59 protein-coding genes and 1 tRNA gene (2 of these 60 only partly in view) are annotated in these 53,869 nt (G+C 66.6%); 24 read left to right on the forward strand and 36 right to left on the reverse strand.

What is annotated here, in order from left to right:
• Window positions 1-724 carry the 3' portion of a hypothetical protein gene (locus tag OVA13_RS02340; protein WP_267792222.1) on the forward strand. The gene continues 722 nt to the left of window position 1, outside the view, so only the last 724 of its 1,446 coding nucleotides appear in the window; the start codon falls outside the window, past its left edge; the stop codon is at window positions 722-724.
• A 195-nt stretch (window positions 725-919) separates the two neighbouring features.
• Here the strand turns inward: OVA13_RS02340 and OVA13_RS02345 are convergent.
• The 13 genes from OVA13_RS02345 to OVA13_RS02405 form a co-directional block, all read right to left on the reverse strand.
• Window positions 920-1,005, reverse strand: a tRNA-Leu gene (locus OVA13_RS02345).
• Between the two features lie 73 nt (window positions 1,006-1,078).
• Entirely contained in the window at window positions 1,079-1,666 is a 588-nt protein-coding gene (locus OVA13_RS02350) for a cysteine dioxygenase family protein (protein ID WP_267792223.1), read from the reverse strand.
• A 189-nt stretch (window positions 1,667-1,855) separates the two neighbouring features.
• Window positions 1,856-2,983, reverse strand: coding sequence for a homoserine O-acetyltransferase MetX (locus OVA13_RS02355; protein WP_267792224.1), 1,128 nt, complete (start codon window positions 2,981-2,983; stop codon window positions 1,856-1,858).
• Between the two features lie 141 nt (window positions 2,984-3,124).
• Entirely contained in the window at window positions 3,125-4,141 is a 1,017-nt protein-coding gene (locus OVA13_RS02360; protein WP_267792225.1) for a tetratricopeptide repeat protein, read from the reverse strand.
• Entirely contained in the window at window positions 4,141-4,599 is a 459-nt protein-coding gene (locus tag OVA13_RS02365) for a cytochrome c-type biogenesis protein (protein WP_267792226.1), read from the reverse strand. The genes OVA13_RS02360 and OVA13_RS02365 overlap by 1 nt, the downstream gene beginning before the upstream one ends.
• Entirely contained in the window at window positions 4,596-5,192 is a 597-nt protein-coding gene (locus OVA13_RS02370; RefSeq protein WP_267792227.1) for a DsbE family thiol:disulfide interchange protein, read from the reverse strand. The genes OVA13_RS02365 and OVA13_RS02370 overlap by 4 nt, the downstream gene beginning before the upstream one ends.
• Window positions 5,189-7,123, reverse strand: a complete 1,935-nt coding sequence (locus OVA13_RS02375) for a heme lyase CcmF/NrfE family subunit (protein ID WP_267792228.1) — start codon at window positions 7,121-7,123, stop codon at window positions 5,189-5,191. Before OVA13_RS02375 ends, OVA13_RS02370 begins: the two co-directional genes overlap by 4 nt.
• Before the next feature lie 204 nt (window positions 7,124-7,327).
• Window positions 7,328-7,792: a cytochrome c maturation protein CcmE gene (gene ccmE / locus OVA13_RS02380; RefSeq protein WP_267792229.1), complete on the reverse strand. Its 465-nt coding sequence runs from the start codon at window positions 7,790-7,792 to the stop codon at window positions 7,328-7,330.
• The gene (ccmD, locus tag OVA13_RS02385) at window positions 7,789-7,953 is read right to left on the reverse strand and encodes a heme exporter protein CcmD (RefSeq protein ID WP_267792230.1); all 165 of its coding nucleotides are present in this window, start codon (window positions 7,951-7,953) and stop codon (window positions 7,789-7,791) included. Before ccmD ends, ccmE begins: the two co-directional genes overlap by 4 nt.
• Window positions 7,950-8,711, reverse strand: a complete 762-nt coding sequence (locus OVA13_RS02390; RefSeq protein WP_267792231.1) for a heme ABC transporter permease — start codon at window positions 8,709-8,711, stop codon at window positions 7,950-7,952. The genes ccmD and OVA13_RS02390 overlap by 4 nt, the downstream gene beginning before the upstream one ends.
• 32 nt (window positions 8,712-8,743) lie before the next feature.
• Entirely contained in the window at window positions 8,744-9,430 is a 687-nt protein-coding gene (ccmB, locus tag OVA13_RS02395; protein ID WP_267792232.1) for a heme exporter protein CcmB, read from the reverse strand.
• Complete coding sequence (gene ccmA / locus OVA13_RS02400) at window positions 9,427-10,071, reverse strand: heme ABC exporter ATP-binding protein CcmA (protein ID WP_267792233.1); 645 nt, start codon at window positions 10,069-10,071, stop codon at window positions 9,427-9,429. The genes ccmB and ccmA overlap by 4 nt, the downstream gene beginning before the upstream one ends.
• Before the next feature lie 110 nt (window positions 10,072-10,181).
• Window positions 10,182-10,673, reverse strand: a complete 492-nt coding sequence (locus OVA13_RS02405; protein ID WP_267792234.1) for a DUF3293 domain-containing protein — start codon at window positions 10,671-10,673, stop codon at window positions 10,182-10,184.
• Window positions 10,674-10,743: 70 nt separating this feature from the next.
• Here OVA13_RS02405 and OVA13_RS02410 point away from each other — a divergent pair, with 70 nt between their 5' ends.
• Both OVA13_RS02410 and OVA13_RS02415 read left to right on the forward strand, forming a co-directional pair.
• Window positions 10,744-11,895, forward strand: a complete 1,152-nt coding sequence (locus OVA13_RS02410; protein ID WP_267792235.1) for a pyridoxal phosphate-dependent aminotransferase — start codon at window positions 10,744-10,746, stop codon at window positions 11,893-11,895.
• Between the two features lie 37 nt (window positions 11,896-11,932).
• On the forward strand, window positions 11,933-12,730 hold the full coding sequence (locus OVA13_RS02415; protein WP_267792236.1) for an amidohydrolase: 798 nt from the start codon (window positions 11,933-11,935) through the stop codon (window positions 12,728-12,730).
• Between the two features lie 844 nt (window positions 12,731-13,574).
• On the opposite strand, the gene OVA13_RS02420 is transcribed toward OVA13_RS02415, so the two are convergent.
• From OVA13_RS02420 to OVA13_RS02465, 10 genes are all read right to left on the reverse strand, one after another.
• On the reverse strand, window positions 13,575-14,021 hold the full coding sequence (locus OVA13_RS02420; protein WP_267792237.1) for a PaaI family thioesterase: 447 nt from the start codon (window positions 14,019-14,021) through the stop codon (window positions 13,575-13,577).
• Window positions 14,018-14,395: a hypothetical protein gene (locus tag OVA13_RS02425; protein ID WP_267792238.1), complete on the reverse strand. Its 378-nt coding sequence runs from the start codon at window positions 14,393-14,395 to the stop codon at window positions 14,018-14,020. Before OVA13_RS02425 ends, OVA13_RS02420 begins: the two co-directional genes overlap by 4 nt.
• 13 nt (window positions 14,396-14,408) lie before the next feature.
• Window positions 14,409-15,632, reverse strand: coding sequence for a PQQ-dependent sugar dehydrogenase (locus tag OVA13_RS02430; protein WP_324288250.1), 1,224 nt, complete (start codon window positions 15,630-15,632; stop codon window positions 14,409-14,411).
• A 34-nt stretch (window positions 15,633-15,666) separates the two neighbouring features.
• The gene (locus OVA13_RS02435; protein WP_267792239.1) at window positions 15,667-17,559 is read right to left on the reverse strand and encodes an ABC transporter ATP-binding protein; all 1,893 of its coding nucleotides are present in this window, start codon (window positions 17,557-17,559) and stop codon (window positions 15,667-15,669) included.
• A gap of 626 nt (window positions 17,560-18,185) precedes the next feature.
• A complete protein-coding gene (locus OVA13_RS02440) occupies window positions 18,186-19,283 on the reverse strand; it encodes an efflux RND transporter periplasmic adaptor subunit (RefSeq protein WP_267792240.1) in 1,098 nt (365 codons plus the stop codon).
• A gap of 27 nt (window positions 19,284-19,310) precedes the next feature.
• A complete protein-coding gene (locus tag OVA13_RS02445; protein ID WP_267792241.1) occupies window positions 19,311-22,406 on the reverse strand; it encodes an efflux RND transporter permease subunit in 3,096 nt (1,031 codons plus the stop codon).
• Window positions 22,407-22,712: 306 nt separating this feature from the next.
• Window positions 22,713-23,582 (reverse strand): LytR/AlgR family response regulator transcription factor, encoded by an 870-nt coding sequence (locus tag OVA13_RS02450; protein ID WP_267792242.1) that lies wholly within the window; start codon window positions 23,580-23,582, stop codon window positions 22,713-22,715.
• A 3-nt stretch (window positions 23,583-23,585) separates the two neighbouring features.
• Window positions 23,586-24,671 carry a sensor histidine kinase gene (locus OVA13_RS02455; protein ID WP_267792243.1) on the reverse strand — a complete coding sequence of 362 codons (1,086 nt, stop codon included), beginning with the start codon at window positions 24,669-24,671 and terminating at the stop codon, window positions 23,586-23,588.
• 106 nt (window positions 24,672-24,777) lie between these two features.
• Entirely contained in the window at window positions 24,778-25,218 is a 441-nt protein-coding gene (locus OVA13_RS02460) for a carboxymuconolactone decarboxylase family protein (RefSeq protein WP_267793606.1), read from the reverse strand.
• Between the two features lie 43 nt (window positions 25,219-25,261).
• A complete protein-coding gene (locus OVA13_RS02465) occupies window positions 25,262-26,149 on the reverse strand; it encodes an RNA polymerase sigma-70 factor (RefSeq protein WP_267792244.1) in 888 nt (295 codons plus the stop codon).
• A gap of 114 nt (window positions 26,150-26,263) precedes the next feature.
• Between OVA13_RS02465 and OVA13_RS02470 the strand changes: the two genes are divergently transcribed.
• Together OVA13_RS02470 and OVA13_RS02475 are read left to right on the forward strand one after the other, a co-directional pair.
• Window positions 26,264-27,781 carry a fumarate hydratase gene (locus OVA13_RS02470; protein WP_267792245.1) on the forward strand — a complete coding sequence of 506 codons (1,518 nt, stop codon included), beginning with the start codon at window positions 26,264-26,266 and terminating at the stop codon, window positions 27,779-27,781.
• Between the two features lie 54 nt (window positions 27,782-27,835).
• Window positions 27,836-28,471 (forward strand): glutathione S-transferase family protein, encoded by a 636-nt coding sequence (locus OVA13_RS02475; protein ID WP_267792246.1) that lies wholly within the window; start codon window positions 27,836-27,838, stop codon window positions 28,469-28,471.
• Window positions 28,472-28,644: 173 nt separating this feature from the next.
• On the opposite strand, the gene OVA13_RS02480 is transcribed toward OVA13_RS02475, so the two are convergent.
• The 3 genes from OVA13_RS02480 to OVA13_RS02490 all read right to left on the reverse strand — a co-directional run bounded on the left by OVA13_RS02480 (window position 28,645) and on the right by OVA13_RS02490 (window position 31,644).
• Window positions 28,645-29,781: a sterol desaturase family protein gene (locus OVA13_RS02480; protein WP_267792247.1), complete on the reverse strand. Its 1,137-nt coding sequence runs from the start codon at window positions 29,779-29,781 to the stop codon at window positions 28,645-28,647.
• 106 nt (window positions 29,782-29,887) lie between these two features.
• Complete coding sequence (locus tag OVA13_RS02485; RefSeq protein ID WP_267792248.1) at window positions 29,888-31,075, reverse strand: phospholipase A; 1,188 nt, start codon at window positions 31,073-31,075, stop codon at window positions 29,888-29,890.
• An 83-nt stretch (window positions 31,076-31,158) separates the two neighbouring features.
• Window positions 31,159-31,644: a DUF456 domain-containing protein gene (locus tag OVA13_RS02490; protein ID WP_267792249.1), complete on the reverse strand. Its 486-nt coding sequence runs from the start codon at window positions 31,642-31,644 to the stop codon at window positions 31,159-31,161.
• A gap of 230 nt (window positions 31,645-31,874) precedes the next feature.
• Between OVA13_RS02490 and OVA13_RS02495 the strand changes: the two genes are divergently transcribed.
• The gene (locus OVA13_RS02495; protein ID WP_267792250.1) at window positions 31,875-32,084 is read left to right on the forward strand and encodes a cold-shock protein; all 210 of its coding nucleotides are present in this window, start codon (window positions 31,875-31,877) and stop codon (window positions 32,082-32,084) included.
• Between the two features lie 140 nt (window positions 32,085-32,224).
• On the opposite strand, the gene OVA13_RS02500 is transcribed toward OVA13_RS02495, so the two are convergent.
• Both OVA13_RS02500 and OVA13_RS02505 read right to left on the reverse strand, forming a co-directional pair.
• Entirely contained in the window at window positions 32,225-32,695 is a 471-nt protein-coding gene (locus tag OVA13_RS02500; RefSeq protein WP_267792251.1) for a glycine zipper 2TM domain-containing protein, read from the reverse strand.
• A gap of 141 nt (window positions 32,696-32,836) precedes the next feature.
• Entirely contained in the window at window positions 32,837-33,271 is a 435-nt protein-coding gene (locus OVA13_RS02505; RefSeq protein WP_267792252.1) for a cytochrome c, read from the reverse strand.
• A gap of 87 nt (window positions 33,272-33,358) precedes the next feature.
• On the opposite strand from OVA13_RS02505, the gene OVA13_RS02510 reads away from it, so the two are divergent.
• Entirely contained in the window at window positions 33,359-34,159 is an 801-nt protein-coding gene (locus OVA13_RS02510; protein WP_267792253.1) for a tRNA threonylcarbamoyladenosine dehydratase, read from the forward strand.
• 30 nt (window positions 34,160-34,189) lie between these two features.
• Here OVA13_RS02510 and OVA13_RS02515 read toward each other — a convergent pair whose 3' ends face one another.
• A complete protein-coding gene (locus tag OVA13_RS02515; RefSeq protein WP_267792254.1) occupies window positions 34,190-34,957 on the reverse strand; it encodes a TatD family hydrolase in 768 nt (255 codons plus the stop codon).
• A gap of 5 nt (window positions 34,958-34,962) precedes the next feature.
• Window positions 34,963-35,187, reverse strand: a complete 225-nt coding sequence (locus tag OVA13_RS02520) for a DUF6116 family protein (RefSeq protein ID WP_267792255.1) — start codon at window positions 35,185-35,187, stop codon at window positions 34,963-34,965.
• Between the two features lie 168 nt (window positions 35,188-35,355).
• Between OVA13_RS02520 and OVA13_RS02525 the strand changes: the two genes are divergently transcribed.
• From OVA13_RS02525 to OVA13_RS02555, 7 genes are all read left to right on the forward strand, one after another.
• Entirely contained in the window at window positions 35,356-36,171 is an 816-nt protein-coding gene (locus OVA13_RS02525) for a glycine zipper 2TM domain-containing protein (protein WP_267792256.1), read from the forward strand.
• 130 nt (window positions 36,172-36,301) lie between these two features.
• Window positions 36,302-37,465, forward strand: coding sequence for an acyl-CoA dehydrogenase family protein (locus tag OVA13_RS02530; protein WP_267792257.1), 1,164 nt, complete (start codon window positions 36,302-36,304; stop codon window positions 37,463-37,465).
• Between the two features lie 118 nt (window positions 37,466-37,583).
• On the forward strand, window positions 37,584-38,135 hold the full coding sequence (locus tag OVA13_RS02535; protein WP_267792258.1) for a GNAT family N-acetyltransferase: 552 nt from the start codon (window positions 37,584-37,586) through the stop codon (window positions 38,133-38,135).
• Entirely contained in the window at window positions 38,132-38,623 is a 492-nt protein-coding gene (locus OVA13_RS02540; RefSeq protein WP_267792259.1) for a nucleotidyltransferase family protein, read from the forward strand. Before OVA13_RS02535 ends, OVA13_RS02540 begins: the two co-directional genes overlap by 4 nt.
• Entirely contained in the window at window positions 38,613-39,284 is a 672-nt protein-coding gene (locus tag OVA13_RS02545) for a glutathione S-transferase family protein (RefSeq protein WP_267792260.1), read from the forward strand. The genes OVA13_RS02540 and OVA13_RS02545 overlap by 11 nt, the downstream gene beginning before the upstream one ends.
• Window positions 39,281-41,542 (forward strand): thiamine pyrophosphate-dependent enzyme, encoded by a 2,262-nt coding sequence (locus tag OVA13_RS02550; RefSeq protein ID WP_267792261.1) that lies wholly within the window; start codon window positions 39,281-39,283, stop codon window positions 41,540-41,542. The genes OVA13_RS02545 and OVA13_RS02550 overlap by 4 nt, the downstream gene beginning before the upstream one ends.
• Before the next feature lie 59 nt (window positions 41,543-41,601).
• Complete coding sequence (locus OVA13_RS02555) at window positions 41,602-42,144, forward strand: NADPH-dependent FMN reductase (RefSeq protein ID WP_267792262.1); 543 nt, start codon at window positions 41,602-41,604, stop codon at window positions 42,142-42,144.
• Window positions 42,145-42,159: 15 nt separating this feature from the next.
• On the opposite strand, the gene OVA13_RS02560 is transcribed toward OVA13_RS02555, so the two are convergent.
• The gene (locus OVA13_RS02560) at window positions 42,160-43,026 is read right to left on the reverse strand and encodes a CAF17-like 4Fe-4S cluster assembly/insertion protein YgfZ (protein WP_267792263.1); all 867 of its coding nucleotides are present in this window, start codon (window positions 43,024-43,026) and stop codon (window positions 42,160-42,162) included.
• 39 nt (window positions 43,027-43,065) lie between these two features.
• On the opposite strand from OVA13_RS02560, the gene OVA13_RS02565 reads away from it, so the two are divergent.
• From OVA13_RS02565 to lolD, 10 genes are all read left to right on the forward strand, one after another.
• Entirely contained in the window at window positions 43,066-43,251 is a 186-nt protein-coding gene (locus tag OVA13_RS02565) for a DUF1674 domain-containing protein (protein ID WP_267793607.1), read from the forward strand.
• Window positions 43,252-43,308: 57 nt separating this feature from the next.
• The gene (gene sdhC, locus OVA13_RS02570) at window positions 43,309-43,704 is read left to right on the forward strand and encodes a succinate dehydrogenase, cytochrome b556 subunit (RefSeq protein ID WP_267792264.1); all 396 of its coding nucleotides are present in this window, start codon (window positions 43,309-43,311) and stop codon (window positions 43,702-43,704) included.
• Window positions 43,701-44,099 carry a succinate dehydrogenase, hydrophobic membrane anchor protein gene (gene sdhD, locus OVA13_RS02575; protein WP_267792265.1) on the forward strand — a complete coding sequence of 133 codons (399 nt, stop codon included), beginning with the start codon at window positions 43,701-43,703 and terminating at the stop codon, window positions 44,097-44,099. The genes sdhC and sdhD overlap by 4 nt, the downstream gene beginning before the upstream one ends.
• A 35-nt stretch (window positions 44,100-44,134) precedes the next feature.
• Window positions 44,135-45,925, forward strand: a complete 1,791-nt coding sequence (gene sdhA / locus OVA13_RS02580) for a succinate dehydrogenase flavoprotein subunit (protein WP_267792266.1) — start codon at window positions 44,135-44,137, stop codon at window positions 45,923-45,925.
• A 17-nt stretch (window positions 45,926-45,942) separates the two neighbouring features.
• Window positions 45,943-46,725, forward strand: a complete 783-nt coding sequence (locus OVA13_RS02585; RefSeq protein WP_267792267.1) for a succinate dehydrogenase iron-sulfur subunit — start codon at window positions 45,943-45,945, stop codon at window positions 46,723-46,725.
• 4 nt (window positions 46,726-46,729) lie between these two features.
• Window positions 46,730-47,164: an MAPEG family protein gene (locus OVA13_RS02590; RefSeq protein ID WP_267792268.1), complete on the forward strand. Its 435-nt coding sequence runs from the start codon at window positions 46,730-46,732 to the stop codon at window positions 47,162-47,164.
• Window positions 47,164-47,421 carry an FAD assembly factor SdhE gene (locus OVA13_RS02595; RefSeq protein ID WP_267793608.1) on the forward strand — a complete coding sequence of 86 codons (258 nt, stop codon included), beginning with the start codon at window positions 47,164-47,166 and terminating at the stop codon, window positions 47,419-47,421. The genes OVA13_RS02590 and OVA13_RS02595 overlap by 1 nt, the downstream gene beginning before the upstream one ends.
• Before the next feature lie 88 nt (window positions 47,422-47,509).
• A complete protein-coding gene (locus OVA13_RS02600) occupies window positions 47,510-47,824 on the forward strand; it encodes a hypothetical protein (RefSeq protein ID WP_267792269.1) in 315 nt (104 codons plus the stop codon).
• Window positions 47,825-47,828: 4 nt separating this feature from the next.
• A complete protein-coding gene (locus OVA13_RS02605) occupies window positions 47,829-49,076 on the forward strand; it encodes a lipoprotein-releasing ABC transporter permease subunit (protein WP_267792270.1) in 1,248 nt (415 codons plus the stop codon).
• A complete protein-coding gene (gene lolD / locus OVA13_RS02610) occupies window positions 49,069-49,797 on the forward strand; it encodes a lipoprotein-releasing ABC transporter ATP-binding protein LolD (protein WP_267792271.1) in 729 nt (242 codons plus the stop codon). Before OVA13_RS02605 ends, lolD begins: the two co-directional genes overlap by 8 nt.
• Window positions 49,798-50,375: 578 nt before the next feature.
• On the opposite strand, the gene OVA13_RS02615 is transcribed toward lolD, so the two are convergent.
• From OVA13_RS02615 to OVA13_RS02635, 5 genes are all read right to left on the reverse strand, one after another.
• The gene (locus tag OVA13_RS02615; RefSeq protein ID WP_267792272.1) at window positions 50,376-50,726 is read right to left on the reverse strand and encodes a DUF1428 domain-containing protein; all 351 of its coding nucleotides are present in this window, start codon (window positions 50,724-50,726) and stop codon (window positions 50,376-50,378) included.
• An 80-nt stretch (window positions 50,727-50,806) separates the two neighbouring features.
• Entirely contained in the window at window positions 50,807-51,205 is a 399-nt protein-coding gene (locus tag OVA13_RS02620; RefSeq protein ID WP_267792273.1) for a hypothetical protein, read from the reverse strand.
• Between the two features lie 1,166 nt (window positions 51,206-52,371).
• On the reverse strand, window positions 52,372-52,752 hold the full coding sequence (locus tag OVA13_RS02625; protein ID WP_267792274.1) for a DMP19 family protein: 381 nt from the start codon (window positions 52,750-52,752) through the stop codon (window positions 52,372-52,374).
• 74 nt (window positions 52,753-52,826) lie between these two features.
• On the reverse strand, window positions 52,827-53,144 hold the full coding sequence (locus tag OVA13_RS02630; RefSeq protein WP_267792275.1) for a hypothetical protein: 318 nt from the start codon (window positions 53,142-53,144) through the stop codon (window positions 52,827-52,829).
• A 487-nt stretch (window positions 53,145-53,631) separates the two neighbouring features.
• On the reverse strand, window positions 53,632-53,869 hold the 3' portion of the coding sequence (locus tag OVA13_RS02635) for a hypothetical protein (protein ID WP_267792276.1). It continues 230 nt past the right edge of the window; only the last 238 of its 468 coding nucleotides appear in the window; its start codon lies off the right edge, out of view; the stop codon is at window positions 53,632-53,634.

Raw genomic sequence — 53,869 nt, forward strand, 5'->3', positions numbered from 1 at the left:
GGGCGCCTACTTCGATTTGGTGAGGACTGCCGGCTTTCCTAAAGCCTTTGGAGACGCGGTGGAGTCCGTTGTTGGAGAGCTACTGCAAAGAGTTGGGCCGGCACTGATGGTTGAGAAGCCCAATCCCTACACAACCGGAGGAGGAGTGAGACACGGTTCGGATTGGCGGGTTTCCGATGCCACCGGTCAAGTTTTTGTGGAGTGCAAGTCGGCGCGGATTCCTCTCCAGGCTCAGATCGCGCTTGTCCCAAACGATGTTGTCGCTGGAATGAGCCGGCTAGCTGCGGCTATCACACAGAACTATTCGAATATCTCTGACGCACTCGCTGGCAAAACGGATTGGCTTAACGATGGACGACCAGTCTTCTCGCTCGTGGTCACGCTCGAGGACTGGATACTCTTCAGCCCGCTGTCGTCTGACGCACTTGACAAGCAAGTCAGGGAAGGAGTTGCTGGAAAGGGTCTGCCAGCAGCACTGGTAGATCAGGTGCCGTACATTGTCGTGCCCGTTAACGATCTACCAGATCTTACGGATGCCATGAGCTTGCGTGGGTGTGGCCCACTACTGACAAAAAAATCGAGTAGTAAATACCGTCAGTATCAGATGGCGCCCTTCTTGAATGAAGTGGAGCCGGAACTCCAAGCAAAATCGGAGCCGTTCTTGGAAGAGAAGCGCGATCTTTTCGCAGAGTTTGAGCGGCGATTCAAACGCACTGGCCACTGATTGCACATGCTAGCAAGATGGAGCAGCCGATGTGGCAAGCTGAAGTTTGCGCGTAGGATGGGTTGAGCGAAGCGATACCCATCGTCATGGAGCTGACATTCCGCAATTGATGGGTATCGCCAGCGGCTCAACCCATCCTACGGAAATGCTCAGGGCACAGAAACGAAAAAACCCCGGAGGTCCGGGGTTTGATCTTGGTGCCGAAGGTGGGACTCGAACCCACACGCTTTTAAGGGCGGCGGATTTTGAGTCCGCTGCGTCTACCATTCCGCCACTTCGGCGCGGATGCGGAGTATAGCCGACCCGGGCCGGGCACCGACAGGGGCAGGGCATACAGCCCCGCCCATCGCGGCCTCAGACCACCTTGTCCGTGCCCAGCAGGCGCTCGCCGCGGCTCTGCCAGCCCTCGAAACTGCCGTCCTCTTCCGGCGTGAACACCCCACAGCGCACCATCGTGCGCTGGTACACGTGCAGGCTGACCGCGATGGCCTTGTCGCTGGGGTTGCGGATGGTGTGGTACTCGTGCGGCGGGATCAGGCTGCCCGCCGAGCCCGTGCCGGCCTCGATGGTGCCCGCCGCCACGAAGCGGTAACGCTGCGCATCGTGCTCGGCCAGCTCGTACTGGGTGATCTCCAGACGACCGCGCCACACCCCCTCCACGCACCACATGCCCGAATGGTCATGGATCTTGGTGCCTTGGCCGGGGCCCCAGGTCATCGCGATGACGCTGTAGCCGTGCTCCGGACTGGTGTACAGCTCGCGGCGCGCGTAGTGATCGGCGATGGGTTCCAGCACGCAGCCGGGCAGCGAAACCTCTTCATCGCAGATCAGCGCACACAACGACTTGCGCAGCGCATCGGTGACCGCGCGGTCGTCGCCCAGGGCAACAGCGGCGTCCAGCGAAGCAATCAGCTTGTCTGAACCGGGGAAATCGAGGGACATGGGACGGGCCCGGTGAAAGTGTGGGCCCATTTTAGCCGCTGCCGGCGGGCAGGGGGTCGTGCGCTGCGGGACGGCTTGCCGTTTCCCGCCCCGGCCGGGCGAAGCACGCCCGGCGTTCGAATGACCCGCGCGGCATGCCGCGCAGGCGGGTCATCCTCACCCCCGCTCGCAGGGAGAAGGGAAAACCGCTCAGATCGTCGCCAGGAAGTCGCCCACCGCCGGCCCGAAGCGCTCGAAGTCCACCAGGAACGCGTCATGCCCCTGCGGCGATGCCAGCGGCAGGAATTCCGCCTGCGCGCCCCCGGCGGCGAGACCCTCGGCGATCTGCTCCTGCTGCTGCAGCGGGAACAGGATGTCGGTGGCCGCGCCGATGGCCAGCGCACGCTGCACGCGGATGGTCGCCAGCCCCGCCAGCACGTCGCCGCCGGCCTGCTTGCCGTCGGCGTATTCGGCCAGGTCGAACCAGTCCATCGAGCGGCTGAGGTACAGGTAGCAGTTGGGGTCGAAGCGGCGCACGAAACGGCGCGCATGGCCTTCCAGGTAGCTCTCCACCTGGAACTCCAGGCCGAACGGATCCTCGTCCGGGCGATCGGACTCCAGGCGCACGCGACCGAAGCGGCCATCCCATTCCAGCGCCGAGCGGTAGGTGATCACGCCCAGCTTGCGCGCCATGCGCATGCCCGATTCCGGATAGGTGTCGTCGTCGTACTGGCCGTGGTTCCAGTTCGGGTCCAGCCGGATCGCCTCGCGCTGCAGCGAACGGATGGCGATGGAGAACGGCAGCGCCTGCGCGCTGCCGGAGATGTTGATGTGCGTGCGTGCCGCGCCCGGGTGCAGCAGCAGGAAGGCCAACGCGGTCATGCCGCCCATCGAGTTGCCGATGATGCAGGCCAGCTGCGCGATGCCCAGTCCGCGCACGACCTCGAACGCGGCATTGGCGCCGTCTTCCACCGAGAGTTCGGGGAAGTCGAGCCGGTACAGCGTGCCGGTGGCGGGGTTGACCGACGCCGGGCCGGTCGAGCCCTTGCAGCTGCCCAGCGAGTTGACGCAGACCACGAACCAGCGGTCGGTGTCGATGGGCTTGCCGGGGCCGACCATCGCCTCCCACCAGCCTTCCTCGCTGTTACCTTCATTGCGTGCGGCATGCGCATCCGGCGACAGCCCGGTGACGATCAGCACCGCGTTGTCGCGCGCCGCGTTCAACGTGCCCCACGTTTCGTAGGCCACGCGCGCGCCGTGCAGCTCACCCCCGCGCTTCATGCGGAAGGGCGAGGGGAGAGGGTGGAAACGGGTGCCGGGGGGGATGAATTCGGTCATCGGCGCAGTGTAGGCAATGCGGCGGGGCGATGCCATTTCATGGATGCATCGCCATGTTGCGTGCAGACGCCGTGATGTGTGGCTCTCCCTCTCCCCGCGCGGAGGGAGAAGGGAGCTGGTTTGTTCGAACAAGAAAGCGCCTTACGGCACCACGCGATCGATCGTCAGCGTGTACGGGGTGCCGGGCTTGACCTCGGCGGTGACCGGGGTGGCTTCCAGATCGCCGGCCTGCGCGGTGACATCGCCGGCCTTGGAGATGCGCGCCACCAGTTGCACCTGCGTCAGCTGCGAGAGCTTCATCGTCGGCATGGGGCTGTCGCCGTCGCCCAGGGCGAGGGTGATGGGGAAGGCGGTGGCGGGTACGCGCTTGGCGGCCACCGGCATGGGCGGGCCACCCACCTGCCGCGCGAACACGAACAGGGTGTCGCCGGTGGCCAGCTTCGCCTTCAGCGCTGGCGCCACGTCCACCGTCACGGTGAGCAGGGCCGGGCCGGCATCGGCAGCGGCGGGCGTGGCGGGCTCGGCCAGCGGCGGCAGGCCGGCTTCGCTGCGCGCTTCGTTGATCTGGGTACGCAACGTGGCGGCGGTGTTGGGATCGACCTGCGCCAGCAGCGGTTCCCAGGTCTTCGCGGCCTCGGCGGGCTGTCCGTTCTGCCGCTGCGCCACGCCCATGAACCAGCGCCCGCGTTGCTGCGCGGGATTGATCTGCAGGGCCTGTTCCAGCAGCTGCACCGCGATGGCGTCCAGCTTCTTCTGCGGATGGTTGAACAGGCGCGCCTGCGCGCTTTCCACCAGCAGATCGGCATCGCCGGGCAACAGCTGCACGGCGCGCTCGAACGCCTGCTGCGATTCGGCGAAGCGCTCCTGCGCGGCGTACGACTTGCCCAGCAGGCGCCAGCCTTCGGGTTCGTTGGGGTTTTCCTTCAGTTCCGCTTCCAGCTGCGCCACGGCTTCGTCCAGCGTGGCGGGCATGGCTGCGGTCGCGTCCGGTTGCAGCGCGGCGGGCGTGCCGACCACGCGGTACAGCGCGAAGGTGGCGATGCCCAGCGCGGCCACGCCGCCCAGCACCAGCCCGCGCGCGTTGCGCCACAGCGGCGACAGCACCGCGAGCAGCACGGCCACGGTCAGGCCCACGGCGAGGATCGCGAAGGTCGTCATCACCACTCCTGATCGTCATCAGCCGGCGGCGCGGGGCGTTGTCCGCGGCGGGCGACGATGCGCCATACCACGATGCCGCCGGCCAGCAGCAAAAGTACCGGGCCGAACCACAGCACGTAGGTGCCGGGTGCCATCTCTGGCTTGTACAGCACGAACTCGCCGTAGCGTTCCACCAGGAACTGCTTCACTTCGGCATCGTTCTTGCCCTGGCGCATCAGGTCCAGCACTTCACGGCGCAGGTCGTGCGCGATCTGCGCGTTGGAGTCGGCCAGCGACTGGTTCTGGCACATCACGCAGCGCAGTTCGGCGGTGAGGCGGTGGAAGCGCGCTTCCTCGGCGGTATCGGTGAACTGCAGCGGCGTGGGATCGCTGGCCTGCGCGAAGGCGGGCGCGGCGACGGCGACCAGCAGGGCCAGCAGCAGTACGCGCAGCATGCGGATCGGCAGGGTGGGAGTCATTGCGCGGCTTCGATCTTTTCCAGCGCCGGGATCAACTGCTCGGCGATGATGGTGTCATCGATGGCGCCGACATGCTTCCAGCGGATGATGCCGTTGCCGTCGACCAGGAACGTTTCCGGCGCACCGTAGATGCCCCAGTCGATGGCGGTGCGGCCTTCGAAGTCAGCGATCACCAGCATGTAGGGATTGCCGAACTGTTCCAGCCAGCGCAGCGCGTCGTCGCGTTCGTCCTTCAGATTGTAACCGACGAAGCGCACGCGCTTGGTCAGCGCGAACTTGGTCAGCACCGGGTGCTCCACGCGGCATTCCGGGCACCAGCTGCCCCAGACGTTCATCACGTAGGGCTGGCCGGCGAGATCGGCGGGCGTGACGCGCTTGCCGGGTTCGTGCAGCAGCGGCAGGTCGAACGCCGGCGCGGGCTTGCCGATCAGCGGGGAAGGCAACGACTCGCGGTCAGGGCGATCGGACTGCTTCACGCCGTAGTACAGCAGGCCCATCAGGCCGACGAAGAACAGGCCGATGATGACCACGGCAAAGGTCAGCGCACCGCGCGAGCGCGGCGGCGAGGGCGGAAGTTCGGATGCGTGGTTCATGCGGTGCGCGCCTCGGGGTTGCGACGGAAACGCCGGTCGGTGGCGGTGACGAAGCCACCCAGCGCCATCAGGGCGGCGCCCAGCCAGATCCAGCGGACGAAAGGTTTGATGTGCACGCGCAGCGCCCAGGCGCCATCGCCGAGCGGCTCGCCCAGCGCGACGTAGACATCGCCCAGCACGCCGGGCTTGATGCCGGCTTCGGTCATCACCTGACCGCCGCTGGCGTACGCGCGCTTTTCAGGGTGCAGCAGGGCGATGGGGCGGTCGTCGTGCAGTACCTGCACGTGGCCGCGGTCGGACAGATAGTTGGGCCCCTGGGTCTCGTCCACACCCTGGAAATGGAAGCCGTAACGGCCCGCTTCCACCGTCTGGCCCGGCCTGACGGCCAGCTCGCGCTGCACGTTGAGCGCTTCCACCAGCAGCGCGCCGACCACGAAGACCGCGATGCCGGTGTGGGCCAGCGTCATGCCCAGCATTTCCGGCGTGAAGCGCCCCTGCGCGCGCAGCCGCGACCAGACGAAGCGCAGCGTGCCGAAGCCGACCCACGCGGCGCCCAGGATGCCGGCGGCGGCCTTCAGCTTGCCCTGCGGGGCGAGGTACCAGGCGATGGCGGCCAGCACCACGGCGAGCACGGCCCAGGGCACCAGCATCGCCACCGGCCTGCCGGTGTTCTCGCGCTGCCATCGGGTCAGCGGGCCGAATGGCACCAGCGCCACCAGCGGCGCCATCAGCACGATGAACAGCAGGCTGAAGTAGGGCGGACCCACGGAAATCTTGCCCAGGTCCAGCGCATCGGCGATCAGCGGGTACAGCGTGCCCAGCAGGATCATCGCGCAGGCCGCTGTCAGCAGCAGGTTGTTGGCCAGCAACAGCGTCTCGCGCGAGTTGGCGGCGAAATACGCCTTCTCCGATTCGCCGTCGGCCAGCTGCGGTGCACGCCAGACATACAGCAGCAGCGAACTGCCGATCACCACGCCCAGGAAGATGAGCACGAACAGGCCACGGGTGGGATCGGCAGCGAAGGCGTGCACGCTGGTCAGCACGCCGGAACGCACCAGGAACGTGCCCAGCAGCGACAGCGAGAAGGCGGCGATGGCCAGCAGCAGCGTCCAGCCGCGGAACACGCCCCGTTTCTCGGTGACCGCCTGCGAGTGGATCAGCGCTGCACCGACCAGCCAGGGCATGAAGCTGGCGTTCTCGACCGGATCCCAGAACCACCAGCCGCCCCAGCCCAGTTCGTAGTACGCCCACCAGCTGCCCAGGGCGATCCCCAGCGTCAGGAAGCCCCAGGCGATGTTGGTCCACGGCCGCGTCCAGCGCAGCCAGCGCGCATCCACGTGGCCATCAAGCAGCGCGGCGATGGCGAACGCGAACGGCACCACGAAGCCGACGTAGCCCACGTACAGCAGCGGCGGATGGATGATCATCCCCGGGTCCTGCAGCAGCGGGTTGAGGTCGCGCCCTTCGCCGGGCGACGGCAGCAGGCGGATGAAGGGATTGGAGGTGAAGATCAGGAAGGCGAGGAAGCCGATGGCGACCACGCCCATCACGCCAAGCACGCGTGCCATCACCACCTCCGGAAGGCCGCGCGAGAACAGCGCCACCGCGCCGGTCCAGATCGCCAGCACCAGCGCCCACAGCAGCAGCGAGCCTTCGTGCGAGCCCCACACCGCGGTGTAGCGGTAGACCATCGGCAGCAGCGAGTTGGAATTGCTGGCCACGTACTTGACCGAGAAATCCTGCGTCACGAATGCAGCGGTCAGCACGATGAAGGCCAACGCCACCAGCGACAGCTGCAGGTACGCGGCGGGGCGGGCAACCGCCATCCAGGTCGCCTTGCCGCGATGCGCGCCCGCAAGCGGCAGCACGGTCTGCAGCATCGCCACCAGCAGCGCCAGGATCAGCGCGATTTGTCCGAGTTCAGGGAGCATCAGTCATCCATTCCGTCGTCCCGCGATGCCGGGAGAGGGTGCCGCAGGCGGGTGAGGGGGAAACGGTGTTCGTCGACGGATCGGGCGTATCAAACAGGCGCGAGGGTTCACGGCGATCAGGCAGGGCAGGAGCGCCGCTCATCCGCCCTTGGGGCACCTTCTCTCCGCCGGCGGAGGGAAGGAAACGACGCGCGCTGGCGACCATCAATCGGGCGATCCGGCAGGCGCAGCCTGCACGTCGTGTTTCTGGTGGGCCTTGCCCATCTTGTCGGCCACTTCCTTCGGCATGTACGCCTCGTCGTGCTTGGCAAGCACGTCTTCGGCGACGAACACGCCGTCCTGCATGGTGCCGGTGGCCACCACCGCCTGGCCTTCGCGGAACAGGTCCGGCAGGATCTTGTCGTAACGCACCGTCAGCTGCGCGTCGCCGTCGGTCACGCGGAAATGCGAGGTCAGCGAGCCGCTTTCGCGCTTGAACGAGTTCTTCTCGACCATGCCGCCCAGACGGAAACGGGCGCGTTCGCTGGCATCGCCGCGCAGCACTTCGGCAGGCGTGTACAGGTAGGCGACGTTGCGCTGCAGCGCCATCGCGATCAGGGCGGTGGCCAGCGAGGCCACCACCACGGCCAGCAGTACAAACAGCAGGCGGCGGCGTCGGGTCGGGTTCATCGGCTTAGCTCTGTCGGTGTGTTGCGCCTGCTGTCACGCGCGGCGCGCAGGCGGGCGGCGCGCAGCTCGCGGCGAACCTGCAGGCGCGGGGCGATGAAGTCCCAGGCCAGCACGGCAGCGAACACGGCGTAGGCGCCGACCACGTATTCCAGGTAGGTCATGCCTTCTCTCCCGCGGCGCCGGCGGCAAGGCGGGCCACCCAGTCCTTGCCCGACTCGCGGCGCAGGTTGTCGGCGCGCGCGCGCGCCAGCAGCGAGCCGGCGAACCAGAACTTGGTGGCCAGCACCATGAGCACCAGCGGCAGCACCATGCTGCCGTCCATGCTGGACTCGCCGAACACGCGGATGGTCTGGCCCTGGTGCAGCGAGTTCCACCACACCACCGAGTAGCGGATCACCGGCAGCAACGCGACGCCGACGATGGCCAGCAGGCCGGCCGCGCGCGCGGCCGAGCGGCGGTCATCGATGGCCCCGTACAGGCCCATCACGCCCAGGTAGAGGAACAGCAGGATGAGTTCGGTGGTCAGGCGCGGGTCCCAGTCCCACCACGTGCCCCACATCGGCTTGCCCCAGATACTGCCGGTGGCCAGGGTGATGACGGTGAACGCGGCGCCGGTGGGCGCGCAGGCCATCGCGAGGATCTCGCACAGCTTGATGCGCCAGACCAGCGCGATGGCCGCATAGAACGCCATCAGACCGAACACGAACATGCTCATCCATGCGCTGGGCACGTGGATGTACAGGATGCGGAAGCTGTCGCCCTGCTGGTAATCGGCCGGCACCACGAATAGTGCCTGCCACAGGCCCACGCCCATCAGCAGCACGGCGGCCAGGTAGCACCACGGCGTCCAGCGCGCCGCGAAGCGGTCGAAGTACGGCGGCGAGCCAAGTTGGTGGAACCAGCGGAGCAGTGGGTTCATACGGCCTGGGAAATCATGCGCGGCGGGGATGTTCAGTTCAGGGCGATGCGGATCGCGGCGGCGGCGGCCAGCGGCGCGAGCAGCAGCGACAGCAACAGGCCTGCGCCCAACCAGAGCAGGGCGCCGGAGGCATCCAGGCCTTGGGCGCTGGCAGCCACGGCGCCTGCGCCGAACACCAGCACCGGGACGTAAAGCGGCAGTGCCAGCAGGGCCACAAGGATACCAGAGCGCCTCATGCCGACCGTCAGCGCGGCCACCACCGCACCCAGCAGGCTCAGCACGGGCGTGCCCAGCGCGAGCGTTGCCAACAGCATCGGCAGCTGGTCGCGCGGCAGGTGCAGCAGTTCGGCCAGCACCGGCGTGGCGATGACCAGCGGCAATGCAGTAGTGGCCCAGTGGGTCAGCACGCGCACCGCCACCAGCCAGGCCAGCGGCACCGGCGCCAGGATCCACTGCTCCAGCGAACCGTCCTCGGCATCGCCGCGGAACAGGGTGTCCAGCGACAGCAGCCCCGCCAGCAGCACCGCCACCCACATCACCGCCGGGGCCACCTTCGACAACGCCTGCGGCGACGTGCCCAGGCCCAGCGCGAACAGCACCACCACCAGCAGCGCGAACAGGGCAGGCTGCAAGGCATCGCCCCGGCGGCGCCACAGCAGCTGCAGGTCGCGGGCGATCAGTGCGCGTGCGGTCTGCAGCAGGGAGGGGGCCGTGTTCATGCGGCCTTCTCCAGCACCAGCATGCGCGTCTGTACCGGCGGGGCGGCATAGGCGCCGTGGGTGGTGACCAGCGCGGCGCCGCCGTCGCGCAGGTGCGCGGAGATCATCCGGTTGACCAGGTTGATGCCATCCAGGTCCAGGTTGGCGTACGGCTCGTCCAGCAGCCACAGCGGGGCCGGCGACAGCCACAGGCGGGCCAGCGACAGGCGCTTCTTCTGGCCGGCGGACAACTGCCGCGCCAGCGCATCCTCGTAGCCACCCAGGCCGACCATGCCCAGGGCGTCGCCGGGCATCTGGCGTGGCCGGCGGCCATGCAGGCCACAGAGGAAGTGCAGGTTCTCCAGCGTGCTCAGGTCCGCCTTCAGGGCCGGCAGGTGGCCCAGATACGCCATGGCGTGGGCACGGCGCGAGGGACCCGCCGCCTGGCCATCGATGTCGACGTGGCCCGCGTCGGCCCGCAGCAGGCCCGCAAGCACGCGCAGCAGGGTGGTCTTGCCGACGCCGTTGCCGCCCTGCACCAGCAAGGCCTCGCCGGCATCCACGGCGAATGCCAGCGGCCCGAACACCGGCTCGTCGTTGCGCGAGAACGTCAGGCCGCGCGCGGACAACAGCGGGGGGTGGGACGGGGCGGGTTCGGTCATCGTGGCGGGCCTTCCCCCTTGGGAAGGCAGGGGCTGTGATGGGATTCAGCCGCCTATTGTAAGCGGAGCCGGGTGGCCGACCGCCTGCGACAGACGGTCGCGCCCGCGCGTCAGCCGACCCAGTCGGTATGTGCGTCGCCGTCGGCCTGGGGCGGGCGGGGCCACATCATCCGCAGGCGCACGGTGCCGCTGGCCGCCCAGAACAGGGTGCCGCCCTGGCCGAACTCGCGGGCCAGCGCGTCGGCCTGTTCCGCGGTGGCATCCAGCACCAGCCAGCCCGGTTCGACCATCTCGCCGCGGCTGTTGCAGCCCAGGGCAGGGTGGAACGCCAGTTCGGACTGTCGCAGGCGCTGCTGCAGGCGCTGGTCGGCGTCTTCGTTGGCGTGGCGCTCGGCCTCGCCGGGCGGCGGATTCCACGCCGTGATGAACAGATAACGATCGGCCATCAGCTGGCGTTCGATCTCCGGCGCGCGCTGGCCGGTGCAGAACAGCCATTCCCGCCGTCCCAGCGTGACGAAGTAGTGCGCGGCGGCCCACGCGGTGGCCAACCGTGCCCGTTCGGGCTCGGGCACCGTGTCGGCGGGAACGCTGTGTCCGGTCATGGCCCCATCATCGCGCTTCCCGCTGATTGCGTACACTCCGCCTTCCCCCAGATCGAGAGCCGGAAGGCGGATGTCGCAGCCCCAGACCAAACTGCCCAAGGTGGGCACCACCATCTTCACCGTGATGTCGCAGCTGGCCGCCGAACACGGCGCGGTCAACCTGGGGCAGGGTTTCCCGGATTTCGCCGTTCCGCAACGGCTGGTGGACGAACTGGACCGCGCGATGCGCGACGGCCACAACCAGTACGCGCCGATGACCGGCGTGGCGCCGCTGCGCCAGGCCATCGCCGACAAGGTGCTGCGCTGCTACGGGCGCGAAGTGAGCCCGGACACCGAGATCACCGTGACCAGCGGCGCCACCGAGGCGCTGTTCAACGCCATCCATGCGGTGGTGCGCCCGGGCGAAGAGGTCATCGTGCTGGACCCGGCCTACGACAGCTACGAGCCGGCCATCGAACTGGCGGGCGCGCGTGCCGTGCATGTGCCGCTCGATCCGCAGACCTTCGCGGTCGACTGGGACCGCGTGCGTGCCGCCATCACGCCGAAGACGCGGCTGCTGATGGTCAACAGCCCGCACAACCCGTCCGGCGCGATGTTCGACGAAGCCGACATCCGCGCGCTGGCCGCGCTGCTGGAAGGCACCGGCATCTACCTGATCTCCGACGAGGTCTACGAGCACATCGTGTTCGACGGCCGCCGCCACGAATCCATCCTGCGCTACCCGGAACTGGCCGCGCGTGCCTTCGTGGTGTCCAGCTTCGGCAAGACCTACCACTGCACCGGCTGGAAGATCGGCTACGCCATCGCGCCGCCGGCGTTGACGGCGGAATTCCGCAAGGTGCACCAGTACAACGTGTTCTGCGCGTTCGCGCCGGCGCAGTTCGCGTTCGCCGCGATGATCCGCGACGAGCCGGAACACTACGAGCAGCTGGGTGCGTTCTACCAGGAGAAGCGCGACGGATTCCGCGAGCAGCTGCTGGGCACGAAGCTCAAGCCGCTGGCGGTGCCGGGCGGATATTTCCAGCTGGTGGATTATTCGGCCGTCAGCGACCTGCCGGATGCCGAGTTCGTGAAGTGGCTGACCATCGAGCATGGCGTCACCGCCATCCCGCTGTCGCCGTTCTACGAGACGCCGCCGGCCGGCCAGCGCCTGGCACGGCTGTGTTTCGCGAAGAACCCGGCGACGCTGGATGCGGCGATCGAGCGGTTGAAAAAACTCTGAACCCGTCGTTTTGGATGCAACCAGGAATATCCGAACCATGCAGGACCTGCGCATTTCCCTGATCCAGGGCGAGACCCGCTGGCATGACCCGGCGGGCAACCGTGACTACTACGGCGACCTGATCGCGCCGCTGGCAGGGCAGACCGATCTGGTCATCCTGCCGGAGACCTTCACCAGCGGCTTCAGCAACGACGCCATCGACCAGGCCGAAGGCATGGAAGGCGAGACCGTCGCCTGGATCCAGACCCAGGCGGAGTTGCTGGGCGCCGCGGTCACCGGCAGCGTGCAGCTGCGCACGCCTGCCGGGGTGTTCAACCGGCTGCTGTTCGCCACGCCCGACGGTGGCCTGCAGCATTACGACAAGCGGCATCTGTTCCGTTACGCGAACGAGCACATGCGCTACGCGGCGGGCAACGAGCGGCTGACGGTGGAATGGAGGGGCTGGCGCATCAATCCGCTGGTCTGCTACGACCTGCGCTTTCCGGTGTTCGCACGCAACCGCTACGACGTGGAACGCCCGGGTCAGCTCGACTTCGATCTGCAGCTGTTCGTGGCCAACTGGCCGGCGGCGCGCGCGTACCCGTGGAAGACGCTGCTGCGCGCACGTGCCATCGAGAACCTGTGCTACGTGGCGGCGGTGAACCGGGCGGGGACGGACGGCAATGGGCTGGCGTATTCGGGCGACAGTGCGGTGATCGATTTCCTGGGGCAGCCGGTGGTGGAGCTGCCGGCGGGCGAGGGCGTGGCGACGACGACGGTTTCGGCCGAGGGGTTGGCGGCGCATCGGGAGCGGTTCCCGGCGATGCTGGATGCGGACCGGTTCGAGTTGCGCTGAGGGGCGTTGGGCCCCTCTCCCTGCGGAAGCGGGGTTAGGTGAGGGCCAACGAAGTCTGTTAGCTGCGTGAGCCGTGCAGGCATGGCGCGCTCGCCGCGGGGCGTCACTTTCTTTGCTTGTGCAAAGAAAGTAACCAAAGAAACACACCCCAGGCGGCACGCCCTGCGCTTCGCTCCGGGTCCGCGATTGGTCCGGGAATTTTCGTAAGGCACATCCTGTGCCATACGAAAACGCCGCCATCCATGGCGGCGCCCTTCGGGTTTTACCCGGCCCACTCGCCGTGCCTCAAGGGGGCCCAAAAGCAACTGCGACAGCAACTGCAACAGCAACTGCAACAGCAACTGCAACTGCAACTGCAACTGCAACAGCAACAGCAACAGCAACAGCAACAGCAACAGCAACAGCAAGCACGGCGTACGGATTTGTCCGACGCAGCTTCGGGCCCCCTGAGGTCCGGCAGTCCCGGCGGGTAAAACCCCAACGGGGCGGCGCACAGGACGTGCGCCGTTTTCGTATGGGCCAGGATGGCCCTTACGAAAATTCCCGCCGGGACTGCGCACCCGCCGCTTTGCGGCGGGCGGACCGCCGGGGTGTGCTTTCTTTGCCTACTTTCTTTGCACAAGCAAAGAAAGTAGGGCCCCCGCGGCGAGCGGCACCATGCGTGACCTAAAGCAGACCCACACCGAAAGATGCACGCAACAGTTTCATCGTGCGTGAGCGTTTCCAGTGAATCGCAGATGTTGTCAGGCCGCCGGTTTATCGGAGCGGGCTGACTTCGTTGGCCCTCACCCCAACCCCTCTCCAGCAGGAGAGAGGCTTCAACCGCTGGTGTGGCTCAAACAGGTCAGGCGCTTTTCTGCGGCAGGATCTGGCACACCGCCTGGCACATCACCAGCACGCGTCCCGCGTCATCGCGGGCTTCGCCGGCCAGGAACAACTGGTTGCGCGTGCGCTGTGCCAGCCGTGCGTGGCAGGTGATGTGCGGCATGTCCGGCGTCACCGGGCGCAGGTACTGCGTATTGAGCGAGGTCGTCACGCTGGGCGGCGCGATCAGGTACGAGAACGGGCCCAGCGTGTTGTCCAGCGCCGCCACGATGAAGCCGCCCTGCATGTGCCCTATCGGGTTCTGGTAGCGCGGCAGCACCGGGAAACGCACCGCCAGCGATTCGCCTTCCACGTAATCGACGAACTCGCCCTGCATGTCGAGCAGGCAGGGCGGCGGGATCTGCAGCGTCATGCCCGCGGGCAGGCGGCCGCGCAACAGCGCGTTCAGGTCGACGGCGTCGGTCATGGCGTGAAGGTCAACTCGAACGAAGTGAAGAACGGTGCGCGCGGTGGCGCCATCAGGGTCTTCCCGTTGATCTGCTTCTGCACGCAGATGGCCAGCGGCGTGCCGCCCTCACGCCACGTACGCACGACCTTGCCGGTGGCGTCCAGTTCCGCCACCACCACGAAGGGCGACGTGTCGGCGTTGGGCGTGGCACAGGCGGCGATGCCGTCGCCCAGTACCCGTTCCTGGGCTTCCAGCAACGGCGCCGAATGCGTGGCGGAAAGCGACGCCTCGTCGGCGTCGGCTTTCTGTTTGGCCTGTGTGTAATCCGTGGGCGACTGCGCATGCACGCTCGCGGTGCAGCACAGGCCAAGGGCGAGCAGGAAAACGCGCATGGTCAGTGTCTCCTCACGGGGTCTTCGGCGGCTCGATGCGCCACAGCTTGCCGTCTTCCTCGTCGGTGAGCACGTAGACGTTGTCATCCGGGCCGACGCGCACGTCGCGCACGCGTTCGCCGATGTCGTTGAGCAGGCGCTCCTCGTTGACGATCCGGTCGCCGTCCAGGGTCAGGCGGATCAAGTTGCGCTCCGCCAGCGCGCCCATGAACAGGCTGTCGTTCCACGGATTGCCCGGGCGGCCGGTGTAGAACGCCATGCCGGACAGGCCGGGTGACTTCTCCCACACATGGTACGGCTGCTCCATGCCGTCCTTCGCCTTGCCCTGGGCTTCCGGGATCGGTTGTCCGGAATAGTTGATGCCATGCGTGATCACCGGCCAGCCGTAGTTCCTGCCGGGCTGCGGCAGGTTGATCTCGTCGCCGCCGCGCGGGCCGTGCTCGTTCTGCCACAGCTTGCCGGTGCGCGGATCCAGCGCCATGCCCTGCATGTTGCGGTGGCCGTAGCTGTAGATTTCCGGGCGCGCGCCCGCCTGGCCGACGAAGGGATTGTCCTGCGGCACGCTGCCATCCAGGTTCAGGCGCACCAGCTTGCCCTGCAGCTTGTCGAGTTCCTGCGACAGCGGACGCTGGTTGCGTTCGCCCTGGCTGATGAAGAGGTGGCCGTTGCCATCGAACACCAGCCGCGAGCCGAAATGGTTGGGGCCGACGACCTTGGGTTCCTGGCGGTAGATCACCGTCACGTCCGTCAGGGCGTCGCCCGCCAGCGTGGCGTGGGCCACGGCGGTGCCGGCGGTGCCGTCCGCGCCAGGTTCGGCATAGCTCAGATAGATGCGCTGGCTGGTGGCGAAGTCAGGTGCGGGCACCACGTCCAGCAAGCCACCCTGGCCGGTGGCGAACACCGTAGGCACGCCGCTGATCGGTGCCGACAGCGCGCCATCGGCGGCCACGCGGCGCAGTTGGCCCGGGCGTTCGGTCACCAGCATGCTGCCGTCCGGCAGGAAGGCGACGGACCAGGGATGCTTCAGGCCTCGGACCACTTCGGTCACGCGGAGGGTGCCAAGGGCGCTGGGCAGCGTCTGCGACGAGGTGCGCGCGGGCGCGGGCTGCGCGCCTGCGCTGCCGTTCGCGCCGGTGGCATCGCCGTCGGTCGAGGCCTGGCACGCGGCGAGGGGCAGCGCGACCAGCAGGGCCATGGCAAGACGGTGGGGAATGCGGAGGGAAGGGGCGAGTGGCAACGGAAGTCTCCTGTGGTGGGGCGGGGGTGCCTTGCTAGCGGTAACCGGCAGCCTGCAGTTCGAACAGTTCGGCGTAACGGCCGCCTTCGGCCAGCAGTTGTTCGTGGGTGCCGCTGGCTTCCAGTCGTCCTTCATTGAGGACCAGGATGCGGTCCGCCATGCGTACGCTGGAGAAGCGGTGCGAGATCAGCACTGCCGTCCGATTGTCCGACAATTCCTTGAAGCGTTGGAAGACCTCGAATTCCGAGCGCGCGTCCAGCGCGGCGGTCGGTTCGTCCAGGATCATCACCTGCGCATCACGCATGTACGCGCGCGCGATGGCGATCTTCTGCCATTGTCCGCCGGACAGGTCCACGCTGTTCTTGAAGCGGCGGCCGATCATCTGGTCGTAGCCCTGGGGCAGCCCGGCGATCACTTCGTCCGCCATGGAGCGCGCGGCGGCGTCGCGGATGCGGGCCTGGTCGTGCATCGCGTCGATCTGGCCGACGCCGATGTTCTCGCCGGCGGTCAGGTGGTAGCGGACGAAGTCCTGGAAGATCACCCCGATGTTGGCGCGCAGTTCGTCGATGTCGTAGTCGCGCAGGTCGCGACCGTCCAGCAGGATGCGCCCCTCGTCCGGGTCGTACAAACGCGCCAGCAGCTTGACCAGCGTGGTCTTGCCGGCGCCGTTCTCGCCGACCAGCGCCAGCACCTCGCCGGCGCGCAGCTCGAAGTCCAGCCCCCGCACCGCCCAGCGCTCGGCATCGGGGTAGCGGAAGCCGACGTTCTCGAAGGTGAAGCCACGGGTGATCGGTTTCGGTACCGGGACGGGATGCGCGGGCGAGGTGATCTCCGGCTCGATCTCGAAGAACGAAAACAGGTCGTCCAGGTACAGCGCTTGGCCCGCGACCTGCGAGAAACCCACCAGCAGGCCTTCCAGCAACTGCCGCAGGCGGCGGAAACTGCCCGCAAGGAACGTCAGGTCGCCGATGCTGAAGTCGCCGCGCACCGTGCGCCAGGCGATGTAGCCGTAGGCCACGTAGTACCCCAGCGTGCCCAGCGCCGCCAGCAGGGTGCCCCACACCGCGCGACGGCGTGCCAGCGCGCGATTGGCGATGAAGAACTTGTCCGCCAGGGTGCGGTAGCGGCTGATCAGGAAGCGGTGGAGATTGAAGATCTTCACCTCCTTCGCGGTTTCCACGCTGGCACCCATCTGCCGCATGTATTCCAGCTGCCGGCGCTCCGGCGTCCACTGGAAGTTCAACGAATAGCCCACCGCATTGAAGTGCGCCTCGCCGATGAAGGCGGGAATCAGCGCCACCGCCAGCAGCACCATCAACCACGGCGCGTAGACCAGCAGGCCGGCGGCGAAGCCGACCACGGTGATGGCGTCCTGCACCTGGCCGAACAGCTGGCTCATCAGGTTCATGCGGCCCATGGTCTGGCGGCGCGCGCGGTCCAGCTTGTCCTGCAGGTCCGGATCCTCGAAGTCCTCCAGGTCCAGCGTGGCGGCGTGTTCCATCAGGCGGATGCTGGTGGCGTTGGTGAACAGCTCCGACAGCAGCGCGTCGGCATAGCTCACCATGCGGCCCAGCAGGTCGGACAGGATCGCCAGCGCGAACTCTACCGCCAGCAGCCACAGCAGGTGGTCCAGCACGCCGCTGCGCCACGCGGCCATCAGGCCTTCCTGCGGCACGCCGGCACCGACCAGGCGGATGGCTTCGTCGATGATCAGCTTGCCGATGTACAGCGTGACGATGGGCAGCAGCGCGCGGATCACGCGCAGGCCCAGGCTGGCGGTGGTCAGGACGCGACTTGTCTGCCAGATCTGGCGCAGGAACGGCGCCAGGTTGCGCATCGCATCGAAGCGCTCACGCAGGTTGGGCTTGTTGGCAGGGCGCGGGGCGGCGCCCTTGGGCTTGCCCGCAGGCGGGGGTGACGAGGCCATGCGTGGATTGTGCCTGCCCCGGATGGATTTGGGGTGAAAGCGCGGCTGCCTGCGGTGTGGGAGCGACGTCAGTCGCGATCAGGCATGGCGTCCGTCCCGTCGCGACTGACATCGCTCCCACAGGCTTCATGGGGAAGCGACGCGGATCGCGACTGACGTTTTCCGTGCCTCCGCGCCCCACGGACTCGTCGGTGCCCGTAAGGCGAGAACGCGCCGCAGCGCGGCAGCGACGGCGAACGATCATGCAGGAAGCGACGCGGATCGCGACTGACGTTTTCCGTGCATCCGCGCCCCATGGGCTCGTCCGTGTCCGTAGCGCGAGAACGCGCCGCAGCGCGGCAGCGACGGCGAACGATCATGCCGGAAGCGACGCGGATCGCGACTGGACGTTTTCCGTGCATCCGCGCCCCATGGGCTCGTCCGTGTCCGTAGCGCGAGAACGCGCCGCAGCGCGGGAGCGACGGCGAACGATCATGCCGGAAGCGACGCGGATCGCGACTGACGTTTTCCGTGCATCCGTATCCAGTCGCTCGGGGAAGCGGTATGACCCCGTTCGACCGGACCTCTCCAGGTTACGGACAACGCCAGCCGCGATCCGCGCCGCCTCGCAAGGCGATGCGCAGCGCTCAACGCATCGCGACGGCCAGCGACGCCGGCTGGATGCTGACCGCCTGGCCGGGCTCGACGCGCTCGCCGCCACGCACGATCAGCCGGTCGCCGGCGCGCACGTTGCCGGTGACTTCCACCAGGCCATCGACTTCCGCGCCGGTTTCCACGGCCAGCCGCTCGGCCTTGCCGGCGCTGTCGACGCGCAGCACGAAGTCGCCCTCGCGGCGCAGGATCACCGCATCGCGCGGCACGGCGACGACGCTGCGCGTGCCCGCGCTGGGGAGCCCGACATCCACCGCGCTGCCGACCGGCATCTGGGTGGCGTCGATGGCGATGCGCAGTTCCAGCTGCCGCGACGATTCGTCGCCCACCGGCACCAGCGCGGTCACCGGCCAGGCGCGCTCGTTGTCGCCGGCCCTGACCAGGACCGACGTGCCTGCGCCGAGGTGACGCGCCAGGTCCACCGGTGCACGCACGCGGACTTCCTGCGAGGCCGTGTCCACCAGGCGCGCGACCGAGGCGCCCGTGGTGAGGTACTCGCCCAGCTGCGTATGGCGTTCGGCGACGATGCCGGTGAAGGGCGCGCGCACGACCATCTGCGTGCGCTGGTGGCGGATCTGCGCCAGTTGCGCCAGTGCGCGGGCACGCTCCTGCACCAGCATGTCGCGGTCGGCGCGCAGCTGTTCGTACTGCGCCCGCGCGATGTTCTGCTGCGCGGCCAGCTGCGCATAGCGCTGCTCCTGCCGCGCCGCCAGGTCCAGCTGCGCTTCGATGCGCGAAAGGTCGGCCTGGCTTTCCCGTTCGCGCAGCCGCAGTGCGGTGTCGTCCAGTACCGCGAGGGCCTGGCCGGCGCGGACGTGGTCGCCCACCTCGACCACGTCGACGATGCGTCCGGCCTGTTCACTGGCCACGCGGGCATCCTGCCGGCTGATCACGCTGCCCGGCGACCAGTGGCGCGGCGCGAATTCCGCGGTCACCGCCGGGGCAACGCTGACGATGGCCGGCGGTGCGTCAGGCTTCGCCGGCGCGCTGGCATCGGCGTCCAGCTTGAGCAGGGGGAGGGCGAGGACGCCGGCCAGCGCGACGGCGATCAGGGTCTTGTGCAGGGTGCGCATGTCGTTTTCCAGGAGGGGGGGAGGGAATCAGGCCGCGGGGGAGGGAAGCGGGGTGGCGGGGATATCGCGGGCATCGGCACGGGCGGCGCGCGTGCCGGCCAGCCGCAGCAGCGCGGGTACCAGCACCACGGTGAACAGCAGGCTCAGCGCGACGCCGCCGACCGAAACGGCGGCGAGGCCGCGGTAGATCACCGCGCCGGGACCGGGATTGATCGCCATCGGCAGCGCGCCCAGCACGCCGGTCAGTGCGGCGATCAGGATGGGCCGCAGGCGCTGGTCCAGGGCCTGCTTCAATGCGTCGTCAAGCGAAGCGCCGAGCGACTGCGCTTCTCGCGTCTGCGCGACCAGCAGGATGGCGTTGTTGATCACCATGCCCAGCAGCATGATGAAGCCGATCATCGACAGCAGATCGAGCGTCTGCCCGGCGGCCAGGTCCAGCACGCGCAGGCCCAGCACGCCGCCCAGCACCGCCATCGGCAGCGTCGCCATCACGAAGGCACTGTCGCGCGCCGAGCGGAACATCGCCGCCATCAGCATGAACAGCACCACCAGCGCCATCGCGAAGTTCATGCCCATGCTGCGCACCACTTCGCCCAGCCGGTCCGCGCTGCCGGAAATGCGCACGGCGGCGTCCGGCGGCAGCGCGTCGTGCAGGGTGGGCACGATCTCCTGGTTGACGATGTCCAGCGCCTCTTCCAGCGACATCGCCGGCGGCGGATCGACGGTGAGGGTGACGGTGCGGCGGCGGTCGATGCGGCGCAGCTGGTTGGGGGCCAGCATGGTGTCCACCTGCGCCAGCTCGCCGAGGCTCAGCACGCCGCCCTGCGGCGTGGCCAGGGGTGCGGCGGAGAGGCGCTCCACGTCGTCCTCGCGGTCGCTGCGCAGGATGATGGCCAGGCGGCGATCACCGTCGAAGTGTTCGCCCAGCCATTGGCCATCGCCCAGCGCACGGACCACGGTGCCTAGTTCCGGGCGGCGCCAGCCGACTTCCGCCAGCCGGCGGTCGTCCGGATTGACGCGCAGCTCGGGCGTGCCGGCGTCGGCATTGGGCCAAGCCTGCACGTTGGCGCCGGCGAAGCGCTCGGACAGCAGCTTGCGTCCGGTTTCCGCGGCGCGCGTGAGCGCATCGCCGTCGGCGTGCTGCAGGTGGATGGCGATGGCGCGGGCGGAGCCGCCGAAACTGCCGAACAGCTCGCCCTCGTTGGCGAACGCGCGGGTGTCCGGGAAACCGACCACCACTTCGTCGCGCACGATGCGTTCCAGCTCGCCGATGTCGGCCGGGTCCACCACGCGTGCACCCAGCGTGCCGCCGCCCGGCCACAGGTTGAGGTACCAGTTGCTCAGCTGCGGCCCCTTCTCGCCGTCCATGTAGGGGCGCATGCGTTCCAGCAGCACCGGCGCGATCTCGCGGTTGACGCGCTCCGGGCTCATGCCGGGCGGGAAGTTGAAGAAGGCATCCACGGCGGCGCGCTTCACCGGCGGCAGGTAGTCGATCTGCGGCATCAGCACGGCGGCCAGCACGGCCGGCGCGAGGACCAGCGCGCCCACCCATGCCAGCTGCCGCTTGCGGCCTTCGGTGGTACGCAGTGCCCAGTCGCTGATGCGCGACCAGGTGCGGTGACGGACCTCGTCCGCGCGGCGCGTGCGCAGCCAGCTGCCGGCCGCGGCGGGCAGCACGGTCATCGCGATCAGCAGCGAAATGCCCACCGCGATGGAAATGGTCAGCGCCAGGTCGGCGAACAGCTGGCCTTCCACGTCATCCATGAAGATCACCGGCAGGAACACCGCCACCGTCGTCAGCGTGGACGCGACCAGCGCGCCACCGACCTGCCGCGTGCCTTCCAGCGCCGCCTTCGTCGCCGGCAGGCCTTCCTCGCGCAACCGCACGATGTTCTCCGCCACCACCACCGCGGCGTCCATCACCATGCCCACGGCGAAGGCCAGGCCGGCCAGCGAGATGACATTGAGGCTGCGCCCCGTCAGCTGCAGCACGATGAAAGTGGCGAGCAGCGAGATGGGAATGGTGCAGGCGATCAGCGCCGTCGCGCGCACGTCGCGCAGGAACCACCAGAGGCAGCCGACCGCCAACAGCACGCCGGCGAACAGGCTGCCGGACAGCAGGCCGATGGCACGGTTGATGAAGACGGACGCATCGAAGCTCTGCGCGATGTCCAGGCCCAGCGGCTTCAGCTCCTGCTCGCGCACGTCGGCGACGACCTGCTTCACCTCGTCCAGCGTGTCCAGCACGTTGGCGCCGCTCTCGCGCAGGATCCGCAGGCCGATGGCCGGGTTGCCGTTCTGGTAGGCGAAGAAGCGCTGTTCGGGCCGTTTCACTTCCACCGTGGCGACGTCGCCCAGGCGCACCGGCCGTCCTTCGCGCCAGGCCAGGATCAGGTTGCCCAGGGCTTCGGGCGAGTAGCGGCCAGCAAAGCGCAGGACGTATTCGCGGCGGCCGGCTTCCACCACGCCGCCGGACACGTCGGTGGCGCGTGCCGCCACGGCGGCCACCTCGGGGATCTGGATGCCCAGCGCGGCCGCACGTTCCAGGTTCAGGGTGATGGTGAGTTCTTCCTGCGCGCCACCGTTGATCTCGACGCCGGCCACGCCATTGACCGCCGACAGGCGCGGAACGACGCGATCCTCGATCATCTGCCGGTAATCGAGGATGTTGCCGCGCGTACCCGGCAGCTTCTGCACGAAGAAGTAGGTCAGCGAGTTGTTGGCGTTGTCGGCGCCGGCCTGCACCACGGGGGGCGTGGCGTCGCGCGGCAGCGGCTGCAGCCGGTTCATGCGCGACAGCACTTCCACCAGCATGGCATCCATGTCGCTGCCGACGGCGAAGGTCAGGTTGATGAAGCTGTTGCCCGCATTGACGTTGGAGGCGATCTCCTCCAGCCCGGGCAGGCCCTGCATCACCGCTTCGATAGGCTCAACGATCTCCGATTCCATTTCCTGCGGCGAGGCTGCGCGCCAGCCGGTCTGGATCGACATCTGCGGCCGCTCGATGTCGGGGAACAGCTGCAGCGGCAGCTTCATCAGGCTCATCAGGCCGAAGGCGCAGGCCATGGCCACCACCACCGCGACGGCGGCAGGATTGCGCAGGGAAGCGTCGGTGAGTTTCATTGGCAGGTCCGCAGGGAGGTCAGCGGAGCGGACGATGCGCCCATGCCGCGATTCGCCTATGGCCCGGAAGTCATGCCGTGCGTGCGGTTGCGGCGAAGAGTGGGACGCGTGCGGTGAACCGAGGCTGGAGAATCCGGGTTACGCGGTGAGGCGCTGTCGTGCGATCGACGTCGGTCGCGACGATGCGCCTGGCGATTCACTGCGAGCGACCGCGTATTCGCCACAGTGCATCACATCGCGGATGGATACGCGAAGCGAAGATCTTCTGTCGCGACTGACGTCGCTCCCACAACGGCGGGCGTGCTTCTACAGCAGCACCGCCAGCTTGTCGCGGTAGCTGCGCGACAGCTTCAGCTCCTGGCCGCAGTCCAGGCGTAGGTAGCTTTCACCGTTGGTGTGCGGGCGCAGTTCGACCACGCGGCGCGCGTTGATGATCGTGGAGCGGTGGATGCGCGGGAAGCGCTGCGGATCCAGCTGCTTTTCCATTTCACGCATGGTGGCGCGCAGGATCAGCGTGTTGCCGTTCGGCGTGTCGCCGTCGGTATGGATGCACATGTAGTCGCCGGCCGCATCGATCCAGCGGATGCTGCGCAGGTCGACGCGCACCGTGCGCCCGCCGTCGCGTACGGCCAGTTTTTCTTCGCGGCGCAGTTGCTCCAGCGCGTCCGGCTTCAGTGCCTCGTCCAGGTCCAGCGGCGGGCGGCCGCTCAGTTCGCCCAGCAGGCCCAGCAACTGGGCACAGTGGCCGCTGGCCTCGCGTTGTGCGCGGGCGATGCGCACGCGTGCCAGCGCCTGTTCCAGCCGCGTCTCCTCCACCGGTTTCAGCAGGTAGTCGGTGGCGGAGGCCTCGAATGCACGGATGGCATAGTGGTCATACGCGGTGACGAAGACGACCAGCGGCATTTCCCGCGCGGGAATGGCGCGCAGCGTCGCGAAACCGTCCATGCCCGGCATCTGCACGTCGAGGAACATCAGGTCGGCATGGTGCTCGCGCAGGCCGGTGATGGCCGACGCGCCATCGCCATACTGGCCGACGATCTCGACGTCGGGGTAGCGCTGCAGGCGGATTTCCAGGCCGCGGCGGGCCAGAGGCTCGTCGTCGACGATCAGTGCGCGCAGCTTGGGCGCACTTTCGCCACGGTGGTGCGGGGTTTCCGGCTGGCGTGCGCTGTCCATGGCTCAGTCTCCGATCGTCTGCGAGGTCTCGAAGGGCAAACGCAGGGTGACCTCGATGCCGGGCGCGCGGTTGCGCACGGAGAAGCCACTGTTCTCGCCGTACAGCACGTGCAGGCGTTCCCGCGTGTTGCGCAGGCCGACGCCCTTGCCGGGCGGCAGGTCCCCGTTCTCCATGCTCTGGCAGCCGGGGCCGTCGTCGATCACGCGCAGCACCAGCTGCGCACCTTCGCGCTCGGCCTCGATGCGCAGCAGGCCACCGGCCACCTGTTTGGCGACGGCGTACTTGATGGCGTTTTCCACCAGGGGCTGCAGCAGCAGGCTGGGCAGCAGCGCGCGCCAGCAGTCCTCGTCGATGCCGGTCTCGATGCGCAGGCGCTCGGCGAAGCGGATCTTCTCGATGTCGAGGTACAGCGTCAGCGCATCCAGTTCCTGCCGCAGCGTAACGCGCTGCATGGGGTCGTTGTCCAGCGAATGGCGCAGGAACGAAGACAGGCCCTGCACCATGCGGTTGGCGGTGGCGTTGTCGCGGTCCAGGATCAGCGTGGAAATGGCGTTGAGGGTGTTGAACAGGAAGTGCGGATTGAGCTGGTAGCGCAGCATCTTCAGCTGCGCCTGGTGCGCCATGCTGCGCGCGGCCAGGGTGCGCTCGGTCTCGCTCTGGAACTGGCGGTAGTACTTGATGCCCATGTACGCGCCGACCCAGGCCAGCAGGACGTAGATATAGCCCAGCGAATAGGCGATGAACTCCAGCCGGGTGGTCGGCTTGCAGGTCTCGCAGAAGTCCACCAGGACTTCACGGGTGACGAAATCGATCAGCGCCGAACTGGCCAGGATCATCGGGATCATCAATGCCAGCAGCCGGCGGGGCGGCAGCACCCAGCAGGTCCTCAGCACGAAGCGGAGGCCCAGCGTGACCAGTGCGCCCATGGTCGCGGCCGTCGCGGGTACCACCCAGTACCCCGACGGCTTGCCGTGGGCCACCGCATACAGGCAGCCCTGCGCGAAGTACGCGCCCCAGCCGCCCAGGTGCAGCAGCCAGAAGACGTGCTGGCGGGGGATGTCCAGCGGATGGGTGGCGGCGAGGGCCATGGCGGGCTCGGCAAACGTAGAGGCCACCATGCTAACGCCGCCACGCCACCGGCAGGGCAACGCTTCGTCGGCCGATCCGCTCGGTTGGGCGCATCGGCCGCGTGGCTCAGGCCAGCACCGGCTGCATGCCCACGCCCAGGCGGTTCCAGGCGTTGATGGTGGCGACCGCCATGGTCAGTTCGGCGATGCCGTGCTCGTCGAAGTGTTCCTTCAATGCGTCGTAAGTGGCATCCGCCGGCGCGCCCGAGGGCAGGGTGGTGAGTTGTTCCGCCCAGGCCAGCGCGGCGCCTTCGCGCGCATCGAAGAAGCGGCTGTCGCGCCAGCCGGCCAGCGTGTGCAGCTTGCGCGATTCCACCCCGGCCTTTACCAGCGCGCTGCTGTGCATGTCCATGCAATAGGCGCAGCCGTTGATCTGCGAGACGCGCAGGAAGATGAGTTCGAGGAACTCCTTTCCCAGCACACCGTTGTGGACGGCCGTGCTGGTGGCGTAGAGGCCGCGGAAGGCCTCGGGGACGTGCTTGGGGTAATCGACGCGGTGGAACTTCATGCTCATGGCAGTGCCTCTATGGCGGCCACGATGGCCACCTTCACTACCAGGACGTGCCACCGTCCTTCGCCGTGACAGCCGTGCCCAACTTGTCGGGATTGGCCACGGTGAAGATCTCGCTGATGCGCTCGCCGTCGCTCACCGCCACCATCACCGCGACCAGCACGCCGTCGCGGTAGCGCAGGATCGCCGGTTCGCCGTTCACCATGCCCATGCGCCAGGCGATGGTGGGGTCCGGCCGGCGGTACGCAGCCCAGAACAGCCGCGCGATGCGCACCGCGCCCAGCAGTGGGCGGGTAACCGCCAAGGCCTTGCCGCCGCCGTCGGACACCAGCTGCGCATCTTCCCGCAGCAGGGCGGTGATCGCCGGCTGGTCGCCGCGGCGCGCGGCGTCCATGAAGCGTTCCAGCAGGCGGCGGTGGTTTTCGGGCGGCACGTCGAAGCGCGGGCGGCCGGCCTGCACCCGTTCGCGCGCGCGGTGGACCATCTGGCGGCAGTTCGCTTCGCTCTGGCCCAGCAGGGGCGCGATCTGCGCGTAGTCGTAGTCGAAGGCCTCCTTCAACAGGAAGGCCGCGCGTTCCTCCGGGCCCAGCCGCTCCAGCACCGCCAGGAACGCCAGCGAGACCTGTTCGGACACTTCGGCGCTGCGCTCCGGGCCCGGCGCCTCGTCGATCTCGGTGGGTTCGGGCAGCCAGGGGCCGGTGTAGTGCTCGCGCTGCACGCGCGCGGCGCGCAGGCGGTCGATGCCCAGGCGGGTGGCGGCCGTGACCAGCCAGGCCTCGGGGTCGCGGATTCCGGTCTTGTCCGCCTGCTGCCAGCGCAGCCAGGTGTCCTGGACCACGTCCTCGGCGTCGCTGCGGCTGCCCAGCAGCCGGTAGGAGAGCCCGAACAGGCGGGAGCGGTGGGTTTCGAAGGTGGTTTCGGCGTTCATGCGACGAAGGACGGGCGAGGGCGCCGGCCCGTGACAGCCAGCCGGGGTATCACTTTGGCCTAAAATGGCCGCTTCCGCCCGCGACCCCACCGGCAGCCCCGGCATTCCGCTCCCATGACCTCGATCAAGCAAGAAGACCTCATCCAGTCCATCGCCGATGGCCTGCAGTACATCAGCTACTACCACCCGGTCGACTACATCCGGAACCTCGCCGCCGCCTACGAGCGCGAGGAATCGCCCGCGGCCAAGGACGCCATCGCCCAGATCCTGATCAACTCGCGCATGTGCGCCGAAGGCCACCGCCCGATCTGCCAGGACACCGGCATCGTCACCGTATTCCTCGAGATCGGCATGGACGTGCGCTGGGACGACGCCACGATGGGCGTGGAGGACATGGTCCACGAGGGCGTGCGTCGCGCCTACAACCACCCCGACAACAAGCTGCGCGCCAGCGTGCTGGCCGACCCGGCCGGCAAGCGCACCAACACGAAGGACAACACGCCGGGCGTGGTCAACGTCAAGGTCGTGCCGGGCAACACCGTCGACGTGATCGTCGCCGCGAAGGGGGGTGGATCGGAAGCGAAGTCGAAGTTCGCGATGCTCAACCCCTCCGATTCCATCGTCGACTGGGTGCTGAAGACCGTGCCGACGATGGGCGCCGGCTGGTGCCCGCCGGGCATGCTCGGCATCGGCATCGGCGGCACCGCCGAGAAGGCGATGCTGCTGGCGAAGGAATCGCTGATGGAGCCCATCGACATCACTGACCTGCAGGCGCGTGGCCCGTCCAACCGCGCGGAAGAACTGCGGCTGGAACTGTATGAGAAGGTCAACGCCCTGGGCATCGGCGCGCAGGGCCTGGGTGGCCTGACCACCGTGCTCGACATCAAGGTCAAGGATTACCCGACCCACGCGGCGAACCTGCCGGTCGCGATGATCCCGAACTGCGCCGCCACCCGCCATGCGCACTTCACCCTCGATGGCAGCGGCCCGGTGATGCTGGATCCGCCGTCGCTGGAAGACTGGCCGGAGCTGACCTACGACGCCTCCAAGGGCCGTCGCGTCGACCTCGACACGCTGACGCGCGAAGACGTCGCCAGCTGGAAGCCGGGTGAAGTGCTGCTGCTCAACGGCAAGCTGCTGACCGGCCGCGACGCCGCGCACAAGCGCATGGTCGACATGCTCAACAAGGGCGAGCCGCTGCCGGTCGATCTGAAGGGCCGCTTCATCTACTACGTCGGCCCGGTCGATCCGGTGCGCGATGAGGTGGTCGGCCCGGCCGGTCCGACCACCGCCACCCGCATGGACAAGTTCACCGAGCAGGTGCTGGCGCAGACCGGCCTGCTGGGCATGGTCGGCAAGGCCGAGCGCGGCCCGGCGGCGATCGAGGCGATCCGCAAGCACCAGTCGGCCTACCTGATGGCGGTTGGCGGCGCGGCTTATCTCGTGTCGAAGGCGATCAAGGCGGCGAAGGTCATCGGCTTCGCCGACCTGGGCATGGAAGCCATCTATGAGTTCACCGTGCAGGACATGCCGGTGACGGTAGCCGTCGATTCGCAGGGCACCTCGGTGCACAACACGGGCCCGAAGGAATGGCAGGCGCGGATCGGGAAGATCCCGCTGGTGGTGGCGTAGTTGTCTTTCCCTTCTCCCCCTCGGAAGAAGGGCTCAAATCACAGGGCTCCATCCATGTCGACAACGCTCTACTACTCCCGCAGCACCGCCAGCCTGGTCGTCCACTGGCTGCTCATCGAGCTGGGCATCCCGCATGAGTTGCACGAGCTGGACTTCGACAAGCGTGACCAGAAATCGGACGATTACCTGAAGCTCAATCCCGCCGGCGTGGTTCCCACCTTGGTCATGGACGGGCAGGTGATCACCGAGACGGCCGCCATCCTGATGCACCTGGCGGACACGCACCCGCGCGCGGACCTGGCGCCCGCGGTGGCGAGCATGCAGCGTGCGCAGTACTACCGCTGGATGCTGTTCTGCGCCAACACGCTGATGCCGGCCTACCGCGCCTGGTTCTATTCGGACGAAATCGCCGGTGAGGCCAATGTCGAGGCCACGCGGCAGCATGCCCGGAATAAGCTGGAGAAGGCGTGGGGCCAGGTCGCCGACCATCTTGAGGCGCATGGTCCCTACCTGCTGGGCGCGCAGCGCAGCGCGGCCGATTTCCTGCTGACCATGCTGATGCGCTGGTCGCGCAACATGCCCAGGCCGACCGACACTTGGCCGGCCCTGCAGGCCCATGCACAACGCATGAAGGCACTGCCGAGTTTCAGGGAAGTCTATGCCCGCGAGGGGCTGACCGACTGGACCTGAGCCGAGCTGCTTTCTGTAGGAGCGACGTAAGTCGCGACCGTGGCCCCTGAGTGGCATCGGTCTGGGCTCGAAAATGGACAGTGCCGGATACGCAGCGTATGAGATGACGCTATCAGCTGCCATGGCATGCGGTCGCGACTCACGTCGCTCCTACAACAGGCACCAACGCCCGCTCAGTCCACGTATTCGTCGAACTTCTTCCCGCCCTGGAACGGCATCAGGTGCTGGCGCACGATGCCGCGCGGCACCGTCTCCAGTTTCATCACACCGTATTCCTCGGGCCAGTCTTCCTGCTTGGGCGGCAGCTTGAACGTGCCCATCAGCATGTCCACCAGCGGCAGGTGGATGGCGTAGTTCACGTCCAGGTAGTCCTTGTGCCGCGCATGGTGCCAGTGGTGGTAGCGCGGCAGCACCAGCAGGTATTCCAGCACGCCGAAGCGGAGGCCGAGGTTGGCGTGCGCCAGCACCGCCTGCAGTCCGACCAGGATCACGTAGGCGTTCACCGCAGGCGCCGAGAAGCCCAGCACGAGCAAGGGCAACAGCACGGCGCTGCGGGTCAGCACGATCTCGACGAAATGGATGCGCGACCCCGCCAGCCAGTCCATCTCGCGACTGGAGTGATGAACGGCATGGAAGCGCCAGAGCCACGGAATGTTGTGGTACGCACGGTGCAGCAGCGCCTGCGCCAGGTCGGCCACGAACACCGCGATCAGGAACTGCGCCCAAACGGGCAACGACTGGATCGCGTCCTTCAACGCGGGAAACACCGCCAGGCCGGCGATGGTGGACGTCGACGCCGTCACCAGGATCAGGATGAACTGCACCAGCACGTGGCTCATGAAGAAATACGCCACGTCCGTGCGCCAGCCCGGGCGCAGCGGCGAGATACGGCGCTTGCCCAGGTAATGCTCCAACGGCACGAACACCAGCGCCGAGAAGAACAGCGAGATCACGAACCAGTCCAGCCCCAGCGAGTAGGGCGTCTTGCCGATGGCATCGAACTGCACGTTGGTGCCGCCCAGCAATACCGCCAGCGTCGCGCTGCCCACGCCGACCAGCGCGATGCGCCTGTTGCGGTCGCGCAGGATCGCCAACGTCCCCATGCCGAAGGCGGCGGCCAGCCCCACCAGCAGCAGGTGGCGGGCGAACTGCTCGTTGTAGACCGCGCGGAATTCCCGGCTGGTCAGCAACTCGGGAAAGTGGAAGCACGCCACGGCCATCAGGCTGAGCAGGCCCAGCAGGGCGGCCGAATAGGCGAAGAACGAGCGACGGGGGCGGGCAGCGCGCGGCGGCAGGGTGGTCGGCGTCATGGCGGGACGGGGTTCAGGGGATGACAACAAGGAGCATCACGTCAATCCATCGCCAGACCGGACGGCGCGCGGACACCGCATGCCGTCCGGCCCGGTGGCATGGCCGTCAGTACCAGTCCAGCAGCGAGATGCCCAGGCCGATGTAGGTCGCCTTGTGGTTGTAGTCGATCAGGCTTTCACCGTAGCCATGGAACAGCTGCACGTGCGCACGGAACGCCCGGTTGATGGGGAAGCCGTAGTCCACCTGCAGCGCACCGTGCGACTGGTCGCCGCCGCGCAGCGAATGGCGCCCCAGCACGGTGAGGATGTGGCCGTCGCGCGTATAGGTCAGCATTGCGTCGCCACGCCCCACGTAGTCGAGGATGTCGGCGTTGTTGTCGTCGCTGGCGTCCTCGTCGAAGCGGTGCCACGCGCGCATCACCAGCGCCCAGTTCTCCCGGTCCAGGCCGACGCTGCCGATCAGCCGGTTCCAGCTGCGCGACAGCGGATCGCCGCGGCCGTTGGACTGGTGGTTCAGGCTGATGCCGGTCATGCGGCCCTTCCATCCCCCCAGGCTGTAGCTGTTGCGGAAGACCAGCATCACCTCGGGCTCGTAGTTGGTTTCGCGGAACGGACGCGACTGGTCGCTGTTGTAGACCTGCCAGCGCGAGCTCTGCGTGTAGGCACCCCAGAGGTCGCCGTTGTCGCCGAACAGGTTCTCGGCGAACTTGGTCTTGAAGCTGAGCTGGAACTTGGCCTCGACGTCCTGCAGATCCTGCGCTTCGGTGACCGTGTTGTTGGGATTGGGCGAGGACGGCCGTTCGTTGTTGCTGCTGGTCCAGAAGGCGGGCAGCAGGTACACGGGCTTGTAGCCGCGCATCTGGAACACGCCCAGCTTGGAGTCCTTGGCCAGTTCCCAGCGACTGTCGAGCAGCGAGCCGCGCCCCGCGTTGGCGATGACGGCTTCGTCCGACGGATCGTCGGCACGGAACCACGCCCCCAGCCTGCGCTGGCGATGCTCGCCCAGGGTGTCCTTGCCATCCAGCGTTTCGGCATTCGCGTCGGCCTCCGCCTTGGCCTGCGCGCGCGCCTGTGCTTCGGCCGCTTTCGCCGCGCGCGCCTGCTCGTCCGCTTGGCGGGTGTCGCTCTGCGAACGCCCCAGCGCACTGTCGTAACAGGCAAGGCGGGCGGCATCGGACTCGATGGAGAAGCAGGCCTCCGGTGTCGCGACCGCAGGCGTGGATTCCTGCGCATGGCTGGCGGCAGACAAGGTAACGCCGATTACAAACGGCAACAGGCGGATGCGCTGGGTCATGCAGAAACTACTCGTGGAAGGGGGCAGCGACATTCTGCCGCAGATCATCGGGTACACGCGTTTACCGATTTCCGGGTGCGCATTCAGAAGAACCAGGCGAACACGAACAGACCCACCATGGCGAAGGCCAGGCCCAGTTTCAGCACGATGCCCAGCACGATGCCGAGCCACGTCCCCAGGCCTACTTTGGTGGCCTGGCGCAGTTCGCGGCCGTGCCACAGCTCACCCAGCAGGGCGCCGGCGAACGGCCCCACGAACAGGCCGATGGGCATGAAGAACAGCCCCGCGAACGTGCCCAACACCGCGCCCACCAAGGCTTTCCGGCTGGCGCCGACCCGTTGCGCACCCATGGCGGTGGCGAAGATGTCCACGGCGAACGACAGCGCGGTCAGCAGGCCCAGGACCACCAGCGTGACCCAGCCGATCTGCTGGAAATCACCCGCCCAGGCAGCCAGCAACATGCCGGCGAAGACCAGCGGCAGGCCGGGCAGTGCGGGCAGGATCACCCCCGCGATGCCCACGAGGATCAGCACGACGGCCAAGGCGTAATAGAGAGTGTGGATGTCCAAGCAATTCTCCTAGGCGAATCAAGGGTTTGAGGGGGGTTGACGGGAGGGTTTTGAACGTTTGCATTTTCACAAATGCCGGGTTACTGTGCGGCCGCTGCCGTTGCCAAGGTCACCGTGAATCGTGGCCTGATGGGGTAGATCCATGATCCGCTGCATCCTTGTACCTCGCTTCCTCCTTGCAACCAGCCGCCGGACAGGCGTATCCACCACCCGTTTCAAGGAGCAAGTAGATGTCTGATCGTGAAACCGGAACCGTGAAATGGTTCAACGATGCCAAGGGCTTCGGCTTTATCAGCCGTGAAAATGGCGAAGACGTGTTCGTGCACTTCCGCGCCATCCAGAGCCAGGGCTTCAAGAGCCTGAAGGAAGGCCAGAAGGTCAGCTTCACCGTCGTGCAGGGCCAGAAGGGCCTGCAGGCGGACGCCGTGCAGGCGCTCTGATCGAAGGCTTGCACCACGCCTCGTGGCGTGGAAGCGACATGAAAAAGCCCGGCATCGACCGGGCTTTTTCTTTGCTGTTGGCGTGGCGCGCGGAAGGGCAGCAAGCTCTGCCCTGTGTGTGCGATGCCGCGCCGATGCAATCAGCGCAACACCACGCGCCCGTTCTGCACGCGCACGTAGGTGTTCTCGCGGATACCGCCCAAGTCGTTCTGGTTGATCGATACGCGGCGGCCATCGTCCATGCGCACGGTGATCGTGTAGCTCTCGCCGTTGTTGCGGTTCTGGATGGCATTGCCGGCGGCGGCGCCCGCCACTGCACCGGCGACCGTGGAAACATTCTTGTTGCCTTCGCTGCCACCGGTGCGGTCGGAGATCTGGCGACCCGCCACGGCCCCGACGATGCCGCCCAGCACGGCGCCGGTACGCGACGGCGCGCCGCCGGAGACCACGTCAACGCGTTCGACGATGCCGCAGTCGGCACATGTACGGCTGGAGGAAACGGGCGCGCTATAGCCGCCACCGTAGCCACTTCCATAACCGGGGGAAGTGCTGGCGCAGCCGGCCAGGGCGGCGGTGGCGGTAATGCCAAGGGCAAGCAGTCGAATCTTCATGCGGTGGTCCTCCAGGGTGTCCGGGCGCGGCATTGGGATGCCGCGTGTGATGCCGTTGCATCACGTGCCACCATCCTCCCCGGCACGGTGTGAACGTCGCGGCAATCCGTCGCGACAGCGCGCTGTCGTGTCAGCGGAAATTCAGCCGCGGAAATCCTGATGGCACGCCTTGCAGCTTTCACCCAGTTGCTTTGCAACCGCATCGGCTGCGGCACAGTCGGTCGGCGGCGCACTCAGCGCCGCATCGAGGTGCGCACGGAACTTGCTGGTGTGCGTCTGGAAACGCTGGTCATCGGCCAGTCCCGGGAACGCCATCTCCAGGTCGTTGGCCATGGTGCGCAGGGCACGCACGTGCGGCACGGTGTCGGTGGCGGCACAACGGTTCTGCTTCACCTTGTCGCCGAGTTGGCCGGAATGCCTGGCCATCACCTGCATGACGCTGTCGGGGAACTTGTCCTGCCGCGCCTGGATCGCGCGCAGCGCCATGACCGTGCAGATCGCACCGACCACCAGGCCGACCAGGAACAGGAAGAAATAGCGCGAAGCGTTGGAAGACGTGGCGGGTTGGCTGGCCATGCGGCGGGCTCCTTGAATGATGGCGCGCGGGTGTGGCCTCGATAGTACGACGGGCGTCGCAGTTCCCGCCACGTTTACAATGGCGACATGAAGAAGGAATTGCGGGACCGGTTCGCCGGCATCGATCGCCTGTACGGGCAGGGCGCCGTGGAGCGCTATGCGGGCAGCCGCGTGGCCGTTGTCGGCATGGGCGGCGTGGGGTCATGGGTGGTGGAGGCGCTGGCGCGTTCGGGAGTCGGTCATATCACGTTGATAGACGCCGACGACATCTGTGTTTCCAACACCAACCGGCAGCTGCCGGCGCTGGAAGGACAGTACGGGCGCAACAAGGCCGAGGCCATGGCCGACCGTTGCCGTGCGATCAATCCACTGATCGACGTGGACGTTGTGCCGATGTTCCTGACGGGAAGCAACATGGCCGAGCTGCTCGACCGCGGCTTCGACCTGGTGCTGGATGCCTGCGACAGTTTCCGTGTCAAGGTCGAGATGATCGCCTGGTGCCGTCGACGCAAGCTGCCCATCGTGGTGTCGGGTTCCGCGGGCGGGCGCACGGACCCCACCCAGATCCGCCTGCGCGATCTCTCGCGTACCGAGCACGACGCGCTGCTGGCGCTGGTACGCAAGAAGTTGAGAAGCGAGTTCAACTTCCCGAAGAACCCCGGCCGCTACTTCAGCGTGCAGGCGGTCTACTCGCTGGAGAACGTCAAGTACCCGCAGGCCGACGGCACCGTATGCGGACTGCGTCCCCAACTGGGCGCCGACGCGGCGTTGAAGCTGGATTGCGGCGTCGGGCTCGGCGCGGCCACGCACATCACCGGTGCCTTCGCGTTCGCGATGGTGGGCAAGGCCCTGGAATTGCTGTTGAAGCCGAAGAAGGACGCCGCCTAGGCCACGGCGTGGCGTCAGCAGTCTTTCTGGTCAGGCCGCGGGCAGGCGGAACAGCCGTTCGGCGTTGCGTGTGGTCGCCAGGGCGATGTCTTCGGCGGGAACGCCACGCAGTCCCGCGATGGTCTCGCATACCACCGGCAGGCGAGCAGGTTCGTTGCGTTGTCCGCGGATGCCGCTGTCAGGCTGGTCGGGCGCATCGGTTTCCAGCAGCAGGTAGTCCAGCGGCATCGTCGCCGCCAGTCCGCGCAGGCGATTGGCGCGCTCGTAGGTCACGGGACCACCCAGGCCGATCATGAAGCCAAGCTGCCACAGCTGCCGCGCCTGCTCGCTGCTGCCGGAGAAACTGTGCACGACACCCTGCAGTTTGCCCACGCGCTTGATGGACGCGATGACGGCATCCACCGCACGCCGCGCATGCACGATGACAGGCAGTTCGAATTCGCGCGCCAGCTGCAGTTGTCCATCGAAGTAGCGCTGCTGCTCCGTGGGGTCCAAACCCTCGACGAAATAGTCCAGTCCGCATTCGCCGACCGCCACCGGTCGCTCGCGCTCGATGCATTCGCGCAATGCCGGCAGGTGATCCGGACGGTGCGACGACAGATACATCGGATGCAGGCCGTACGCCGCGAACAGGCCTTCCTCAATAGCGCAGACCTCGCGTAGTGCAGGCCAGCTGGCCGCTTCCACGGCCGGCACGATCTGACGCGTCACGCCGGCGGCGCGCGCGCGCGCGATCACGGCGGCGCGATCATGATCGAGTTCGGGCGCGTCCAGGTGGCAATGGCTGTCGACCAGCATCTCGCTCAGCGTCCCGCACTGTCCGGGCCGATCACGGCGTCATCCGACTTGCGACGTTTCCAGTTCGCCAACAACAGGGTGCCCAGGCCGAACAGGATCTCCTCGACGAAGGGAATGGGATCCGGAAACAGCAAGCTGACCACGAACAGGGCCGCGGTGATCTTGAACAACGTCGGGTAACGCAGCTTTCGCGCCCAGTTGAGGACGGGCAGCAGGATGGGATTGGCCATGGCGGGTGCTCGGAGTTGTTGATGGGCGTCACGCTAGCATGCGCCCGATGCGATGGAAGCGTTCATTTTTCGTTGGTTTTCGTGGGGTCAAACAGGTACTTGGTTCAGGTTGGTAGTGGTGCAATGATGGCCAATGTGAATCGGGATCGGCCCGACTTGGAGGCAACGATGAAGAGCAATACCACTACGATCCTGGTCGCCGTCGGTGCGTTGCTGGTGGGCGGTGTCGCCACGGCCGCATTCCTCAAGGGCGGCGACAAGAGCCCCGATGCCGGCGATGGACTGGTCACGGCAGCGGATGGTTCGCTGGTCGCCGATGATGCGGCGCTGACGGACAACCAGATTCCGGTCGGCACCCTGCAGTACGCGCAGGTGGTGAAGGCAGACCCCATCACCAGTTCGGAAAAGCTGTACGCCACCGTCATCGGTACGGAGCCGGTGCGCGAATCCACCACCACCACCACGCCGCGTGAAGTCTGCGAAGACGTCGTGGTGCAGGAACGTGCCCCGGAGCGCGACGGCAACGTCGGCGGCACGGTGGTCGGCGCCGTGGTCGGCGGCCTGCTGGGCAACCAGGTGGGCGGCGGCAGTGGCAAGAAGGCGGCCACCGTTGCGGGCGCTGTGGCCGGTGGTGCCATCGGCAACCAGGTGGACAAGCGTCACGTGGGCGGCCAGGTCGTCACGCGCACCGAGCGCCAGTGCCGTACCGAAAATGCGCGTTCCGAGTCCTCGCGCGTGACCGGTTACAACGTGACCTACCGCAACCCGGACGGCACCACCGGCACCATGCGCATGGACAGCAAGCCCGGCACGCGCATCGCCATGGGCACCACCGACAAGGTCATCGGCTACGACGTCACCTACCGTTTCGATGGCCAGGAAAAGACGATCCGCATGGACGACAAGCCGGGCGATCGCCTGCCGGTGATCGACGGCCAGGTGGTCACCCAGACGGCAAGCGTGGACAGCCCCGACCAGGGCTGACCTTTCTCAGTACTGACCCGCACGGGGCCGGCGCAAGCCGGCCCTTTGCTTTTGTCGGCCGGTGTCAGGGGTTACGGCTGCGGAGCCCGGCCGAATACAATCGGGCTCAACCGCAGACCGATGACCCTCAATGGCCCTGAATCCGTACGACCTGTTCGATGTCCGTTCCCTGCTGACCGAAGAAGAGCGCGCCGTGCAGGATGCGGTGGCCCGTTTCACCGACGAGCGCGTGCGCCCGATCATCGGCGACGCCTTCGATCAGGCACGCTTCCCGAAGGAGCTGGTGCCTGAGATCGCCGGGCTGGGCCTGCTGGGTTCCTCGCTGCCCGAGAAGTACGGGTGTGCCGGCCTCAATGCGGTCAGCTACGGCCTGATCTGCCAGGAGCTGGAGCGCGGCGACAGCGGCATCCGCAGTTTCGTCAGCGTGCAGTCCTCGCTGTGCATGTATCCCATCTACGCCTACGGCAGCGAAGAGCAGCGCCAGCGCTGGCTGCCCGACATGGCGGCAGGCAAGGTCATCGGCTGCTTTGGTCTGACCGAGCCGCACGGGGGTTCCGACCCGGCCAACATGAAGACCACGGCGCGCCGCGATGGCGACGACTGGGTGATCAATGGTTCCAAGATGTGGATCACCAACGGCAACCTGGCCGACATCGCCATCGTGTGGGCGCAGACCGACGAGGGCATCCAGGGCTTCCTGATCGAGAAGGGCACGGCCGGTTTCACGGCGCAGGAGATCAAGCACAAGATGAGCTTGCGCGCCTCGGTGACCAGCACGCTGTTCTTCGACAACGTTCGCCTGCCCGACAGCAGCCGCCTGCCCAACGTGAAGGGCCTCAAGGGTCCGCTGGGCTGCCTGACCCAGGCCCGCTACGGCATCACCTGGGGACCGATCGGCGCTGCCATCGCCTGCCTGGACGAAGTGCTGGGCTACACGAAGGAACGCATCCTGTTCGACCGCCCCGTCGCGGCCACGCAGAGTGCGCAGATCAAGATGGCCGAGATGGCCCGCCGCATCACGCTGGCGCAGCTGCTGTCGCTGCAGCTGGGTCGCCTGAAGGATGCCGGCACCATGCAGCCGTCGCAGGTGTCGCTGGCGAAGTGGAACAACTGCCGCATGGCCATCGACATCGCGCGCGAATGCCGTGACCTGCTGGGCGGCGCCGGCATCACCACCGAACATGCCGCGATCCGCCATGCGCTCAACCTGGAATCGGTGATCACCTATGAAGGCACGGAGACCGTGCACCAGCTGGTGATCGGCCGGGAACTGACGGGTATCAACGCGTTCTGATGCCGCGGGCATCATCCCCGCACCGGACCGGATGCTTCAGGGAAGCAGGGGAGGGAACGCGCGTGCTGCTTCGTCTTCCTGTCCATCCGGTCTTGTGGAGCGCCAGGACACACCAGCGATGAGCTTTTCCGAACTCCAGCTTGAAACGCCGCGGCTGCTCCTGCGGGTGCCCACCCGCGCCGACTACGAGCCATGGGCGGCGTTCGTCGCCGACGAAGAAGCAATGCGTTACATCGGCGGCACGCAGGCGCGGTCACCCGCCTGGCGCAGTCTCGCGGCGATGGTGGGCAGCTGGCACCTGCAGGGTTTCGCCATGTTTTCGGTCATCGAGAAAGCAACCGGCCGCTGGGTGGGGCGTGTTGGTCCCTGGCAGCCGGAAGGCTGGCCGGGCACCGAGGTGGGCTGGAGCATCGCGCGCGAGGCCTGGGGGCGGGGTTATGCACCGGAGGCGGCAACGGCCAGCATCGACTGGGCGTTCGAGCAACTGGGCTGGGATGAGGTTATCCACACCATCGATCCGGCCAACGCCAACTCCAGGGCGGTCGCTAGCAAGCTGGGTTCGGCGTTCCTGCGCATGGATGAGCTGCCCGAGCCGCACCATGGCAAACCCGTGGAAGTCTGGGGCCAGACACGGGCGCAATGGCGCTCACGCAGGGCCACCGCACCATGACCGCCGACCGGCGCCTGCGCGACAGCTTGCTGGCCGCCCGGCCGGTCATCGCGGCGACCTTCCTCGACCCCTGGTGGATCATCGGCAGCGCTGCGATGGCGCTGTCCGGCGTGCCGGGTGTGGTGCCGCAGGACATCGATGTGCTGTGCAGCCGCCGCGATGCCGAAGCCCTGAAGGCACGCTGGAAGCCGCACGTCGACGACGCGTTCTCGCCGCAGGACGAAGGGCGCTTCCGTTCCCTTTTCGCACGCTTCACCCAGCTGCCCATGCCGCTGGAGGCGATGGGAGGGCTGCAGGTCATGTCGGCCAGCGGTTGGCAGGCCGTCGAAGTGGCGACAACCGCAAGTGCGGACATCGACGGCATGGCGATTCCGCTTCCGTCACTCGACGAACAGCGGCGCATCCTGCATCTGTTCGGACGCGACAAGGACCTGGCCAAGGCCGCCCTGCTGATCGATTTCATGAAGAGCCCGCGCCATGTCGCCTGAACCCGTCACCGTCCACGGCATGTCCACCTCAGGCAACTGCCACAAGGTGCGCATGCTGCTGGAGCAACTCGGGCGGCCCTACGAGTGGGTGGAGGTGGACAGTGCCAATGGCGGCACGCGCACGCCCGCGTACCTGGCGAAGAATCCCAATGGCAAGGTGCCCATGCTGGAGCGTGCCGACGGCAGCGTGCTGGTGGAATCCAACGCCATCCTCTGCTGGCTGGCCGAGGGCACTGCCTTCCTGCCGACCGATGCGTGGGAACGCGCGCAAGCACTGAGTTGGCTGTTTTTCGAACAGTACAGCCATGAGCCCTACATCGCCGTCGCCCGTTTCATCCGTGGCTGGACGCCCATCGATTCGCCGCGTCGCGCCGACCTGCCGCGCTTGATGGAACGTGGTGACCAGGCGTTGTCGGTGATGGAGAAGCACCTGCAGGTGGCAGCGTGGTTCAGCGGCCGCCACTACGGCGTGGCCGACATCGCGCTGTTCGCTTACACGCATTGTGCCGCCGACGGTGGCTTCGAGCTGGCACGGTTTCCCCACATCACCGACTGGCTGGCGCGCGTGCGCGCCACGCGCGGTTTCCTTCCCATGCCGGCCGTCAGCGACGAAGTCGCCCTGCGGCTCGCCTCTTCCCGAGTTGGCCAAGACCGCCCATGACGTCCACTGCCATTCCGGCCCGCATGAAGGGCCTCAACCGCGCCGAGATCTGCGACCAGAATTTCATCGAGTTCGTGAAGGAGTGGAGCGGCCGTGCAGGCATGCGGCCAGCCGGCGGCGATGCGATCCTGGCAGGCAGTGCGCTGGACGCACGCGGCTTCACCGAGCTGCTGGAATCGCAACTGATCTCGCGCCACTTGGACCTGATGGCGCGCGTGTTGCGCGTGCAGAACAAGGTCTTCTACACCATCGGCAGCTCCGGCCACGAAGGCAACGCGATGGTTGCGCGGCTGACGCGGCATACCGATCCGGCGTTCCTGCATTACCGCAGCGGGGGCTTCATGGCCGAACGCTTCCGCAAGCTGCCGGGCATGGACCCGGTGATGGACTCCGCACTGTCGTTCGCCGCCAGCGCCGAGGATCCCGCGTCCGGTGGCCGCCACAAGGTATGGGGCAGCAAGCCGCTGTGGGTGTTGCCGCAGACCTCCACGATCGCCTCCCACCTGCCCAAGGCGCTGGGCACGGCCATCGCCATCGAGCAGGCGCAGCGGATCGGCCATGCGCTGCCGGTGCCCGACGACAGCATCACGATCTGCTCCTTCGGCGATGCCTCCAGCAACCACGCCACGGCGCAGACGGCGTTCAATGCCGCGGCATGGACGGCATACCAGAAGCTGCCGGCCCCGGTGCTGTTCGTCTGCGAGGACAATGGCATCGGCATTTCGGTGAAAACGCCGGAAGGCTGGATCGGCCGAAATTTCCGCGACCGCAAGGACCTGGACTACTTCCACGCCGACGGCCTGGACCTGGCCATCGGCTATGGCCAGGTACAGGCAGCCGTGGAGCATTGCCGCCGCACCCGCCGTCCGACGTTCCTGCACCTGCGCACCACCCGCATCATGGGCCACGCAGGCACCGACTTCGAAGTCGAATGGCGCCCCATCGAGGAACTGTGCGCGGTGGAAGCAACCGATCCCCTGCTGCGCTCGGCGGCCATCGCGCTGGAATCCGGCCTGATGTCCCGCGACGACCTGCTGGCCCTGTATGAAACCACGCGCAAGCGCTGCTTTGCTGCAGCGGAAGACGCCGACGGGCGGCCGCGCATCGCCACGCTGGAACACGTGATGGCGCCGCTGGCGCCGCATACGCCGGCTGCCGTGGCGAAGGAAGCCGCGCGGCCCGCCCCGCGTGCCGCGCGCGTCGCCGCATTCGGCAGCGAGGACAAGCTGCCGGAAAACCAGCCGCCGCGCCACCTCGCCATCCAGATCAACAACGCCCTGCACGACCTGTTCTGCAAGTATCCCGAAGCGCTGCTGTTCGGCGAGGACGTGGCGCAGAAGGGCGGCGTGTACACGGTGACCAAGGGCCTGCAGAAGGCGTTCAAGGGCAGTCGCGTGTTCAACACGCTGCTCGACGAAACGATGATCCTGGGGCTGGCGCAGGGCTATGCCAACATGGGCATGCTGCCGCTGCCGGAGATCCAGTACCTGGCGTACTTCCACAACGCCTGCGACCAGATCCGCGGCGAGGCGGCGAGCCTGCAGTTCTTCAGCAACAACCAGTACCGCAATCCGATGGTGGTGCGCATTGCCGGGCTTGGCTATCAGCGCGGTTTCGGCGGGCACTTCCACAACGACAACTCGATCACCGCGTTGCGCGACATCCCCGGCCTGGTGGTTGGCTGTCCGTCGCGCGGCGATGACGCGGCCACGATGCTGCGCACCCTCACCGCATTGGCGAAAGTGGACGGACGTGTGGCGGTGTTCCTGGAACCCATCGCGCTGTACATGACCAAGGACCTGCACGAAGCCGGCGACGGGCAGTGGCTGTTCCCGTATCCGCCCCAGGACGAGTCGATGCCGCTGGGCGAAGGCCGTGTGTACGGTGAGCATTCGGACGACCTGGTCATCTTCACCTACGGCAACGGCGTGCCGATGAGCCTGCGCGCTGCCCGCAGCATCGAGAAGAAGCACGGATGGAAGGTCCGCGTGGTCGACCTGCGCTGGCTGGTGCCGCTCAACGAGCGCTACATCGCCGAACAGGCCAGGTCCGCCAAGCGCATCCTGATCGTCGACGAGGGACGTCACTCTGCCGGCGTGGGCGAGGGCATCATCACCGCCATCGCGGAAGCGGGATACCGTGCGCGACCGTTCCAGCGCGTGGTGGGGGCGGATACGTACACGCCGTTGGCGGGTGCGGCCTTGCTGGTGCTGCCCGGCGACGACGACATCGTGGCCGCGGCGGCGCGGTTGGCGTGACGGAGGTCGCGGCGCAGCCCGCCCTACAATGGGCCTCCAACCCATCGGGAAACAAGCGCATGTCCACCCCACGCATCGGCATCATCATCGGCAGCCTGCGGGCCGGCTCATTCAACCGGCAACTGGCGCATGCGGTGGAGGAACTGGCCGGCGACCGTTTCCAGTTCGATGTCATCGGCATCGGCGACCTGCCGCTGTACAACCAGGACGATGACGCTTCGTTCCCCGCCGCATGCGTACGCTTCAAGCAGCAGATCGACGCATGCGATGCGCTGCTGTTCGTCACCCCGGAGTACAACCGCTCCATTCCGGGCGTGCTGAAGAACGCCATCGACATCGGTACGCGCCCGGCGGGCAGCAATTCCTTCGCCGGCAAGCGCGCGGCCGTCATCGGCACGTCGCCTGGTGCGCATGGCACGGTGTCGTCCCAGCAGCACCTGCGCAACGTGCTGGCGGCCGTGGACCTGGAAGTGCTGGCGCAGCCGGAGATCGCGGTGCAGTTCCGCGAAGGCCTGTTTGACGCTGCCGGCCGGATCGTGGACGAACGCCTGCACAAGCGGCTGGAACTGTTCCTGCAGCGCTTCGCGGCTTGGCTGGACTAGGCCCGCACGTTGCCGTCAGCGGGCAAGGCCGCCCAGGAGTGCCTGTTCGGTGACGGCCTGGCCACCCACGGACAGGGAAGCGGCATCACGCTCCAGCGGCAACACCGCCAATGCGACCGGGCTTGGAGCGGGCAGGGCACACACCAGTTCCCCGATGTCGCGCGCACCGTCGCTGACCATGGCGCCGGCTTCCAGTGCGACCGGGCATTCCAGCAGGGCCAGGCCGCGCTTGGCCTTGCCCAGGAAATGGGTGCGCGCGACGATTTCCTGCCCGGGATAGCAGCCTTTCTTCACGCTGAAGGCCGGCAGGCGTTCCAGCGACAGCTGTTGCGGCGTCCATTGCTCGCGCTGTGCCTCGGGCAGACGCGGCACGCCATGGCGCAGATCGTAGTGCTGCCATGCCAGTGTCATCGCCTCATCGACTGCGATGCCGGGCGCGCCCGTTAAAAGGAGCGTGCGCGGTCCCTGCTCGCCGCTCACGTCCAGTTCGACGACTTCGTCCACATGGCCGATCCGTGCGCCTTCGGCGTGCATGGGCGGGGCGAACCGGCCGACCACCTGCATGCCGTCCGCCACGGTGACCTTCAACTTTCGTCGAAAGACGAAGCGCTGCAGCGCCGTGGCGAAGGCCGCCGCCGGGTAATCCGGGAGGACCAGCGCCACCCGTTCCTCCGCCACGCGGGCCAGCAGGAACAGCGCAATCACGCGCCCTTTGGGCGTCAGCCACGCATTCCACTGCCACTGGCCGACCGGCAGGGCGACCACGTCATTGGCGAACTGCGCATGGGCGAAAGCCACGGCCTCAGGGCCTTCCAGGTCGATGACGGCATGGTCGGCAAGGGCGAACGCGGGCGCGCTGGTACGGGAAAGGTTGTCAGCCAAGGGGGCGAGGATTAAAATTTTGTGCGTTGCGAGACCGCCATGATAGGTCAAACACCACCGATTCCCGACACCGATCCCGGAACACTGCCATCCGCAGGCGACCCCGTGCCGACACCGCACGAGGACGCCGGCACGGCCGTGCAGAAGGAGATCGGTGGGCGCGGCGGCCTGGAGCCGACACGTTATGGGGATTGGGAAAAAAACGGGCGCTGCATCGATTTCTGATCAGCGTTGAGCCAACGCGGTGCACCCACCGCCCAGCCGAGACAACGAGCGCAGCGAATGGCGACCCCACAACGTCCGCTTTCCCCGCACCTGCAGGTTTACCGCTGGCAGATCCAGATGGTGACCTCCATCCTGCATCGCGCCACCGGCATCTTCCTCGCCGTGGGTTCCCTGATCATCGCCGCCGGCCTGCTGTCGCTGGCCAACGGCCCGGAAGCCTGGAACTGCTTCAGCAGCCACGCAGGCGCGTGGTACGGGCGCGTGTTCCTGCTGGGGTGGACGTGGGCATTCGCCTACCATCTGCTCAACGGCATCCGCCACATGGTGCAGGACGCCGGCTATGGCTTCAGCATTCCCGCCTTCGTGCGCAGCAGCTGGGCATCGGTCATCGGCAGCCTGCTGCTGACGGTGCTGGTGTGGGCCGTGGTCTACTCGCGTGGAGGCCTGGCATGAGCATCCAGAACGACAAGTTCCGTACCCCCATCAAGAATGCCCGTGGCCTGGGCTCGGCCAAGGACGGGGTGGGGCATTTCATCACCCAGCGTGCGACCGCCGTGGCGCTGGTCGCCCTGGGCCTGTGGTTCCTGTGTTTCCTCGTCGGCCTGGCCGGTGCGGACTACGTGACCGCGACGGCCGCAGTCGCCCGGCCGTGGAATGCCGTGCTGCTGGTCGCCTTCCTGGTGGCCATGTTCTGGCACGCCCAGGTCGGCGTGCAGGTGGTGATCGAAGACTACGTGCACAGCCATGGACTTGCGCTGGCCGCGCAGCTGGCCGTTCGCTTCGTCTGCATCCTGGGTGCGCTTGCCAGCGTATTCGCCGTGGCCCGCATCGCACTGGGTGGCATCTGACCGGGGGTCGGGTGCACTAAAAGGAAACTGGATACATGTCCGCTTACAAGATCACCGAACACAAGTACGACATGGTCGTGGTGGGCGCCGGCGGCGCCGGCCTGCGCGCGACCTTCGGCCTTGCCGCCAAGGGCCTGCAGACGGTCTGCCTGACCAAGGTGTTCCCGACGCGCTCGCACACCGTGGCGGCGCAGGGCGGCATTTCCGCCGCGCTGGGCAACATGGGCGAGGACGACTGGCGCTACCACTTCTACGACACCATCAAGGGCTCGGACTGGCTGGGCGACCAGGACGCCATCGAGTACATGTGCCGCGAGGCCATCCCGGCCATCATCGAGCTGGAGCACTACGGCGTGCCGTTCTCCCGCACCGAAGACGGCAAGATCTACCAGCGTCCGTTCGGCGGCATGACCACCAAGTTCGGCGAAGGCCCGCCGGCGCAGCGCACCTGCGCGGCCGCGGACCGCACCGGCCACGCCATGCTGCACACGCTGTACCAGCAGTCGTTGGCGCACGATGCGCGCTTCATGGTCGAGTACTTCGCGCTTGACCTGATCTTCGACGAAGAGGGCGCCTGCCGCGGCGTGCTCGCCCTCGACATGGCGACCGGCACGCTGCACCTGTTCCGCGCGCACGGCGTGGTGCTGGCGACCGGCGGCTACGGCCGTGCCTACTTCTCCGCCACCTCCGCGCACACGTGCACGGGCGATGGCGGCGGCATGGTGATGCGTGCCGGCCTGCCGATGCAGGACATGGAGTTCGTGCAGTTCCATCCCACCGGCATCTACGGTGCGGGCTGCCTGATCACCGAGGGCGTCCGCGGCGAAGGCGGCATCCTGCGCAACAGCAGCGGCGAGCGCTTCATGGAGCGCTATGCACCGCACTACAAGGACCTCGCCTCGCGCGACGTCGTCAGCCGCTCGATGACCATCGAGATCCGCGAAGGCCGCGGCGTCGGCGAGCACAAGGACCACATCCTGCTCGACCTGACCCACCTGGGGCCGGAAGTGATCAACGAGAAGCTGCCCGGCATCGCCGAAAGCGCCCACATCTTCGCCGGCGTGGACGTCACCAAGCAGCCGATCCCGGTCATCCCGACCGTGCACTACAACATGGGTGGCATCCCGACCAACTACCACGGCGAAGTGGTGCGCAAGGTCGGCGACAACCCCGACGCCGTCGTGCCGGGCCTGTACGCCATCGGCGAGGCCGCCTGCGTCTCCGTGCATGGCGCCAACCGCCTGGGTTCGAACTCGCTGCTGGACCTGGTGGTGTTCGGCCGTGCGGTGGCCAACCGTTGCGCCGAGACCATCAAGACCGGCGCGCCGCACAAGACGCTGGCCGGCGACGCCTGCGACAAGGCGCTGTCCAACCTGGACAAGCTGCGCAACGCCAACGGCGACACGCCCACCGCCGTCATCCGCGACAAGATGCAGCGCACGATGCAGAACGATGCCGCGGTCTTCCGCACCAGCAAGACGCTGAAGGAGGGCTGCGACAAGATGGCCGAGATCTACGACTCCTTCCAGGACGTCAAGGTCAGCGACCGCTCGCTGGTCTGGAATTCGGACCTGATCGAGACCTACGAACTGCACAACCTGCTGCTCAACGCGGTGGCCACCATCAACTCGGCCGAGCAGCGCCACGAGAGCCGCGGCGCGCATGCGCACGAGGACTTCCCGGACCGCGACGACGTCAACTGGCACAAGCACACGCTGGTCAACGTCGACGACAACGGCAAATGCAACTTCGATTCCCGCCCCGTGCACATGTACACGCTCAGCAAGGACGTGGATGTGGTGCCGCCCAAGCCGCGCGTCTACTGAGCCGGGAGACCTGACTAATGGCCGAATTCACGCTCCCGAAGAACTCCAAGATCCAGAAGGGCAAGCACTTCCCCGCCAAGGGAGCCAAGCAGCCGCGCACCTTCAAGGTCTACCGCTGGAACCCCGACGACGGGCAGAACCCGCGCGTGGACACCTACGAGGTGGACCTGGCCGCGTGCGGGCCGATGGTCCTGGACGTGCTGATCAAGATCAAGAACGAGATCGATCCCACGCTGACGTTCCGTCGCTCGTGCCGCGAAGGCATCTGCGGTTCGTGCGCGATGAACATCGATGGCACCAACACGCTGGCCTGCACCAAGGCGATCGGCGACTGCGGCAAGGCCGAAGTGCCGATCTATCCGCTGCCGCACATGAATGTGGTCAAGGACCTGGTGCCGGACCTCACCCACTTCTACGCCCAGTACGCGTCGATCAAGCCCTGGATCCGCACGCAGACGCCGGCGCCGCCGGATCGCGAGCGCCTGCAGTCGCCGGACGACCGCAAGAAGCTGGACGGCCTGTACGAGTGCATCCTGTGCGCCTGCTGTTCGACCAGCTGCCCCAGCTACTGGTGGAATGGCGAACGCTACCTGGGCCCGGCCATCCTGCTGCAGGCCTACCGCTGGATCGTCGACTCGCGCGACGAGGACACCGGTGCCCGCCTGGACGATCTGGAAGATCCGTTCAAGCTGTACCGCTGCCACACCATCATGAACTGCGCGCGCACTTGCCCGAAGGGCCTGAACCCGGCGCTGGCCATCGCCGAGATCAAGAAGCTGATGCTCGCGCGCCGCGCGTGATGGCATGAGCGGCGCATCCGCCACGGCGATGCTCTGGCCCGCGGTGGCGATGGCGGCACTGACGTTGCTCGTCTGGTGTCGCCTCTACCACCTGCGGCTGGGCGAGATGGCGCGCAAGCGCATCCATGCGCAGGCACTGGCCAGTTCCGCCCAATCCGTGGCGCTGCTGCAGGACACCCGCGCCTCGGACAACTTCCGCAACCTGTTCGAACTGCCGGTGTTGTTCTATGCCGGCGTGCTGGTGGCGGCGCAGCTCGGCATCGCCGACGCGGTCACGGTGGGGCTGGCATGGGCCTTCGTCCTGCTGCGCGCCGTGCACAGCGCCGTCCAATGCAGCTTCAACCACGTCATGACGCGATTCGTCGCCTACCTGCTGGCGACGCTGGTGCTGGCCGCGCTGTGGGCGCGCATCGCCTGGCTGATGGCGGTATCCGGGTGATCGAGCCGACGGCGGACGAGATCGAACTCAAGCGCATCCGCTGGCGCTGCCGGCGAGGCATGCGCGAACTCGACCAGCTGTTCGACCGTTACCTGGCGCAATGCTGGGCGACGGAATCCGAACCCGCGCGCGGGGTTTTCCTACGGCTGCTCGATTGCGAGGACGATAAGCTCTGGCGCTGGTCCATGGGCTATGAGCAGTGTCCCGATGCCGAACTCGCCGCACTGGTCGAAAGGATCCGTCAGCTGCCGGCTTGAATGGCGGCCATCGCGCCTGCTGCGGGCGTCGCTGGTCCTGCTGGGAGGATTGGGGGCGTTCTGCGTGCTCGTTTCGGAAATGCCGCGGATGGCCGCCTGGCCCCTGGCGGTGCTGGCGTTCCTTTACGGCGTGCATCTGGCCCGGCACGAAGGCGCCAGGCCGGCGCGTGCGGTGTGGTTCCCGGGCGATGGTCGTGCGCCGACCGTGGACGGTCAGCCCGTTGACGCCGTGCAGGTGACCTGGCGCGGGCCCTTGGCTTTCATGCGCTGGCGGGACAGGGCAGGGCGCTGGCAGCGCCTGGCCTGGTGGCCGGACACGCTGCCCGCGCCTATGCGGCGTGAACTGCGGCTGGCCGCAAGCAGCACGGATGCTGTCCGCCGTCGAGCGGGAGTGGCACCATAAGGGCATGTTCAAACCCATCCCTGTCGCCATCGGCCTGCGCTATCTCCGCGCCAAGCGCCGCAACGGTTTCATCTCCTTCATCTCGCTGGCATCGATCCTGGGCATCGCCCTGGGGGTGACGGTGCTGATCACCACGTTGTCGGTGATGAGCGGCTTCCAGCGCGAGATCCGCGACCGCCTGCTGCAGGCCACCGCGCACGCGACCGTCAATGGCGCGGGCGAAGCCATGCAGGACTGGCCTCACGCGGTGAAGATCGCGCTGACCGACCCGCGCGTGTCCGGCGCGGCGCCTTACGTCGACGTGCAGGCCATGGTCACCGGCAATGCCGACCCGCAGGGCGCACTGGTGCGCGGCGTGCTGCCCGGCGAAGAGCCCAAAGTCTCGGTGCTGGGCGAGAAGATGAAATCCGGGCGGCTGGATGCGTTGAAGCCGGGGGAGTTCAAGATCCTGCTGGGCCAGGAGCTGGCCGCGTGGCTGCGCGTGCAGGTGGGCGACAGCGTGGTGGTCACCGCAGGCGACTTCCAGGGCACGCCGATGGGCGCCATGCCGAAGATCAAGCGGTTCACGGTGGCGGGCATCTTCGCGGTGGGCCACAACGACGTGGACCGAACGCTGGCCATCGTCCACATGGAGGACCTGCAACGCGTCCTGCGCATGGGCGAGGGCGTCACCGGTGTGCGCCTGAAACTGCATGACATGGACCAGGCCTGGAATGTCGCGCGCGACCTGGCCCAGCAACTGCATGGCCCGTATCTCATCAGTGATTGGACCCGCGAGAACGCCAACCTCTACCACTCGCTGAAGATGGAAAAGACCGTGATGGGCATCCTGTTGTCGCTGATCATCGCGATGGGTGCGTTCAACCTGGTGTCGTCGCAGGTGATGCTGGTCACCGACAAGCAGGCCGACATTGCCATCCTGCGCACGCTGGGGCTTACCCCGCGCGGCGTGATGCAGGTGTTCATGGTGCAGGGCTCGCTGATCGGAATTTTCGGGACGGTCCTCGGCGTGGTGGGGGGCATCGCGTTGACGCTCAACCTGGAAAGCATCCTCGGTCTCATCGAGTCCACGTTCAACGTCACGCTGCTGCCATCCGACGTCTACTACATCACCGGCCTGCCCTACGACCTGCAGGGCAGCGACGTGGTGATCATCGCCGCGGTGGCGCTGGTGATGAGCTTCCTGGCCACCCTGTACCCGGCCTGGCGCGCCGCCCGCACGCAACCGGCGGAGGCCCTGCGTTATGAGTAAGAACGTCAATCCCATGACCAGCGCCATGCAGACCGCCGTCATCCACGCCGAGGCATTGGGCAAGACCTATGCCGAAGGCAAGCTGCGCACGCCGGTGTTCGATGGGTTGGAGCTCAACGTGCAGCCGGGCGAGACCGTCGCCATCGTCGGTGCGTCGGGTGCCGGCAAGAGCACGCTGCTGCATCTGCTGGGGGGTCTGGACGCGCCTACCGCGGGCGAGGTGTACGTGGCCGGGCAGAAGATGTCGACGCTGTCCGATTCGGCGCGTGGGCAGCTGCGCAACCGATCGCTGGGCTTCGTGTACCAGTTCCATCACCTGCTGCCGGAGTTCACCGCGCTCGAGAACGTCATGATGCCGGTGATGCTGGGCGGCGCCGACGCCCACACCGCGTCGGGCAAGGCCAGGACGCTGCTGGAATCCGTTGGCCTGGGGCATCGTATCGGACACAAGCCCGGTGAACTGTCGGGTGGCGAACGCCAGCGCGCCGCTGTCGCGCGCGCACTGGTGAACCAGCCTGCTTGCGTACTGGGCGACGAGCCCACGGGCAATCTGGACGAGAAGACCGCCGCGACCGTCTTCGAACTGATGCTCGACCTCAATCGCGCACAGAAGACCAGTCTCGTGCTGGTGACCCATGACCGCCGTCTGGCCCGCCGCCTGGATCGCGTGCTGGAGCTGCATGAAGGCAAGCTGCGCGAACTGGCGCCCGAGGCGGTCTGACCCGCGAGCACGTGTTGCGTGGATGCTTTGATTTGGGCGAGCCTCACCGAGGTTGGCGCCTGAGTTGAGCGGCGCTGCAGGATGATGGGTTCGGATTGAGTGAATTGCGGACCGGCACGTGCTTGTCAGCCCTAAGGCCGGCCTCCGGCCAGCTACTCCAACTCCGACCCATACACATGCGCCTCATATACGGTGTCGCCGGCAACGCGGAGCACGCCCGCCTGTTGAAAGAATCCCGTAGCGCTCCGCCAGTAGCTCAACCCGAAGCCGAGCGGACGGATTCTCTAGTGTCTCCACGGCGTGTCGCCTGGTGCCTGAATTGGGGCCGAGCCGCGAAGCGGATTCGGCATGAGTGAATTGTCAGGCCGAATCCGTACCAGAAAGAAGCGCCGGATGCAGGCAAGCCACTGGGGTCGGGTGAGCAGGGTCTGACCGACCACACGCATGCTTGAAAACCCATCGGAAGAGCCGCTATGAAGGCGAGCGATCGCCCTGGCGCCGCAGGTCAGCGATGCCACCTTGAATGGCCAATCGCACTTTGCTCGAACGAGCCATTCTTGCAAACCGGACAAGGAGGACTAGGCGTTGACGAGCACACTGAAGCCGCCGTAGATCATGCGCCGCGCATCGAAGGGAGGTCTCTCGTCACCTCGGTCCATTCGTGGATCTGCCATGACCTTCTTGTTCCCCTCGTCCCGGGCTGCCTTGGAGGGCCAAGAGATCCAAGCGAAGACCACAACCTCACCGGGTTCGCGCTTGACGGCGGTGTGGAAGGAGTTCACTTCGCCTTCGGGTACATCATCCCCCCAGCACTCGATGACACTGAGAGCGCCATGCTCTCTGTAGATCGAAGCGGCCTCAACGGCAAGTTTCCGATAGGCGTCCAGGTTGGAGGCCGGTACTGCGGCGACGAATCCGTCAACGTACATAGGCTTCTCGTTGGTTGATGGTCTGGTCGGCGTGTGGCCTGATGCCGGAGTTAAGCCGGGGTGTGAAGCGTAATGAATTGCTAGCCCGCGTGCAGCTTGAAGTTATACGGCGCGCAGTTTGAGATCGCATCACTTACCGCAGCGCGGACGCTTGGGTTGCTGATTGAGATGCGGACGGGAATGCCCAGGAGTTTCGCGCGAAGCTGCGCCAAGAAGCTAGGCGAGGCCTTGAAGCTCACGTAGCTCAAGAATGGACCCCACAGTTCACTGGCCAATTTTGGATCCTCCGAAGAAGCGAGGACAAGATCGGTGACCACCGATCCGGCAGGAAGTGGCGCCGAAGAGTGCCATTGGCTGGGGTTGCCAATGGCAAGAATCAGTTTGCCCGCGCCATCCGGCCGCCAAGCAATGAAATTGTCCAATGCCTCGGTATGGCTACCGGAGGAGTGGGTGGAGGATTCTTGGCTAATGATGATCATGGGCAACCGGGCTAACGCCTGAACTAAGCCAACCCGCAAAGCGGGTTCGGCTTGAATGAATTGTTAGCCCGCAGGCGCATGCTCGCAACCCTTGCGGACGGTGATGGCGTAATCCCGCTGCGGAATACCCACGACAACGAACTCGAGAAGCACGGGCCCCGTCCATGCAAGGGCAGGTTGGCCGTTGGGAAGTGCCACAGGCTCGGTGTTGTAGCAGAGAGCGAGAGCGGAGGGCGTGGCAAGAACTGCCGGGGCACGATCACTGACGATCATCGTGGCGGTCTCATTGGCCACGTAACGTACATGGAGAGCATTGCCAGTCCAACGGGCAACCGGCTGACCGATACTCTCCGGATAGTCGTCCCATGGCCTGGGTTCGCGTTCTACATGCAGCTGAACATCAGCCGCTGCACACGTGCCGGAGCTCAACGTCAAAGCTAAAAGAATCAAGAGAGTTCTCATGCGGGCTGACACCTGGATTAAGCCGATCCGCGAAGCGGGTTGGGCTTGAATGAATTGTTAGGCCCCGGCCTGCGACTGCCAGAACCCGAGCCACTCCTGCGGCTCAGGATACTTTGCCCGAACAGACAAGCGAATCGGGCGCGGCTGGCGGGACCACCATCTATCGAAGCTCTCCCTGTATGCCTCGCCCATGCCCATGCGCCAACCAGAAGACCTACGAGGAAGATTGGGGAATTTGATCCACGGTGGACACATGACGCCATCAGCGTCGAAGTCCGGGACTGGCGGATCTGGCCAAGGGCCTACTTTGATGCTCTTGTCATGGCTCATACGGGGCCTAACACCGGAATTAAGCCGACCCGCGAAGCGGGTTCGGCTTGAATGAATTGTTAGGGCCCGTGTCTATCACTTGGGCCGGCCCTCACGCCCTTTGCGAGCCCCCAGCCTACCCAGCAGGAGACAGCTGCGGGGATTACAACAAACACAACAATCAGAACCAACGGAGGTGCGTCAGGAGGTAGAAGCCAGAGAGCAATACCGCGGCCGCCCTGATACTTGACGTACTGGCGCCACGACCACATGCCCGCGCACAGTGCCACGACTGCCGAGAAGCCTAGCTTTAACCAGATGTCGGAGTGTCTTGTCACGGGGCCTAACACCTGAATTAAGCCGACCCGCGAAGCGGGTTCGGCTTGAATGAATTGTTAGGCCCCGCCCGTGGCGGGACCGAATGCATCTGGGTTGGCCGCTACGTACTTGTATAGCAAGTCAGTCAGATCGTCTGGGTAAGCATAGAACTCAGAGTCGAGGTCATCCAACAGGCCAGGAGCCGCGGAGGCGGCACGACGGACTATATCCGCGCAGGTGACCGCTCCGATTGTCTGCAGCGCTTCTGGTGCGAATGCGACCAAGGCAGGGTCTTCGTTCTCGAAGAAGCTCTCGAAGCCGCCACCATTGACTTGGCTCTCAAGCGCCCAGACAGCTGAGAAAATCTGCTGCTGCGCTGTTTTGGCTGCGAAATCAACACGACCGTAAGCTGTGCGGTCACTTTCGGAGAGTTCGATGAGGAAGTCGTTCTTGTCCATGCTACGCAGTTCCTTGCGGGGCCTAACACCTGAATTAAGCCGAGCCGCGAAGCGGCTTCGGCTTGAATGAATTGTTAGGCCGCGTCGCCATCTGCCGCGCCCTTGTGAGGATAGTAGACCAGAGCGGCCCCCGAACTCAGAGCTTCTTCATAGAAGCCAGCGAATCCCCGATAGAGGTCCGTGTTTAGGACGTCAATCTGGAGCTTGCCGCCGCGCATGTTTTCAATATTTGTAAAGCCGTATCGGCCACACTCGTCCAGCGCTGCCTTGAAGTCGTAGGCCTCAGATTGCTGCCTAAGGAAGAGCATGCATTTGTGAGTGGCGCCAACGTCGGGGTGGCTCCAGGTGTACTTGGAATCACCGGAAAAGCGACCTTGGAACCCGTAGATCATTACAACTGTCATCAGCGGCCTAACACCTGAATTAAGCCGACCCGCGAAGCGGGTTCGGCTTGAATGAATTGTTAGCTGCCACCGACGTACTCATACACGCGGAGCGGCAGGTAACGATAAGACGACATTGCGAACTCATGAATCTCGTGCGCCACCCGAACTGGAAGACCGCACCCTAGGCAACAGAAGTCAGTGTAATCCGTCTCCCACGGCACTGCCGGGCCGGACGCGGCATCCAATGCCGCATGGATGTTTGACGTAAAGGACTCGGGGTTCTTGCGGCCAAGCTCGAACCGAGTGGAAGTGCCGCACGCGGCGCAACGGTATGCAGCTGGGTGGCCAAAGACAGGCCGCCCAGTGAACCGGTCTTGCGAGAGGTTCATCAGCCGTGCACCTGGCTCCGTTGCAACTACATCTTCCATGGCAGCTAACACCTGAATTAAGCCGACCCGCGAAGCGGGTTCGGCTTGAATGAATTGTTAGCCCCCTACCGCACGCGGGTGAAGTACTCGCGTATATGCAGATCGGGCGTCTTTGGGCTATTTGATCCTACATACGCCCACATCGAATCAGAGTTGACGAAGAAGTATGTTTTAACGCTACTCTCACCTGTGAAAGCCTCAGGTGTCTCTATAACCACCATGCGCTCGCTGCAGAACAAGACCTTGTACGGATTTCGCTCTTCAAAGCCCGCGAACGGTCTGAGCTCACCTTTAACAGTTACC

Origin of the sequence: Pseudoxanthomonas sp. SL93, from assembly GCF_026625825.1 — a bacterium.
GTDB lineage: Bacteria > Pseudomonadota > Gammaproteobacteria > Xanthomonadales > Xanthomonadaceae > Pseudoxanthomonas_A.

What these genes read in the sequence shown, in the direction of transcription:
- OVA13_RS02515 (WP_267792254.1), bottom strand. Translation starts at nt 34,957, where the DNA reads ATGCTGGTCGACAGCCATTGCCACCTGGACGCGCCCGAACTCGATCAT.
- OVA13_RS02510 (WP_267792253.1), top strand. Translation starts at nt 33,359, where the DNA reads ATGAAGAAGGAATTGCGGGACCGGTTCGCCGGCATCGATCGCCTGTAC.
- OVA13_RS02550 (WP_267792261.1), top strand. Translation starts at nt 39,281, where the DNA reads ATGACGTCCACTGCCATTCCGGCCCGCATGAAGGGCCTCAACCGCGCC.
- ccmA (WP_267792233.1), bottom strand. Translation starts at nt 10,071, where the DNA reads ATGACCGAACCCGCCCCGTCCCACCCCCCGCTGTTGTCCGCGCGCGGC.
- OVA13_RS02425 (WP_267792238.1), bottom strand. Translation starts at nt 14,395, where the DNA reads ATGCGCGTTTTCCTGCTCGCCCTTGGCCTGTGCTGCACCGCGAGCGTG.
- OVA13_RS02405 (WP_267792234.1), bottom strand. Translation starts at nt 10,673, where the DNA reads ATGACCGGACACAGCGTTCCCGCCGACACGGTGCCCGAGCCCGAACGG.
- OVA13_RS02495 (WP_267792250.1), top strand. Translation starts at nt 31,875, where the DNA reads ATGTCTGATCGTGAAACCGGAACCGTGAAATGGTTCAACGATGCCAAG.
- ccmD (WP_267792230.1), bottom strand. Translation starts at nt 7,953, where the DNA reads ATGACCTACCTGGAATACGTGGTCGGCGCCTACGCCGTGTTCGCTGCC.
- OVA13_RS02440 (WP_267792240.1), bottom strand. Translation starts at nt 19,283, where the DNA reads ATGCGCACCCTGCACAAGACCCTGATCGCCGTCGCGCTGGCCGGCGTC.
- OVA13_RS02520 (WP_267792255.1), bottom strand. Translation starts at nt 35,187, where the DNA reads ATGGCCAATCCCATCCTGCTGCCCGTCCTCAACTGGGCGCGAAAGCTG.
- OVA13_RS02590 (WP_267792268.1), top strand. Translation starts at nt 46,730, where the DNA reads ATGAGCGGCGCATCCGCCACGGCGATGCTCTGGCCCGCGGTGGCGATG.
- OVA13_RS02540 (WP_267792259.1), top strand. Translation starts at nt 38,132, where the DNA reads ATGACCGCCGACCGGCGCCTGCGCGACAGCTTGCTGGCCGCCCGGCCG.
- OVA13_RS02600 (WP_267792269.1), top strand. Translation starts at nt 47,510, where the DNA reads ATGGCCGCCTGGCCCCTGGCGGTGCTGGCGTTCCTTTACGGCGTGCAT.
- OVA13_RS02480 (WP_267792247.1), bottom strand. Translation starts at nt 29,781, where the DNA reads ATGACGCCGACCACCCTGCCGCCGCGCGCTGCCCGCCCCCGTCGCTCG.
- OVA13_RS02505 (WP_267792252.1), bottom strand. Translation starts at nt 33,271, where the DNA reads ATGGCCAGCCAACCCGCCACGTCTTCCAACGCTTCGCGCTATTTCTTC.
- OVA13_RS02365 (WP_267792226.1), bottom strand. Translation starts at nt 4,599, where the DNA reads ATGACTCCCACCCTGCCGATCCGCATGCTGCGCGTACTGCTGCTGGCC.
- OVA13_RS02410 (WP_267792235.1), top strand. Translation starts at nt 10,744, where the DNA reads ATGTCGCAGCCCCAGACCAAACTGCCCAAGGTGGGCACCACCATCTTC.
- OVA13_RS02360 (WP_267792225.1), bottom strand. Translation starts at nt 4,141, where the DNA reads ATGACGACCTTCGCGATCCTCGCCGTGGGCCTGACCGTGGCCGTGCTG.
- sdhC (WP_267792264.1), top strand. Translation starts at nt 43,309, where the DNA reads ATGGCGACCCCACAACGTCCGCTTTCCCCGCACCTGCAGGTTTACCGC.
- OVA13_RS02625 (WP_267792274.1), bottom strand. Translation starts at nt 52,752, where the DNA reads ATGGACAAGAACGACTTCCTCATCGAACTCTCCGAAAGTGACCGCACA.
- OVA13_RS02620 (WP_267792273.1), bottom strand. Translation starts at nt 51,205, where the DNA reads ATGATCATCATTAGCCAAGAATCCTCCACCCACTCCTCCGGTAGCCAT.
- OVA13_RS02525 (WP_267792256.1), top strand. Translation starts at nt 35,356, where the DNA reads ATGAAGAGCAATACCACTACGATCCTGGTCGCCGTCGGTGCGTTGCTG.
- OVA13_RS02555 (WP_267792262.1), top strand. Translation starts at nt 41,602, where the DNA reads ATGTCCACCCCACGCATCGGCATCATCATCGGCAGCCTGCGGGCCGGC.
- OVA13_RS02470 (WP_267792245.1), top strand. Translation starts at nt 26,264, where the DNA reads ATGACCTCGATCAAGCAAGAAGACCTCATCCAGTCCATCGCCGATGGC.
- sdhD (WP_267792265.1), top strand. Translation starts at nt 43,701, where the DNA reads ATGAGCATCCAGAACGACAAGTTCCGTACCCCCATCAAGAATGCCCGT.
- OVA13_RS02460 (WP_267793606.1), bottom strand. Translation starts at nt 25,218, where the DNA reads ATGAAGTTCCACCGCGTCGATTACCCCAAGCACGTCCCCGAGGCCTTC.
- OVA13_RS02355 (WP_267792224.1), bottom strand. Translation starts at nt 2,983, where the DNA reads ATGACCGAATTCATCCCCCCCGGCACCCGTTTCCACCCTCTCCCCTCG.
- OVA13_RS02485 (WP_267792248.1), bottom strand. Translation starts at nt 31,075, where the DNA reads ATGACCCAGCGCATCCGCCTGTTGCCGTTTGTAATCGGCGTTACCTTG.
- OVA13_RS02415 (WP_267792236.1), top strand. Translation starts at nt 11,933, where the DNA reads ATGCAGGACCTGCGCATTTCCCTGATCCAGGGCGAGACCCGCTGGCAT.
- OVA13_RS02585 (WP_267792267.1), top strand. Translation starts at nt 45,943, where the DNA reads ATGGCCGAATTCACGCTCCCGAAGAACTCCAAGATCCAGAAGGGCAAG.
- lolD (WP_267792271.1), top strand. Translation starts at nt 49,069, where the DNA reads ATGAGTAAGAACGTCAATCCCATGACCAGCGCCATGCAGACCGCCGTC.
- OVA13_RS02370 (WP_267792227.1), bottom strand. Translation starts at nt 5,192, where the DNA reads ATGAACCACGCATCCGAACTTCCGCCCTCGCCGCCGCGCTCGCGCGGT.
- OVA13_RS02545 (WP_267792260.1), top strand. Translation starts at nt 38,613, where the DNA reads ATGTCGCCTGAACCCGTCACCGTCCACGGCATGTCCACCTCAGGCAAC.
- OVA13_RS02615 (WP_267792272.1), bottom strand. Translation starts at nt 50,726, where the DNA reads ATGTACGTTGACGGATTCGTCGCCGCAGTACCGGCCTCCAACCTGGAC.
- OVA13_RS02375 (WP_267792228.1), bottom strand. Translation starts at nt 7,123, where the DNA reads ATGCTCCCTGAACTCGGACAAATCGCGCTGATCCTGGCGCTGCTGGTG.
- ccmE (WP_267792229.1), bottom strand. Translation starts at nt 7,792, where the DNA reads ATGAACCCGACCCGACGCCGCCGCCTGCTGTTTGTACTGCTGGCCGTG.
- OVA13_RS02475 (WP_267792246.1), top strand. Translation starts at nt 27,836, where the DNA reads ATGTCGACAACGCTCTACTACTCCCGCAGCACCGCCAGCCTGGTCGTC.
- OVA13_RS02630 (WP_267792275.1), bottom strand. Translation starts at nt 53,144, where the DNA reads ATGATCTACGGGTTCCAAGGTCGCTTTTCCGGTGATTCCAAGTACACC.
- OVA13_RS02390 (WP_267792231.1), bottom strand. Translation starts at nt 8,711, where the DNA reads ATGAACCCACTGCTCCGCTGGTTCCACCAACTTGGCTCGCCGCCGTAC.
- OVA13_RS02455 (WP_267792243.1), bottom strand. Translation starts at nt 24,671, where the DNA reads ATGGCCCTCGCCGCCACCCATCCGCTGGACATCCCCCGCCAGCACGTC.
- OVA13_RS02500 (WP_267792251.1), bottom strand. Translation starts at nt 32,695, where the DNA reads ATGAAGATTCGACTGCTTGCCCTTGGCATTACCGCCACCGCCGCCCTG.
- OVA13_RS02565 (WP_267793607.1), top strand. Translation starts at nt 43,066, where the DNA reads ATGATAGGTCAAACACCACCGATTCCCGACACCGATCCCGGAACACTG.
- OVA13_RS02420 (WP_267792237.1), bottom strand. Translation starts at nt 14,021, where the DNA reads ATGACCGACGCCGTCGACCTGAACGCGCTGTTGCGCGGCCGCCTGCCC.
- OVA13_RS02445 (WP_267792241.1), bottom strand. Translation starts at nt 22,406, where the DNA reads ATGAAACTCACCGACGCTTCCCTGCGCAATCCTGCCGCCGTCGCGGTG.
- OVA13_RS02530 (WP_267792257.1), top strand. Translation starts at nt 36,302, where the DNA reads ATGGCCCTGAATCCGTACGACCTGTTCGATGTCCGTTCCCTGCTGACC.
- sdhA (WP_267792266.1), top strand. Translation starts at nt 44,135, where the DNA reads ATGTCCGCTTACAAGATCACCGAACACAAGTACGACATGGTCGTGGTG.
- OVA13_RS02350 (WP_267792223.1), bottom strand. Translation starts at nt 1,666, where the DNA reads ATGTCCCTCGATTTCCCCGGTTCAGACAAGCTGATTGCTTCGCTGGAC.
- OVA13_RS02435 (WP_267792239.1), bottom strand. Translation starts at nt 17,559, where the DNA reads ATGGCCTCGTCACCCCCGCCTGCGGGCAAGCCCAAGGGCGCCGCCCCG.
- OVA13_RS02535 (WP_267792258.1), top strand. Translation starts at nt 37,584, where the DNA reads ATGAGCTTTTCCGAACTCCAGCTTGAAACGCCGCGGCTGCTCCTGCGG.
- OVA13_RS02465 (WP_267792244.1), bottom strand. Translation starts at nt 26,149, where the DNA reads ATGAACGCCGAAACCACCTTCGAAACCCACCGCTCCCGCCTGTTCGGG.
- ccmB (WP_267792232.1), bottom strand. Translation starts at nt 9,430, where the DNA reads ATGAACACGGCCCCCTCCCTGCTGCAGACCGCACGCGCACTGATCGCC.
- OVA13_RS02450 (WP_267792242.1), bottom strand. Translation starts at nt 23,582, where the DNA reads ATGGACAGCGCACGCCAGCCGGAAACCCCGCACCACCGTGGCGAAAGT.
- OVA13_RS02605 (WP_267792270.1), top strand. Translation starts at nt 47,829, where the DNA reads ATGTTCAAACCCATCCCTGTCGCCATCGGCCTGCGCTATCTCCGCGCC.